This is a genomic window from Cupriavidus ulmosensis (assembly GCF_977008105.1).
This window is the reverse complement of the sequence record NZ_CDRMWP010000001.1, coordinates 2,420,676-2,476,971: the sequence shown is the minus strand read 5'-3', so window position 1 is coordinate 2,476,971 and position 56,296 is coordinate 2,420,676. Positions and strand designations below refer to the sequence as shown.

At 70.3% G+C, this 56,296-nt stretch carries 49 protein-coding genes (2 of these 49 only partly in view); 33 read left to right on the top strand and 16 right to left on the bottom strand.

Annotated features, from left to right (window positions below; translation table 11 throughout):
- A protein-coding gene (locus ACWTPI_RS11270) for an IclR family transcriptional regulator (RefSeq protein ID WP_020202717.1) crosses the window boundary here: on the bottom strand, positions 1–343 show its beginning. 473 nt of this gene lie to the left of the window's left edge; only the first 343 of its 816 coding nucleotides appear in the window; its start codon is at positions 341–343; the stop codon falls past the left edge of the window.
- A gap of 208 nt (positions 344–551) precedes the next feature.
- Here ACWTPI_RS11270 and ACWTPI_RS11265 point away from each other — a divergent pair, with 208 nt between their 5' ends.
- Genes ACWTPI_RS11265 through ACWTPI_RS11230 form a run of 8 tightly spaced genes read left to right on the top strand, consistent with a single transcriptional unit; the run spans position 552 to position 8,279 of the window.
- The gene (locus ACWTPI_RS11265) at positions 552–1,661 is read left to right on the top strand and encodes an ABC transporter ATP-binding protein (RefSeq protein ID WP_029043538.1); all 1,110 of its coding nucleotides are present in this window, start codon (positions 552–554) and stop codon (positions 1,659–1,661) included.
- A complete protein-coding gene (locus ACWTPI_RS11260; RefSeq protein ID WP_059412869.1) occupies positions 1,658–2,539 on the top strand; it encodes an ABC transporter permease in 882 nt (293 codons plus the stop codon). The genes ACWTPI_RS11265 and ACWTPI_RS11260 overlap by 4 nt, the downstream gene beginning before the upstream one ends.
- Before the next feature lie 5 nt (positions 2,540–2,544).
- Positions 2,545–3,339: an ABC transporter permease gene (locus ACWTPI_RS11255; RefSeq protein WP_020423762.1), complete on the top strand. Its 795-nt coding sequence runs from the start codon at positions 2,545–2,547 to the stop codon at positions 3,337–3,339.
- Positions 3,336–3,695, top strand: coding sequence for a (2Fe-2S)-binding protein (locus ACWTPI_RS11250; RefSeq protein ID WP_454731701.1), 360 nt, complete (start codon positions 3,336–3,338; stop codon positions 3,693–3,695). The genes ACWTPI_RS11255 and ACWTPI_RS11250 overlap by 4 nt, the downstream gene beginning before the upstream one ends.
- Complete coding sequence (locus ACWTPI_RS11245; RefSeq protein ID WP_454731700.1) at positions 3,692–5,089, top strand: FAD-dependent oxidoreductase; 1,398 nt, start codon at positions 3,692–3,694, stop codon at positions 5,087–5,089. The genes ACWTPI_RS11250 and ACWTPI_RS11245 overlap by 4 nt, the downstream gene beginning before the upstream one ends.
- Positions 5,082–6,260, top strand: coding sequence for an NAD(P)/FAD-dependent oxidoreductase (locus ACWTPI_RS11240; RefSeq protein ID WP_020202723.1), 1,179 nt, complete (start codon positions 5,082–5,084; stop codon positions 6,258–6,260). Before ACWTPI_RS11245 ends, ACWTPI_RS11240 begins: the two co-directional genes overlap by 8 nt.
- Entirely contained in the window at positions 6,260–7,318 is a 1,059-nt protein-coding gene (locus ACWTPI_RS11235) for an extracellular solute-binding protein (protein ID WP_020202724.1), read from the top strand. The genes ACWTPI_RS11240 and ACWTPI_RS11235 overlap by 1 nt, the downstream gene beginning before the upstream one ends.
- A gap of 22 nt (positions 7,319–7,340) precedes the next feature.
- A complete protein-coding gene (locus ACWTPI_RS11230) occupies positions 7,341–8,279 on the top strand; it encodes a 2-hydroxyacid dehydrogenase (protein WP_059412900.1) in 939 nt (312 codons plus the stop codon).
- 805 nt (positions 8,280–9,084) lie between these two features.
- Here ACWTPI_RS11230 and ACWTPI_RS11225 read toward each other — a convergent pair.
- The 3 genes from ACWTPI_RS11225 to ACWTPI_RS11215 are packed head-to-tail and all read right to left on the bottom strand — an operon-like array spanning position 9,085 to position 13,324.
- On the bottom strand, positions 9,085–10,563 hold the full coding sequence (locus tag ACWTPI_RS11225) for a SidA/IucD/PvdA family monooxygenase (RefSeq protein WP_454731699.1): 1,479 nt from the start codon (positions 10,561–10,563) through the stop codon (positions 9,085–9,087).
- On the bottom strand, positions 10,560–11,942 hold the full coding sequence (locus ACWTPI_RS11220; RefSeq protein WP_454731698.1) for an LLM class flavin-dependent oxidoreductase: 1,383 nt from the start codon (positions 11,940–11,942) through the stop codon (positions 10,560–10,562). Before ACWTPI_RS11220 ends, ACWTPI_RS11225 begins: the two co-directional genes overlap by 4 nt.
- A 35-nt stretch (positions 11,943–11,977) precedes the next feature.
- The gene (locus tag ACWTPI_RS11215; RefSeq protein ID WP_454731697.1) at positions 11,978–13,324 is read right to left on the bottom strand and encodes an LLM class flavin-dependent oxidoreductase; all 1,347 of its coding nucleotides are present in this window, start codon (positions 13,322–13,324) and stop codon (positions 11,978–11,980) included.
- A 426-nt stretch (positions 13,325–13,750) separates the two neighbouring features.
- Here ACWTPI_RS11215 and ACWTPI_RS11210 point away from each other — a divergent pair, with 426 nt between their 5' ends.
- The gene (locus ACWTPI_RS11210) at positions 13,751–15,232 is read left to right on the top strand and encodes a vWA domain-containing protein (RefSeq protein WP_059412863.1); all 1,482 of its coding nucleotides are present in this window, start codon (positions 13,751–13,753) and stop codon (positions 15,230–15,232) included.
- A gap of 98 nt (positions 15,233–15,330) precedes the next feature.
- On the opposite strand, the gene ACWTPI_RS11205 is transcribed toward ACWTPI_RS11210, so the two are convergent.
- Both ACWTPI_RS11205 and ACWTPI_RS11200 read right to left on the bottom strand, forming a co-directional pair.
- A complete protein-coding gene (locus tag ACWTPI_RS11205; protein WP_454731696.1) occupies positions 15,331–16,203 on the bottom strand; it encodes an alpha/beta fold hydrolase in 873 nt (290 codons plus the stop codon).
- 58 nt (positions 16,204–16,261) lie between these two features.
- Entirely contained in the window at positions 16,262–16,702 is a 441-nt protein-coding gene (locus ACWTPI_RS11200) for a VOC family protein (protein WP_059412861.1), read from the bottom strand.
- Positions 16,703–16,900: 198 nt separating this feature from the next.
- On the opposite strand from ACWTPI_RS11200, the gene ACWTPI_RS11195 reads away from it, so the two are divergent.
- A complete protein-coding gene (locus tag ACWTPI_RS11195; RefSeq protein WP_020202733.1) occupies positions 16,901–17,371 on the top strand; it encodes an SRPBCC family protein in 471 nt (156 codons plus the stop codon).
- 110 nt (positions 17,372–17,481) lie between these two features.
- The gene (locus ACWTPI_RS11190; protein WP_029043544.1) at positions 17,482–18,885 is read left to right on the top strand and encodes a DHA2 family efflux MFS transporter permease subunit; all 1,404 of its coding nucleotides are present in this window, start codon (positions 17,482–17,484) and stop codon (positions 18,883–18,885) included.
- Between the two features lie 50 nt (positions 18,886–18,935).
- Here the strand turns inward: ACWTPI_RS11190 and ACWTPI_RS11185 are convergent, their stop codons facing one another.
- The gene (locus ACWTPI_RS11185) at positions 18,936–19,205 is read right to left on the bottom strand and encodes an acyl-CoA-binding protein (RefSeq protein WP_059412860.1); all 270 of its coding nucleotides are present in this window, start codon (positions 19,203–19,205) and stop codon (positions 18,936–18,938) included.
- Positions 19,206–19,406: 201 nt separating this feature from the next.
- On the opposite strand from ACWTPI_RS11185, the gene tsaB reads away from it, so the two are divergent.
- The 8 genes from tsaB (at position 19,407) to ACWTPI_RS11145 (ending at position 28,912) form a co-directional block, all read left to right on the top strand.
- Complete coding sequence (gene tsaB, locus ACWTPI_RS11180) at positions 19,407–20,195, top strand: tRNA (adenosine(37)-N6)-threonylcarbamoyltransferase complex dimerization subunit type 1 TsaB (RefSeq protein ID WP_029043545.1); 789 nt, start codon at positions 19,407–19,409, stop codon at positions 20,193–20,195.
- Positions 20,196–20,209: 14 nt separating this feature from the next.
- Positions 20,210–20,764 carry a ribosomal protein S18-alanine N-acetyltransferase gene (gene rimI, locus ACWTPI_RS11175; protein WP_155888047.1) on the top strand — a complete coding sequence of 185 codons (555 nt, stop codon included), beginning with the start codon at positions 20,210–20,212 and terminating at the stop codon, positions 20,762–20,764.
- A complete protein-coding gene (locus tag ACWTPI_RS11170; RefSeq protein ID WP_454731695.1) occupies positions 20,761–21,789 on the top strand; it encodes a uracil-DNA glycosylase in 1,029 nt (342 codons plus the stop codon). The genes rimI and ACWTPI_RS11170 overlap by 4 nt, the downstream gene beginning before the upstream one ends.
- Complete coding sequence (locus ACWTPI_RS11165; RefSeq protein ID WP_059412857.1) at positions 21,764–23,026, top strand: DUF1853 family protein; 1,263 nt, start codon at positions 21,764–21,766, stop codon at positions 23,024–23,026. The genes ACWTPI_RS11170 and ACWTPI_RS11165 overlap by 26 nt, the downstream gene beginning before the upstream one ends.
- Positions 23,027–23,626: 600 nt before the next feature.
- Complete coding sequence (locus ACWTPI_RS11160) at positions 23,627–24,181, top strand: fimbrial protein (RefSeq protein WP_059412856.1); 555 nt, start codon at positions 23,627–23,629, stop codon at positions 24,179–24,181.
- A 157-nt stretch (positions 24,182–24,338) separates the two neighbouring features.
- Complete coding sequence (locus tag ACWTPI_RS11155) at positions 24,339–25,091, top strand: fimbria/pilus periplasmic chaperone (protein ID WP_454731694.1); 753 nt, start codon at positions 24,339–24,341, stop codon at positions 25,089–25,091.
- A 115-nt stretch (positions 25,092–25,206) separates the two neighbouring features.
- A complete protein-coding gene (locus tag ACWTPI_RS11150) occupies positions 25,207–27,771 on the top strand; it encodes a fimbria/pilus outer membrane usher protein (RefSeq protein WP_454731693.1) in 2,565 nt (854 codons plus the stop codon).
- 52 nt (positions 27,772–27,823) lie between these two features.
- Positions 27,824–28,912 carry a fimbrial protein gene (locus ACWTPI_RS11145; protein ID WP_454731692.1) on the top strand — a complete coding sequence of 363 codons (1,089 nt, stop codon included), beginning with the start codon at positions 27,824–27,826 and terminating at the stop codon, positions 28,910–28,912.
- 27 nt (positions 28,913–28,939) lie between these two features.
- Here ACWTPI_RS11145 and lplT read toward each other — a convergent pair whose 3' ends face one another.
- Positions 28,940–30,259 carry a lysophospholipid transporter LplT gene (lplT, locus tag ACWTPI_RS11140; RefSeq protein ID WP_020202744.1) on the bottom strand — a complete coding sequence of 440 codons (1,320 nt, stop codon included), beginning with the start codon at positions 30,257–30,259 and terminating at the stop codon, positions 28,940–28,942.
- Between the two features lie 462 nt (positions 30,260–30,721).
- Here lplT and alr point away from each other — a divergent pair, with 462 nt between their 5' ends.
- The 3 genes from alr (at position 30,722) to ACWTPI_RS11125 (ending at position 34,074) form a co-directional block, all read left to right on the top strand.
- On the top strand, positions 30,722–31,837 hold the full coding sequence (gene alr / locus ACWTPI_RS11135) for an alanine racemase (RefSeq protein WP_454731691.1): 1,116 nt from the start codon (positions 30,722–30,724) through the stop codon (positions 31,835–31,837).
- Positions 31,838–32,045: 208 nt separating this feature from the next.
- Positions 32,046–33,407: a DNA repair protein RadA gene (gene radA / locus ACWTPI_RS11130; protein ID WP_020202746.1), complete on the top strand. Its 1,362-nt coding sequence runs from the start codon at positions 32,046–32,048 to the stop codon at positions 33,405–33,407.
- A 181-nt stretch (positions 33,408–33,588) separates the two neighbouring features.
- A complete protein-coding gene (locus ACWTPI_RS11125; RefSeq protein ID WP_020202747.1) occupies positions 33,589–34,074 on the top strand; it encodes a disulfide bond formation protein B in 486 nt (161 codons plus the stop codon).
- A 956-nt stretch (positions 34,075–35,030) separates the two neighbouring features.
- On the opposite strand, the gene ACWTPI_RS11120 is transcribed toward ACWTPI_RS11125, so the two are convergent.
- Positions 35,031–36,971: an ATP-binding cassette domain-containing protein gene (locus ACWTPI_RS11120; protein WP_454731690.1), complete on the bottom strand. Its 1,941-nt coding sequence runs from the start codon at positions 36,969–36,971 to the stop codon at positions 35,031–35,033.
- Positions 36,972–37,343: 372 nt separating this feature from the next.
- Here ACWTPI_RS11120 and ACWTPI_RS11115 point away from each other — a divergent pair, with 372 nt between their 5' ends.
- From ACWTPI_RS11115 to ACWTPI_RS11065, 11 genes are all read left to right on the top strand, one after another.
- Positions 37,344–38,357: a MurR/RpiR family transcriptional regulator gene (locus ACWTPI_RS11115; protein ID WP_020204580.1), complete on the top strand. Its 1,014-nt coding sequence runs from the start codon at positions 37,344–37,346 to the stop codon at positions 38,355–38,357.
- A gap of 62 nt (positions 38,358–38,419) precedes the next feature.
- Positions 38,420–39,313: an isoaspartyl peptidase/L-asparaginase family protein gene (locus ACWTPI_RS11110; protein WP_454732469.1), complete on the top strand. Its 894-nt coding sequence runs from the start codon at positions 38,420–38,422 to the stop codon at positions 39,311–39,313.
- 64 nt (positions 39,314–39,377) lie between these two features.
- On the top strand, positions 39,378–41,282 hold the full coding sequence (locus ACWTPI_RS11105; protein WP_454731689.1) for a dipeptide ABC transporter ATP-binding protein: 1,905 nt from the start codon (positions 39,378–39,380) through the stop codon (positions 41,280–41,282).
- Positions 41,283–41,306: 24 nt separating this feature from the next.
- Positions 41,307–42,866 carry a glutathione ABC transporter substrate-binding protein GsiB gene (gsiB, locus tag ACWTPI_RS11100; protein WP_020204577.1) on the top strand — a complete coding sequence of 520 codons (1,560 nt, stop codon included), beginning with the start codon at positions 41,307–41,309 and terminating at the stop codon, positions 42,864–42,866.
- Between the two features lie 167 nt (positions 42,867–43,033).
- Complete coding sequence (gene gsiC, locus ACWTPI_RS11095) at positions 43,034–43,954, top strand: glutathione ABC transporter permease GsiC (RefSeq protein ID WP_020204576.1); 921 nt, start codon at positions 43,034–43,036, stop codon at positions 43,952–43,954.
- A 12-nt stretch (positions 43,955–43,966) separates the two neighbouring features.
- Positions 43,967–44,878 carry a glutathione ABC transporter permease GsiD gene (gsiD, locus tag ACWTPI_RS11090; RefSeq protein WP_020204575.1) on the top strand — a complete coding sequence of 304 codons (912 nt, stop codon included), beginning with the start codon at positions 43,967–43,969 and terminating at the stop codon, positions 44,876–44,878.
- Positions 44,879–44,891: 13 nt separating this feature from the next.
- Positions 44,892–45,974, top strand: a complete 1,083-nt coding sequence (locus ACWTPI_RS11085) for a DmpA family aminopeptidase (protein WP_454731688.1) — start codon at positions 44,892–44,894, stop codon at positions 45,972–45,974.
- 12 nt (positions 45,975–45,986) lie between these two features.
- Positions 45,987–46,799 (top strand): M55 family metallopeptidase, encoded by an 813-nt coding sequence (locus tag ACWTPI_RS11080; RefSeq protein ID WP_454731687.1) that lies wholly within the window; start codon positions 45,987–45,989, stop codon positions 46,797–46,799.
- Positions 46,800–46,923: 124 nt separating this feature from the next.
- Positions 46,924–47,721: a hypothetical protein gene (locus tag ACWTPI_RS11075; protein ID WP_454731686.1), complete on the top strand. Its 798-nt coding sequence runs from the start codon at positions 46,924–46,926 to the stop codon at positions 47,719–47,721.
- A 98-nt stretch (positions 47,722–47,819) separates the two neighbouring features.
- On the top strand, positions 47,820–48,899 hold the full coding sequence (locus ACWTPI_RS11070; RefSeq protein ID WP_454731685.1) for a M14 family metallopeptidase: 1,080 nt from the start codon (positions 47,820–47,822) through the stop codon (positions 48,897–48,899).
- A gap of 125 nt (positions 48,900–49,024) precedes the next feature.
- Complete coding sequence (locus ACWTPI_RS11065) at positions 49,025–50,089, top strand: phytoene/squalene synthase family protein (RefSeq protein WP_454731684.1); 1,065 nt, start codon at positions 49,025–49,027, stop codon at positions 50,087–50,089.
- Between the two features lie 73 nt (positions 50,090–50,162).
- Here the strand turns inward: ACWTPI_RS11065 and prmB are convergent, their stop codons facing one another.
- The 7 genes from prmB to ACWTPI_RS11030 all read right to left on the bottom strand — a co-directional run.
- Positions 50,163–51,056, bottom strand: coding sequence for a 50S ribosomal protein L3 N(5)-glutamine methyltransferase (prmB, locus tag ACWTPI_RS11060; protein ID WP_020204569.1), 894 nt, complete (start codon positions 51,054–51,056; stop codon positions 50,163–50,165).
- Between the two features lie 49 nt (positions 51,057–51,105).
- Positions 51,106–52,257 (bottom strand): succinyl-diaminopimelate desuccinylase, encoded by a 1,152-nt coding sequence (dapE, locus tag ACWTPI_RS11055; protein ID WP_020204568.1) that lies wholly within the window; start codon positions 52,255–52,257, stop codon positions 51,106–51,108.
- Positions 52,258–52,420: 163 nt separating this feature from the next.
- A complete protein-coding gene (locus tag ACWTPI_RS11050) occupies positions 52,421–52,768 on the bottom strand; it encodes an arsenate reductase (protein ID WP_020204567.1) in 348 nt (115 codons plus the stop codon).
- Positions 52,769–52,793: 25 nt separating this feature from the next.
- Positions 52,794–53,168: a hypothetical protein gene (locus tag ACWTPI_RS11045; protein ID WP_020204566.1), complete on the bottom strand. Its 375-nt coding sequence runs from the start codon at positions 53,166–53,168 to the stop codon at positions 52,794–52,796.
- A gap of 83 nt (positions 53,169–53,251) precedes the next feature.
- Positions 53,252–54,079: a 2,3,4,5-tetrahydropyridine-2,6-dicarboxylate N-succinyltransferase gene (dapD, locus tag ACWTPI_RS11040; protein ID WP_059412825.1), complete on the bottom strand. Its 828-nt coding sequence runs from the start codon at positions 54,077–54,079 to the stop codon at positions 53,252–53,254.
- Between the two features lie 57 nt (positions 54,080–54,136).
- Positions 54,137–55,354 carry a succinyldiaminopimelate transaminase gene (dapC, locus tag ACWTPI_RS11035; protein ID WP_454731683.1) on the bottom strand — a complete coding sequence of 406 codons (1,218 nt, stop codon included), beginning with the start codon at positions 55,352–55,354 and terminating at the stop codon, positions 54,137–54,139.
- A 266-nt stretch (positions 55,355–55,620) separates the two neighbouring features.
- Positions 55,621–56,296, bottom strand: partial view of a ferritin-like domain-containing protein gene (locus tag ACWTPI_RS11030; protein WP_020204563.1) — the 3' portion only. Its footprint extends 128 nt past the window's final position; the window shows 676 of its 804 coding nt (coding positions 129–804); the start codon falls outside the window, past its right edge; the stop codon is at positions 55,621–55,623.

Below are 56,296 nucleotides of genomic sequence, written 5' to 3'. Positions count from 1 at the left end.
CGAAGCCGCTGCGCACCAGCAGGAAGATCGCGTCGTTGAGGCGCGCCCCCAGCCGGAGCAGCACCGGGCGGCAAAGCTGGCGCAGCCCGCTCAGGTTGCCGGCCTGGGCCGCCAGCGCGAAGAACTCGATGCTCAGCCGGTAGCGCTTGGAGCGCGTGTCCTGCTCGACCATGCCTTCCTTGACCAGCGATTGCAGCAGCCGGTGCGTGGTGGCCTGCGTCAGGCCGGTTTCCTGTGCCACGTCCTTGACGCGCGATGCGCTGTGCTGGTGCAGCGCCAGCGCGCGCATCACGGCAAACAGCCGGGCGGCGCCGCCGGCGGCGGGTTCCGTTACGTCTTCCATACAGTCGGCATCTCTTTCGTCGGAATTGAAGCAACGGCAGAAGGCCGCTTGATTTCAATCAATGGAATTTTACGAATAAAAATCCCACTGAACAGAATTATCTCACCGAACGGGTATGTTTCCTGCTCAAAATAAGCCGTCTCCTAACGGTTCGGATCCCGCCCCCACGATGCGCCGGATGCCGCCGCCGCCACCCAGGAAAAAGCGCATGTCCTTTCTTACCTTGAGCAATGTGAGCAAGTCGTATGGCGACAACCAGGTCGTCAGGTCGATGAACCTGTCGGTGGAGCGGGGCGAGTTCGTGTCCCTGCTGGGCCCCTCGGGGTGCGGCAAGACCACCACGCTGCAGATGATCGCGGGCTTTGCCACCGTCAGCAGCGGGCGCATCGCGCTGGACGGGCGCGACATCACCCATGCCCGGCCCAACACGCGCGGCCTCGGCATCGTGTTCCAGACCTATGCGCTGTTCCCCCACATGAGCGTGGAGGAGAACGTGCGCTTCGGCCTGGAGATGCGCAAGGTGCCGCGCGCCGAGCAGGCCGCGCGCGTGGCGCGCGTGCTGGAACTGGTGCACCTGCGCGGCTACGAGGCGCGCTATCCGCGCGAGCTGTCGGGCGGCCAGCGCCAGCGCGTGGCGCTGGCGCGCGCGCTGGTGATCGAGCCGCCGGTGCTGCTGCTCGACGAGCCGCTGTCGAACCTGGACGCCAAGCTGCGCGAGGAAATGCAGTTCGAGCTGCGGCGCATCCAGCGCACGGTCGGCACCACCACCATCATGGTCACGCACGACCAGCACGAGGCGATGTCGGTCAGCGACCGCGTGGTGGTGATGGAGCAGGGCGTGCTGGTGCAGGTGGACAAGCCCTACGCGCTCTACGAGCAGCCGCGCACCGAGTTCGTCTCGTCGTTCGTCGGCAAGAGCAACCTGATCCCGGGGCGCGTGCTCGAAGGCGGCGCGCTGCCGCGCATCGAGCTGGCGGGCCAGCCCGCGCTGGTGGTCGGCCTGCCCGGCGCGGCCTGCCAGGCCGGCGCCGCGGTGCTGTTCAGCCTGCGCCCGGAGAAGGTGCATCTGGTGGCGCCCGGCGCGGGCCGCTTCGACGGCCGCGTGATCGAGCGCTTCTTCATGGGCAGCCACTGGCTGCACCGCATCGCCAGCCCGCTCGGCGAGCTGCTGGCGATGCAGAGCAACGACGGCCCGCCGCCGCAGCAGGACGGCGAGCAGGTCGGCATCACCTGGCGTGACGACAGCGCGCGCCTGCTGCCGGCTCCGGCAGCCACCGGCGCGGCGGCGCCGGCAGCAGTGCAGGCGGTGGCGGCATGAGCACCGCCGCAACCCTGCAAGGGCCGCCCAGGGCGCGCCCGTGGCCGTGGCTGATGTCGGCGCCCGGCCTGGTCCTGTTCCTGGTGATGCTGGTCACGCCGCTGGCGCTGACCGCCATGCTGGCCTTCAGCGTGTTCGACCACGACACCGGCAGCGTGGCCGGCGGCGTCACGCTGGCCAACTTCCTGGCCATCGTCACCGATGCCTATTACTACGAGATCCTGTGGCGCACCTTCTGGATCGCGCTGGTGACGACGCTGGTGTGCGTGCTGGTGGGCGTGCCGCAGGCCTTTATCCTGAGCCGCATGCGCAATCCGTGGCGCTCGGTGCTGCTGGTGGCGGTGCTGGCGCCGCTGCTGGTGTCGGTGGTGGTGCGCGCGTTCGGCTGGAGCATCCTGCTGGGCAACGCCGGGCTGGTGAACCAGATGCTCGGCGCGCTCGGCATCGCGCCGGTGCGCATCCTCTACACCAACCTCGGGATCGTGATCGGGCTGGTGCACGTGATGCTGCCGTTCATGATCATCCCGGTGTGGACCACGCTGCAGAAGATCGACCCGAGCGCCGCCGATGCCGCGCTCTCGCTCAACGCCTCGTTCCTGACCACCATGCGCCGCATCGTGCTGCCGCAGATGACGCCGGGCATTCTCTCCGGCAGCCTGATCGTGTTCGGCCTGAGCGCCAGCTCGTTCGCGATTCCCGGCCTGCTCGGCGGGCGCCGCCTGAAGATGGTGGCCACGCTGGTCTACGACGAATACCTCAACACCCTCAACTGGCCGCTCGGCGCGGCCATCGCCATCGTGCTGCTGCTGGCCAATCTGCTCATCATGCTCAGCTACAACCGCCTGCTCGAGCAGCGCTACAAGAAGCGCCTGGGGTGAACGCCATGAACAAGAACGGACCTCTCGCCCTGTGTTTCAACGCGCTGGTGATCGCCTTCACCGTGGCGCCGCTGCTGGTCGTCTGCCTGGTGGCCTTCACGCCCGGCGAAACGCTGAGCCTGCCGACCACCGCGTTCTCGCTGCGCTGGTTCCGCACGCTGCTGGAGCACGACGAATTCCTGCAGTCGTTCTGGACCAGCCTGGGGCTGGCCGCGGCCAGCGCCACGCTGTGCTGCCTGATCGCGGTGCCGGCCGGCATCGCCATCACGCGCCATGCGTTCGCGGGGCGCAACCTCGTCAACAGCCTGCTGCTGTCGCCGCTGCTGATCCCGCACCTGGTGCTGGGCGTGGCGCTGATGCGCATGTTCTCGCTGGTCGGCGGCGCCGGCAGCCTGGGCTGGCTGCTGCTGGCCCACACCATGGTCATCACGCCCTACGTGCTGCGCCAGGTGGTGTCCGCGCTGACCGGCTTCGACGCCAGCGCCGAGCAGGCCGCGGTGTCGCTGGGCGCGAGCCGCGCCACGGTGTTCCGCCGCATCGTGCTGCCGATGATCCTGCCCGGCGTCACCGGCGGCTGGATGCTGGCCTTCATCAACAGCTTCGACGAAGTCACCATGTCGATCTTCGTCACCTCGCCGTCGACGGTCACGCTGCCGGTGCGCATGTACATGTACGCGACCGAGTCGCTGGACCCGATGATGGCCGCGGTGTCCGCGCTGATGATCGCGTTGACCGCGGCGGCGATGCTGGTCATCGACCGCGTCTACGGCCTCGACCGCATGCTGGTGGGGCGCGCATGAGCACGCCATCCGATTCCGCGCGCGGCGCCGGCCAGTTGCGGCGGCTGCAGGAGCAGCGGCGCGCCGTGCTGCGCTTCGAGCTCGACGGCGTGTGCTGCGAAGGCCTCGAGGGCGACACCGTGCTGACCGCCATCCTGGTCCAGCGCCGGCGCCTGCGCGACAACGAATTCACCGGCGCGCCGCGCGCCGGCTTCTGCCTGATGGGCGCCTGCCAGGACTGCCTGGTGTGGCTCGAGGGCGGCGAGCGCGTGCGCGCCTGCGCGACCCCGCTGCGCGCCGGCATGCGCCTGCGCACGGCGCCGGTGTTCGCCGCGGCGCAGGCCGAACCAGCGGAGCAAGCGGAGGAGCGGGCATGACGCGCGACGGCAACACGGTCATCGTCGGCGCCGGCCCGGCCGGCGTGCGCGCGGCGCAGACGCTGGTGCGCCACGGCCTGCGCCCGGTGGTGATCGACGAGGCGCCGCGCTGGGGCGGGCAGATCTACCGGCAGCAGCCGGACGGCTTCCGCCGCAGCGCGCGGCAGCTGTACGGCTTCGAGGCGGGCCGCGCGCGCGCCCTGCACGAGGCCTTCGCGGCCTTGCTGCCGCATGTCGACTACCGGCCCGGCCAGCTGGTCTGGAATGCCGACGGGCACGTGCTCGACCTGTGGGAAGCCGTCAGCGGCCGCCACGCGAGCCTGCCGTGGCGCGACATCATCCTGGCCACCGGCGCCACCGACCGCATCCTGCCGGTGCCGGGCTGGACCACGCCGGGCGTGTATTCGCTGGGCGGCGCGCAGGTCGCGCTCAAGTTCCAGGGCTGCGCCATCGGCCAGCAGGTGGTGCTGGCCGGCAGCGGGCCGCTGCTGTACCTGGTGGCCTACCAGTACAAGAAGGCCGGCGCCGACGTGCGCGCCGTGCTCGACTACGCCAGCACGGCGGAGCAGGCCGGCGCGCTGCTGCCGATGTGCCGGCTGCCGGCGGTGCTGGCCAAGGGGCTGTACTACGTGGCGTGGCTGCGGCTGCACGGCGTGCCGATCCACGCGAACGCGCGCCTGGCGCGCGTCGAGGGCGAACATGGCGTGGAGGCCGTGCACTGGGTCTCGCGCACCGATCCGTCCGCGACCCGCCGCATCGCCTGCGACGCGCTCGGCTTCGGCTACGGCCTGCGCCCGGAGAGCCAGCTGGCCGACCTGCTCGGCTGCGGCTTCGCGTTCGATCCGCAGCAGCGCGCGCATCTGGTCGCGCAGCAGCAGGGCCGGGCGAGCGTGCCGGGCGTGTTCGTGGCCGGCGACGGCGCGCGCATCATGGGCGCCGACGCGGCCGAGCTGGCCGGCGAGCGCGCGGCGCTGACGCTGCTCGCGCAGCGCGGCATCGCCGTCGACGCGGCGCGGGCGGCGAAGCTCGATGCGCGGCTGGCGCGCATCGCCGCGTTCCGCGCCGGGCTGGAGCGCGCGTTTCCGTTTCCGCGCGACTGGGCCGCGCAGGTGCCCGATCACACCGTGGTGTGCCGCTGCGAGGCGGTCACGGCGGGCGAGATCCGCCGCGCGGCGCGCGAGCAGGGCGCCGACGAGATGAACCGCATGAAGGCGCTGTGCCGGGTCGGCATGGGCCGCTGCCAGGGCCGCATGTGCGGCGTGGCCGGCGCCGAGCTGCTGGCCGATGCCTGCGCGCGGCCGCTCGAGCTGGTGGGCCGCATCCGCGGGCAGGCGCCGGTCAAGCCGGTGCCGATCTCCGGCCTCGCCGCCGGCGAGGAGGGCAATCATGGCTGAAACCCTGCAAGCCGACGCGCTGGTCGTGGGCGGCGGCATCGTCGGCGCGTCGGCCGCGCTGGCGCTGCGCGCGCGCGGCCTGTCGGTGGTGCTGCTGGAGCGCGACCTGTGCGGCTCGCGCTCCAGCGGCGTGAACTACGGCGGCGTGCGGCGCCAGGGGCGCGCCTTCGCGCAGCTGCCGCTGGCGCAGCGCGCGCACCGCATCTGGCAGGACCTGCCGGCGCTGCTCGGCACCGACGGCGAATACGTGCGCAGCGGCCACCTGAAACTGGCGCGCACGGCGGACGACATGGCCAAGCTCGAGCGCTATCGCGACGGCGCGCAGCCTTACGGCCTGGCGCTGGAACTGCTCGGCCCCGGCGACTTGCGCCGGCGCTATCCGTGGCTCGGCGCCGGGCTGGCCGGCGCCTCGCTCTGCCCGGACGACGGGCAGGCCAATCCGCGCCTGGTGTCGCCGGCCTTCGCGCGCGCCGCGGCGGCCGCCGGCGCCGTCATCCGCGAGCGCGAGGCGGTGCTGCAGGTGGAGCACGGCGGCGCCGGCTTCGTCGCCACCACCGCCTCGGGCCTGACCGTGCGCGCGCCCAACCTGCTCAACTGCGCCGGGGCCTGGGCCGGCCCGCTGGCCGCGCGCTTCGGCGACGCGGCGCCGCTGACCCAGGGCCACCCGGCGATGGCCGTCACCGAGCCGCTGCCGTTCTTCCTGCCGCTGAGCCTGGGCATGGAGGGCGGCGACGTGTACTGCCGCCAGGTCGCGCGCGGCAACGTGGTGCTGGGCGGCGGCCGGGTCGAGCCGGGCGCGTCCGGCGTGGACGCGATCCGCTCCACCACCGCCGCGATCCTGGCGCAGATGCGCCGCATCGCCACGCTGATCCCGCGCCTGGAGCAGGCCCAGATCATCCGCACCTGGAGCGGCATCGAAGGCTACCTGCCCGACCGCCAGCCGGTGCTCTGCGCCAGCCCGCGCGTGCCCGGCCTGTTCCACGGCTTCGGTTTTTCCGGCGCCGGCTTCGAGGTCGGCCCCGCCGCCGGCGCGGTGCTGGCCGAGCTGGTCGCCGACGGCGCCACCACGACCCCGATCGCCGCCTTCGACCTGCGCCGCTTCGCGCCGGGTACGGGCGTGCCTGCTGCTTCCCCCGCTGACTCACCCCGCATCGCCAAAGGAGTGCATTGATGACCAGACCGTTCGCTAAACAGATCCGGGCCGCCGCCGGCATGGCCGCCGCTTCGCTGCTGCTCGCCGCCGGCGCGCATGCCGCGACGCGCACGCTGTACGTCGGCATGAACGGCGGCTCGATGGAAAAGACCTACACGGACTTCGTATTCAAGGCCTTCGAGAAGGCCAACGACGTCAAGATCGTGGTGGTGCCCGGCACCTCGTCCGACATCATGGCCAAGGCGCTGGCCGCCCGCGCCAAGCCGCAGATGCACGTGATGTTTCTCGACGACGGCCTGATGTACCGCGCCATCCGCATGGGCCTGTGCGAGAAGCAGCCGGCCTCCGCCGCCGGCAAGGCGCTCTATCCGCAGGCCCACATCGAGGGCGACATGGCCACCGGCGTGACCATGAGCATGACCGGCCTCGGCTACAACACGCGCGTGTTCAAGGAGAAGAACTGGGCGCCGCCCACCTCCTGGCAGGACCTGGCCGATCCCAAGTACAAGAACAAGGTGGTGTTCCAGTCGCTGCCGTCGTCCACCTTCGGCCTGCACGGCTTCCTGATGCTCAACCGCATCCGCGGCGGCAGCGAGTCCAACGCCGAGCCCGGCTTCAAGGCGTGGCCGCAGACGGTCGGCCCCAACGTGCTGGAATACGTGTCGAACTCGGCCAAGCTGTCGGAGATGGTGCAGTCCGGCGAGGCCGCGATCTTTCCGTTCACGCCCAGCATGACCACCATCTTCCAGGGCAAGGGGCTGCCGGTGGCCTATGCCCAGCCCAAGGAAGGCGCGGTGGTGCTGATGGTGGCCCAGTGCGTGATCGCCAACAACTCGGAGCCGGAGCTGTCGCAGAAGCTCGCCGCCTACCTGCTGACCGCCGCCGCGCAGAAGGCCGCGCTGGAAGGCGGCTCGTACAACCCGACCAACACCGAGGTGACGGCCACCGGCAAAGCCGGGCAGGAGCTGGCGCGGATGAAGGAATACCTCAAGACCGCGGTGACGGTCGACTGGAGCCAGATCAACCAGAACCGCGCCAACTGGGACCGGCAGTGGAACCGGCTGGTCGAGCGTTGAGCGGCGCCGCCGGGGTTTGCGCATGATCCTGCTGATCAAGTCCGGCGGCGCGCAGGCGCTGCCCGAATGGCGCGATGCGTTTGCCGCCGTGCTGCCCGAGGCCGAGGTGCGGCTGTGGGGCGACCCCGGCGTGCCGGCCGCGGCGGTGCGCTACGCGCTGGTGTGGGAGCCCGAGCGCGGCGCGCTGGCGCGCTATCCCAACCTCCGGCTGGCGATCAGCGCCGGCGCCGGCATCGAGCACATGCTGGCCGACGACCTGCTGCCGCCCGGCCTGCCGCTGGCGCGGCTGGTGCTGCCGGAGACGCAGCAGGGCATGGCCGAGTTCGTGGCGATGGGCGCGCTGATGCTGATGCGCGGCATGGGTGGCAGCGCGCGCGACCAGCAGCAGCGCCGCTGGCGCGCGCCGCCGCCCACACCGCTGGCGCAGCGCACGCGCGTGGGCGTGATGGGGCTGGGCGCGCTCGGGCTGCACGCGGCGCGCTACCTGGCGGGCATGGGATTCTCGGTGCAGGGCTGGTCGCGCTCGGCCAAGGCCATCGACGGCGTGGCCACGTACCACGGCATGGCGCAGTTGCCGGATTTCCTGGCGCGCAGCGACATCCTCGTCAACCTGCTGCCGCAGACCGCCGGCACGGCCGGCCTGCTCAACCGCGAGCGCCTCGCCATGCTGCCGCGCGGCGCGCAGCTGCTCAACGCCGGGCGCGCCGCGCACGTGGTGCAAGGGGATCTGCTCGATGCGCTCGATAGCGGGCACCTAGGCGGCGCGCTGCTCGACGTGTTCGATGTCGAGCCGCTGCCGGAGTCTTCGCCGTTGTGGGATCACCCCAGGGTCATCGTCACGCCGCATTGCGCGGCGACGCCTTCGCGGCGGGATCGGGCGCGGCGCGTGGCGGAGTTGATTCGCATGGCGGAGGGTGGAGGGGAGGTGGAGGATGTTTATGAGGTGGGGAGGGGGTATTAGGGGAGGGGGGTAAGAAATTCAAAGGCAAAGGCTACTTCAAAGTCAACTTCTTAAAGTCAAAGTCAACGGCTTAAAGTCAACGTCAAAGTCAAAGGCTTTCGCGCCCCCGGCGCGACTTACTTTCTTTTATCCGAAAAGAAAGTAAGCCAAGAAAGCGGACTGCCTGGCCGGCAGGGGCAGAAACGTTGGGATTTCCAGGGTTGGTGGTTTCGTCGTGGGGTTTGCGGTTCTGCTGGCATCCTGCCGTTACCGGTTCGACTGGCCACGATCTGGCTGGTGGTGTTGGTTGCGGGGTCAGACCTATGATGGCGAATGCACTGCTGGTTCGGCCATCTGCCGTTACCGGTTTTAGCCGCCACGACATAGCACCCTCGTGTTTTCGTGGTGGGCGTGGTGGACCGGAGCGCGGGTGTTGGCGGGGACTCTTGCGTTGGGGCCACCGCGCCCACTACGAAACCAGTACCGTCCCTATGCCGTGTGCATCCGCTCTGGTCGCGGCAGCAGCCTGAAGGGCCTGGGCCACCGTCATCATGCAGCGCCACCACGAATCGAACACCATCCGTGACGCAGCAGGCGAGCAAACCAGTAGCGTCAGCAGTCTCATCGAAGCCAATGCGCCCACCACGAAACCACCACCAGACATAAAGTCTGAGCGCCCAGCCCTCTGCAAGAGTCCGCTTTCTTGGCCTACTTTCTTTTCGGATAAAAGAAAGTAGGTCGCGCCGGGGGCGCGAAAGCCTTTGACTTTGACTTTGACTTTGACCTTGAAGTCGAATTTGATTTTTATAAATATTAATAAAAATTATCACTCAATCTCCAAATCCTCCCCCTTCCACAATGCCGCCGCATAAAACTCCGGCCCAAAATCCACCGGCACTTCCCCCCGAATACGCCGCTCATGCAGCGGCAAATCCGCCAACAGCAAATCCCGGCTGATGCGCGCCACCGCGCCAGGAATATCGCGCCGCATGCTCGGCACGTCGCCGAGCGGCACGCCGGTGCTGGCGAACCCGCCCGGGTTGTGCACGTGGATGTCGCTTAGCCACGGCGCGCTGCCGGGCGTCTTTTCCAGGTATTCCAGCCCGCTGCCGAGGTACGGCGAGGCGCCCAGTTCGTCGTCGCGCGCGTCGGCTGGCGGCTGGTAGCGGTCGCGCCAGCGCAGCACGTGCGGCGCGATGTCGGCCAGCTCGGGCCGGGCGGCGGGGTCGACCAGGTAGCCGGTGCCGGCGATGGCGAAGTCGAAGCGCAGCGTCTCGCCGCGTACCTGCGCGGCGATGCGCCCGCCTTCGATCTCGGCCGCGCGCCACGGCGCGCTCAGGTGCAGGTGGAACTGTTCGAAGCCGAGCACGCGCTCCACCGAGTCGGCCGGCGGCGTGGAGCCGGCGCGGCGGTAGCGCAGGGCCTGTTCCCAGCGCGTGGCGTCGGGCAGCGCATGGTAGTTGTCGTAGAGGCCGGGGTAGGCGCGGATGCGCGAGACCGGCGTGGCGGCAATGTGATCGCGCCGCGCGAACAGGTGCACGGCGGCGGCGCCGGCTTCGAGCGCGACCGCGGCGGCGTCGAAGGCGGAGGCCGCGGCGCCGAGCACGGCCACGGTCTTGCCGCGCAGCGCGGCGAAGTCGATGGCGTCGGCGGTGTGGGCGGCCAGGCCCGCGGCCACCGCCGCCGACAGCACGGCCGGCACGAACGGCGCGCCGTTGCCGGCCACGCCGCTGGCGAGGATGACCTTGCGCGCGGTCTCGGTGCGCGGCTGGCCGTCGATCTCCAGGTGCAGGCGGAAGTGCGGCACGGCGGGGCCGGTCACGGGTTCGATGCGTTTCACGCGCGTGCCGTAGCGGACGTCGATGCCGAGGAAGCTGCGGAACCAGTCGAGATAGTCGGCCCAGGCCAGGCGCGGAATGCGGTCGATGGCGGCGTAGGCCTGCGCGCCGTGGCGCGCTTCGTACCAGGCCTGGAAGCCGAGCGCGGGCAGGCCGAGTTCGGGGCCGACCAGGTTCTTGGGCGTGCGCAGCTTCTGCATGCGCGCGCGCTCGCGCCACACGCCCGCGCGCGCGCCGTCGGGCGCGGCGTCGAGCACGGTGACGCGGCCGATGCCGGCGCGCCGCAGCGCGAAGGCGTAGGCGCTGCCGCTCTGGCCGCCGCCGACGATGGCGACGTTGTGGTCGATGCCGGCATGGGCGGGCACCCAGTCGTCGGGCGCGGGGCCGATCAGGCGCAGCGTCTCGCGCGCGAGGAAATCGGGATCGGCGGCGGCGCCGGCTTGGGCGAGGGAGGACAGGTCGGTCATGCGGCGATGGCGGTGGTCGGCGTGGTCTGGCCGGCGCTGGCTTGCGCGGCGGGATGGGCGGGGCGCTTGAGCCCGAGGTGCTCGCGCAGCGTGGCGCCGGCGTATTCGGTGCGGAACAGGCCGCGCCGGCGCAGCTCCGGCAGCACCAGCGCGATGAAATCGGTGAGGCCGCCGGGCAGCACCGGCGACATGATGTTGTAGCCGTCCGCGCCGTACTTGCGGAAGCGTTCTTCGAGCTGGTCGGCGATCTGCTCCGCGGTGCCGACCAGCTGCCAGTGGCCGCGCGCGCCGGCCACGCGCTGGTAGAGCTGGCGGATGGTCAGGTTCTCGCGCCGCGCGAGGTCGATCAGCAGGCGCTGGCGGCTCTTGCTGGCGTTGGTCTCGGGCAGCTCGGGGATGGGGCCGTCGAGCGGGTAGCCCGACAGGTCGAAGCCGCCGCTCAGGCTGGACACCAGCGCCAGGCCCACCACAGGGTCGATCAGCGACTGCAGCTGTTCGAACTTCTCGCGCGCCTCGCTCTCGCTGTGGCCGACCACCGGGAACACGCCGGGCAGGATCTTGAGGTCGTCCGCTTCGCGGCCATGCTTGGCGAGGCGGCCTTTCACGTCGGCGTAGAACGCCACCGCGTCCTCCACGGTCTGCTGCGCGGTGAACACGGCCTCGCCGGTGCGCGCGGCCAGTTCCTTGCCGGCCTCGGACGAGCCGGCCTGCACCACCACCGGATGGCCCTGCGGCGTGCGCGAGACGTTGAGCGGGCCGTGCACCTGGAAATGCTTGCCCTTGTGCCCGAGCACGTGGCGCCGCGCCGGGTCGTAGTAGCGGCCGCTGGCCTTGTCGCGCAGGAAGGCATCGTCCTCCCAGCTGTTCCACAGGCCGCTCACCACGTCGGCGAACTCGGCGGCGCGCTCGTAGCGGTCGGCATGCGCGAAGTGGTGCTCGCGGTTGAAGTTGTGCGCCTCGTGCTCGCTCGACGACGTGACCAGGTTCCAGCCGGCGCGCCCGCCCGAGATGTGGTCGAGCGAGGCGAACTTGCGGGCGATGTGGTACGGCTCGTTGAAGCTGGTCGAGGCGGTGCCGACCAGGCCGATGCGCTCGGTCACGGCGGCCAGCGCGGACAGCAGCGTGATCGGCTCGAACTGCGCCTGGTAGCTGTGCGCGGTGCGGCTGAGGAATTCCACGTCGTCGCCGCGCGTGCCGACGCCGTCGGCGAGGAAAACCAGGTCGAACTTGGCGGCCTCGGCGGCTTGCGCCAGCGCCACGTAGTGCTTGAAGTCGATGCCGGCGTCGGCCTTGGCGTCGGGGTGGCGCCAGGCGGCGATGTGGTGGCCGCTCGGATAGAGGAAAGCGCCCAGGCTGAGGAAGCCGCTGCGTTGAGCCATGATGAGTTGTCCCTTGGTTGGTTGTCCCTTGCGTGTCAGGCGGCCTTGCGCGCGCCTTGCCGGCCCCGCGGGCGCGCCAGCCCGAGGTGGTCGCGCAGGGTGGTGCCTTCGTACTCGGTGCGGAAGATGCCGCGGCGCTGCAGGATCGGCACCACGCCGTCGACGAAATCCTGCAGCCCGCCGGGCAGGGCGTCGGGCATCAGGTTGAAGCCGTCGGCCGCGCCGTGGCGGAACCAGTGCTCGATGTCGTCGGCGATCTGCTCGGGCGTGCCGACGATCACGCGGTGCCCGCCGCCGCCGGCCAGTTCGCGCACCAGCTCGCGCACGGTGTAGCCGTGGCGGCGCGCGGTGGCCAGCGTGGCGTTGAAGAAGGTGTGGTTGCCGTTGCCGCTGGCGGGCAGCGCGAGGTTGTCGGGCAGGCGCTCGTCGAGCCTGAGGCGCTCCGGCGCGATGCCGAGGATGCCGGCCAGCCGCGCGAGGCTGTAGTCCCACGGGATCAGGTCGACCAGCTCGTCGCGGCGCCGGCGTGCCTGCGCCTCGGTGGAGCCGATGATGGTGGTGAGGCCGGCCAGCACCTGCACCGCGTCCGGCCCGCGCCCGAGCGCCTGCGCGCGCGACTTGAGCTCGCGCCCGTAGGCCAGCGATTCCTCGAACGACTGCGAGGCCGAGAACACCGCCTCGGCATGGCGCGCGGCCAGCTCGCGCCCGTCGGCGGAGCCGCCCGCCTGCACCACCACCGGGTGGCCCTGCGGCGGGCGCGGCAGGTTGAGCGGGCCCTGCACGCTGAAGTGCTCGCCGTGATGGGCGACCGGATGCACCTTGCCGGGATCGATGAAGCGCCCGCCGGCCTTGTCGCCGATGAAGGCGTCGTCCTCCCAGCTGTCCCACAGCGCCTTGACCACCGCGGTGAACTCGGCCGCGCGCGCGTAGCGCTGCGCGTGGTCCGGCGCGGCCTCGCGCCCGAAGTTGCGCGCCGACGGCACGTCGGCGGTGGTCACGACGTTCCAGCCGGCGCGCCCGCCGCTCACGTGGTCCAGCGTGGCGAAGCGCCGCGCGATGTTGTAGGGCTCGTTGTAGCTGGTCGAGGCCGTGCCGATCAGGCCGATATGCGTGGTGGCCGCGGCGACGCTGGCCAGCAGCACGGTCGGCTCCAGCGCGGTGATCGGGCGGAAGTGGATCTGGTCGACGATGGCGGCGCTGTCGGCCAGGAACACGGCGTCGAGCTTGGCGGCCTCGGCGATCCGCGCCACGCGCACGTAGTGGCGCACGTCGGCGAAGGCGTAGGGATCGGCCTCGGGCAGCCGCCACGCGGACGGCACGAAGCCAGAGTGCAGCAGGTTGATGTTGAGGTGAAGCTGGCGCGGGCGTGTGGTGGCGCTCATTGGAATGTCCCCGGTTGCGGATGGCCTTCGCCGGGCACCCGGCGGTCCACGGCGCGGGTCTTGTACTCGGGTTGCGTGGAGCGCGGGAGTGCCGCGCAGGGCCTGCGAAGGCTTGACGATAGAACAAGCCGCGCGCGCCACCAACGAAGCAAAGCGCGCTTGCTTATCCGTTTGGCGTGGCGGCGCGCGCGGCCGGCCGGCGGCACATCCGCCGCCTCGATTCCTTGCGCTGGATCAAGCGCGGCGGCTTTGTTCCTTTTGTCACCATCGCCAGACGTTTCCCTCGCTTCGTACAAATACGGCTGACGCCTTTTCCGGGCCGGCGATGGAATCATCGGCGGGCGAATGCGCTTGCGTTGCCGGCAGGCATGGCCGCGCGAATGCGTCGCGACAGAACGATAACTGCATTTTCCCGAGGAAGAATCGATGCGCGAATTTCGACATGCCGTGCTCAGCCTGCTGGCGGTGGCGGTACTGGCCGCCTGCGGCGGCTCCGACGATGGCAATGGCACGCCCGCGGGCATGGCGCCGGCCAGCCCCGATCCTTCGGCTCCCGCCGCGCCGAAGACGGTGGCGGTGGCCGGCGTCCTGGTACAGCCGCAGGACAGCGCCGCGCGCGGCATCATGATCGTGCGCCAGGCGGGCACGGCGCTGCGCAAGCCCGCCAGCGTGGCCTGCCCCGAGGTGCCCGATGGCTACGACCCGCTCGCCGCGCTCGCCGTGCACTTCAGCAGCGCCGACGGCACGGTGGTCGCCACCCTGACCACCGATGCCTGCGGGGCCTTCTCGGGCGACGTGCCCGACACCGCGGTGCAGGCGCATGCCCAGCCCGGCAGCCTGGGCGCGATCAGCCGTCCGCTGTCGTCCTTCATCGTCGGCGCGGGCGCCGGCAAGCCGCCGGTGTCGGCGCTGCCGGCCAACGCCACCTACGTACTCAGCGTGGTCCAGGACCTCGGCGGCGGCAAGGTCGCGCTGACCGTGACCGACGACAAGACCGGCAAGGCCGTATTGGGCCTGGCCGCCGCGGATTTCGGCTTTGCCGTGGCCGGCACGGCGTTGCCGCTGGGCGCGCTGTCCTACGGCGCCAGCGCCGCGCAGAATGCCAGCGTGGCGATGGTGATGGATGCCAGCGGCTCGATGTTCGGCGCGGTCGGCACGACCGGCAAGAGCGCGCTGCGGATCGCCGGCGCGGCCGGCCACGTGCTGCTCGACGGCCTTCGCAGCGGCGCCGACGAGGCCGGCGTGGTGATCTTCGACAGCAAGGTGGAGAAGATCGACGATGCCAACCTGGCGCGCAACTACAACTGGTATCGCGGCGGCGCGGCGGTGGCCGCTTACCGCTTCAGCGCCAGCGGGCTGACGCAGGACATCGCCGCGCTGCGCCCGGTGGTGGACCTGTACAACGACGATTCGCAGATCTACGGCGGCAACGGTCCCGACCCGGTCCACCCGGCCACCGGCGACTGGCAGATCCGCGGCGGCTACCGCTATGGCGGCACCACGGCGTTCTATGCCGCCACGCAGGCCGGCCTCGGCCTGCTCGATGCCGGGGTCAACGCGCGCCGCATCGTGGTGGCGATGACGGACGGGCAGAACAATGTCTCGCCGTACTCGCCCGCCAGCGTCATCGGCGCGGCGCAGGCCAAGGGCGTGCCGCTGTACACGGTCGCGTTCGGCAGGCAGGGCGACGTCAACGAGCCCGACATGCAGAAGATGGCGGCCGACACCGGCGGCGAATACAAGCGGGTCGAGGGCACCGACCTGGCCGGCCTGTTCCAGAGCATCCAGACCGGCATCCGCTTCCAGTACCTGGCCAGCCTGGCGACGCCGCCGGTCTCGGGCGACGTCCTGACCATCACGGTCAGGCAGGGCAGCGCGCAGATCAGGCGCGACCTGCAGATCCGCTGAGCGCGGCCGCAGGGCTGGCGGGGCGCCGGCGTTGCGCTCTCGCCGGTCTGCGCGTCTTGGTGACGGCAGGGCGCGCGGCGCTGCCGCCCGCCTTGCGTTCAGCCTTGCAGATGTTCCAGCAGGGCCTGGTCGAACAGCGCGGGCTCCTCCATCTGCGGCGAGTGCGCGCTGCGCTCGAAGTGCCGCACGGTCAGCCGGTGCGCGTCGGCGCGATAGGCGTCCCAGGCTGAGGCCGGCGCGCTCAGGTAGTCGCAGCGCCCGAGCGCGAGCAGGATCGGCGCGCGGACCTCGCGCAGCAGCGCATGCATGTCGAGATCGCGGAAGGTCTCGCCCCACAGCCGGTCGATGACCGGCATGTTCACGCGCACGCCGCGCCACAGCGGCGCGGGGTCGTAGCGCGGGTCGAACCAGCTGCGCGCGCGCATCCGGATGCACAGCGCGATGAAGCCCTGGTCCGGCTGCGCGGCGAGGTCCCGGGCGAGCGCCGCCATCTGTTCCGCGTCGATGCGCTTGCGTTCCGGCGCGACGGTTTCCTGCCAGCGCCGCTCCTGCGCCGCCAGGTGCGCCGGCGAGAAATCCGGGCTGGTCGCCACGGCCACCACGTGGCCGACATGCGCGGGGAAACGGCGCGCGTATTCCAGCGCCAGGTAGCCGTTGCCGGAATGGCCGAGGATGTCCACGCGGGCCAGGCCCAGGTGCAGCCGCATCCGTTCGATGTCGCCGACGACCCGTTCGAGCGCGGCGTCCTGCGCGGCCAGCGGCCGCTCGATGCCGGCGAAGCCGCGGTGGTCGATGAAGGCCAGCCGGCGCCTGCGCCGCAGCGCCTGCGAGAAGGTGCGCGGATGGTAGATGGCGCTGCCGACGACCAGCAGGGGCGGGTCCTCGCCTTCGCCCTCGAGCCGGTAGCGCAGCGCGAAGCCGTCGGACAGCAGGCGGCCGGTCCGGCCGCCGGATGGCGGGTCGTCGCTCATCGGGTTTTCCTCCGCCCACGTGGATGTGCTGCCGCCATTATCGCCGCGCGTGGCTGGCTCAGCCAGGCAGGGCCCCGCCGCGCGCGGGCGCCCGGCGGGGCGGGCGGCCCGCCGCCGGCGCGTGGTGCGGCGCATGGTCGTGGCCGTGCCATTCGACGAAGCACAGCCCGTGTCCGAACGGATCGCACAGCATGGCGCAGCGGCCCTCGGGCAGGTCCTGCGGCCAGTCTTCCAGTTCGGCGCCCGCTGCCAGCGCGCGCTCGATGGCGGCTTCCAGGTCGGCCACGACGAAGTCGAGCCGCGCGGGCGTCCGGCGCGGGCGCCGCATGCCGGGCATGGCGGCGCGGCCCGCGCGCAGGTAGATCGGCGCGCCGCCGCCGCGCATTTCCGCCACCGCGCCGCCGGACAGGGTGCGCGCCAGGCTCAGTCCCAGTCCGCGTCGATAGAAGCCGATGCCGCGCGCGAGGTCGTCGACATCGAGTTGGATCAGCAATTGCATCGCAGTCTCCTGCCCGCGTCGCGGGCGTGATCGGGCCGCGATTGTGCGCCGGCACTCCTGACAGTAACTGTCAGGAGTGTTGCGGGCCGGCGCGCTTGCCGGGGCATGGCGCGGGCAGGCGGCGCCGGGGAAGTTTTGCTGCAGACCTTGACGCGGAACCTTCATAATGTCGGCTAACCATCGACCAGGAGAGGGAAGTTGCGCTTCGAGCACCTTGTGGAGATCAACGATCCACGCAATATCCAGTTGGACACGCTGACGCCGGAACAGCTCTGGCAAGGGCTGGTGCTGCGCTCGGCGGAGCCCGAGCTGTTCGTCCTGGGCCTGGACCGTGCCGAGATCGTGGCGCGGGGTGACGACTTCGTGGTGCGGGTGCTGCATTTCGGCAAGGCCACGATCCGCGACCGCGTGGTGTTCGTGCCGCGCCGCGAGGTGCGCTACGAAACCGCCGCCACCGCCGAGCATGCCGGCGGCACGCTGACGATGGCGATCGAGACGCCGGGCCCGGGCGCGCTGCTGCTGCGCTTCGTCTACGAGACCACCATGCCGGCCATCGACGAGCGCGGCGACGACCGCTACGCCGAGATCGTCAAGTCGGCCTATCACGAGGCCGACATCGACACCGTGCGCAAGATCCGCGAACTGGCCGCCAGCGGGCGCCTGGGGTGAGCGCGCAGCCTTCGCCGCCCGCCCCCGGCGGGCCGACGGACGGCGCGCAGGCCAACGACGCCACGGACACGGCGCCGGGCAGGGCGGGCGGCGGCCCCACGCGGGCATCGCTGCGCGCGCGCTACGGCGAGCAGTTGCGCTGGCTGGTGCTGCTGACGCTGATGCTCGGCACGGTGTCGTCGATCGTCTCCTCCACCATCGTCAACGTGGCCGTGCCGGCGCTGAGCCGGCATTTCGCGCTGGGCCAGGAGCGCGCGCAATGGGTGGCGGCCAGCTTCATGATCGCCATGACGCTGTCGATGCTGCTCACGCCGTGGCTGCTCAACCGCTACGGCCTGCGCCGCACTTTCGTGGGCAGCCTGCTGCTGCTGGGCGCGGGTGGGCTGGTGGGCGGTTTCTCGCCGACCTACGCGGTGATGATCGCCATGCGCGTGGCCGAGGGCATCGCCGCGGGCATCCTGCAGCCGCTGCCCAACATCCTGATCCTGCGCGTGTTCGCCGAGCGCGAGCAGGGCAAGGCGATCGGCCTGTTCGGCTTCGGCGTGGTGCTGGCGCCGGCGGTGGGCCCGAGCGTGGGCGGCTTCCTGGTGGAGGCGTTCGGCTGGCGCTCGATCTTCTTCGTGGTGGTGCCGCTGACGCTGATCGGCCTGTGGATGGCGCGCCGCTTCATGGCGGTGGATTCGGCCATGATGGGCGAGCGCAAGCCGCTCGACTGGCGCGGCCTGGGCCTGGCCGGCATCGCCACCGTGAGCCTGCTCAACGGCGTGGTGCAGATGCGCGAGAGCCTGCCGGCCGGGCTGGCGCTGGCGGGCTTCGGCGTGCTGATGCTGGTGCTGTTCGTGCTGTGGCAGCTGCGCGCGGCGCATCCGCTGATGAACATGCGCCTGTACAGCTACCGCCAGTTCGCCGCCGGCGCGGTGGTGGCCTTCATCTACGGCGCGGGCCTGTTCGGCTCGACCTACCTGCTGCCGGTCTACATGCAGATGGCGCTGGCCTACACGCCGTCGCGCGCGGGGCTGGTGCTGCTGCCGGCCGGGCTGGCGCTGGCCTTCACCATCGCCGCGGCGGGGCGGCTGACCAACCGCATCGCGCCGCACCGGCAGGTCTCGTTCGGGCTGGCGCTGCTGGCGGCGTCCTTCCTGCTGATGGCGCTGGGCTCGCAGGCCACGCCGTACCTGCTGCTGGTGGCGTGGGCGATCGTGGGGCGCATCGGGCTGGGCTGCATCCTGCCGTCGCTGACGCTGGGCGCGATGCGCGGGGTGGACTATTCACTGATCGCGCAGGGCTCGAGCTGCATCAATTTCCTGCGCCAGCTCGGCGGTGCCATCGGCGTGAGCCTGGCCGGCGTGGGCCTGCAGTGGCGGCTCGCGGCGCAGGGCGCGGTGCTGGGGCCGGAGGGCGACGCCGCGGCGCGCATCCGCGCGTTCGACGAGACCTTCCTCGCGGTCGGGCTGGTGATCGCCACCGCCATCCTGGCGGCGTGGCGCATCCGGCCGCGGCCGCTGCCGGCCTAGCGGGCCGGCATGAACGCATGGCGGGCCGGGGCGCGCCCCGGCGGCGGGGTTCAGGCGGCCGTGCCGCTGCGCAGTTCCTCGACCAGCGCGACGTACTTTTCCATCGCCTCGTCCTTGCTGGTGCCCTTGATGGCCTCCCAGGCCTCGAACTTGTAGCGGCCGACGAAATCGGTCATGCCGGGCTTGTCGCCGTGGACATCGCCTTCGCTGCCTTGCTTGAACAGCGCGTAGAGGCGCAGCAGGGTCATGTTGCTGGGGCGCTCGGTCAGTTGCTTGACGTCGAGCTGGGCTTGGGCGAAGCGGGCCTGCAGGTCGCTCATGGGGTCTCCTGGGTGCGTTGGGGGAATGGCGGGGCGCGAGGCGGGGCCGGGCGCGGACAGCGCGATGATAGCGCCCGCCGCCGCGCGTTTGGGCGCAAAGAAACCGAGGAAGGCCTCGGTCCGGCCCGCCGCCCCGGCGGCGCGCGGCAGCCGCGCGCGCGCAAGTTCAGCTTTTGAGGTGGCAACGGATACAATCTCGCCATGTCCTGGATTCTTGCTGTCGAAACCTCCACCGAGTGGTGCTCCGTCGCGCTCGGGCGCCTTGCCCGAGGCGGCGCCCTGGAGTGCCTGGTGCGTCATGAACACACCGGCCCGCGCTCGTCCGCGCGGGTGCTGCCGGCCGCCGGCGAGCTGCTGGCCGAGGCCGGCATCGCGCTGGCCGACTGCGCCGCCATCGCCTTCGGCGCCGGGCCCGGCTCCTTCACCGGCCTGCGCACCGCCTGCGGCGTGGCCCAGGGCCTGGCCTTCGGCGCGGGCCTGCCGGTGGTTCCCGTCAATTCGCTGATGGCCTGCGCCGAGCGCGTGCGCCTGGGTGAAGTGGGTGAGGCGAGTGAGGCGGGCGCGCCCGCGTTGCCGCCCGGCGTGCCGGTGCTGGTGGCGCTGGATGCCCGCATGGACGAAGCCTATGCCGGCGCCTTCGCCTGGGACGAGGCCGCGCAGCAATGGCAGCCCGTCACCGCCATGCAGGTGTGCCCGCCCGAGGCGGTGACCTTGCCGCCCGCGCCGTTCTGGCTGGCTGGCAACGCCGCCGCCGTGTTCGGCGAGCGCCTCGCCGCCGCCGCGCTGGCGCAGCACAGCGTGCCCGGCGCGCTGCCCGCCGCGCCCGCGCTGGTGTCGATCGCGCTGCGCGCGCTGGCGCGCAACGAGACTGTCGCGCCGGAGGACGCCATGCCGATCTACCTGCGCGACAAGGTCGCCCAGACCATTGCCGAGCGCCAGGCCATCGCCGCGCAGCGCGCCGCGCTGGCCGCCACCGGAGAACGGCCATGAGCGCGCGCCGCAGCATGCCGCTTGCCGCCGAGGCCGGCGCGCCGCCGGCGCCGCCGTCCGCCGGCTGGCCGGAAGTGCCGGTCATGCCGGTGCTGGGGGCGGGCTGGGCGATCGGGCGCATGAGCGCGCTCGACGTCGAGGCCGTGGCCGGCATCGAGGCGCGCGCCTACAGCCATCCGTGGACGCGCGGCAATTTCGAGAATTCGGTCAAGGCCGGCCACCTCGGCATGACGCTGCGCGACCCGGCCGGCGCGCTGGCCGCCTACGCCGTGCTGATGCCGGTGGTGGACGAGATGCACCTGCTCAACATCACCGTGGACCCGGCGCGCCAGCGCACCGGCCTGGGCCGGCTGATGCTGGCCGCCGCGCTGGCCACCGCGCACGCGCATCACCTGCACACCATGCTGCTGGAAGTGCGGCCGTCCAACACCGGCGCGATCGAACTCTACCGCCAGGCGGGCTTCGCCGAGATCGGCCGGCGCAAGGGCTATTACCCGGCGGCCGGCCAGACCCGCGAGGACGCCCTGGTGCTGCGCCGCGCGTGGCCGCCCGCGGAGGGCCAGGCATGAACCGGCGCGCGCGTTTTCTCGAAGTGCTGGGCGTGAGCGAGGAGTGGGTGCCGCGCCACGCGCCGGCATTGCCGCAGGACCGGACGGCGGAGCCGGATGTCGCCGCGGATCTCGCCGCGGATCTCGCCGTGAATCTCGCCGCGGACGTTGCCGCCGAGCCGGTTGCCGCCGCCGTTGCCGCGCCGCCCGAAGTGCCGCCCGAAGCGCCGGCCGTCGCCGCCGGGGATGCGGCAATGGCGCCGCCGTCCGTGCGCGACCGGGCCGGGCCGGAAGCCGCGCAGCGGCCGCCGGCGGAGATTCGCCCGGAAATTCGCCCGGAAATTCGTCCGGAAATTCGTCCGGAAATTCGTCCGGAGGCGCGGACGGAACCGCGAACGGAAGCGCCGCCCGCGCTCGCGCTGGCCCCCGCGCAGCCCGCCATGCCGGCGTCCGCCGGCTCGCGCGAGGCGGTCATCGCCGGCCTCGACTGGGCCGGGCTGGAGGCGCGCGTCTCGGGCTGCACCGACTGCGGCCTGTGCGACCGCCGCACCCAGACCGTGTTCGGCGTCGGCGACCGCCAGGCCGAGTGGATGCTGGTGGGCGAGGCGCCCGGCGAGAACGAGGACAAGCAGGGCGAGCCCTTCGTCGGCGTGGCCGGCAAGCTGCTCGACAACATGCTGGCCGCGGTCGGCCTGGCGCGCGGGCGCAATGTCTTCATCGCCAACGTGCTGAAATGCCGCCCGCCCGGCAACCGCAACCCGGAGCCGGACGAGGTCGCGCAGTGCGAGCCCTACCTGCGCCGCCAGATCGCGCTGGTGCAGCCCAGGCTGATCGTGGTGCTGGGCCGCTTCGCCGCGCAGTCGCTGCTGCGCACCACCACGCCGATCGGCAAGCTGCGCGGCAGCGTGCACAGCTACGAAGGCATCCCGGTGGTGGTGACCTATCACCCGGCCTACCTGCTGCGCACGCTGTCGGACAAGGCGCGCGCGTGGGAGGACCTTTGCCTGGCCCGCGAGGTGCATGCCCGTGCGGGAGCCAAGGCCTGACGCCGCCCTGGGCCCCGGCGGCGCCATCGAGGTGGCGCCGCTGTGGCGTCATGCCGCTTCGCAGCGCCTGCGCGAACTGGCCTGGTGCTCGCTGTCGCCGCCCCTGCTGGCGTTCCTGCCGGCGGTAGCGGCTGCGGGAGGGGTCGTAGAAGAGGCCGCAGAAAGGGCCGCAGAAAGGGCGGGCGGCGCGGTTCCCGCCGGCATGTCCGCCAGTCCTGGCGGCGTTACCCATCCCGCCATCGACGGTGCTCTCAACGGCACCACCAACGGCATCGCCCCGGGGCTGGCGCGCTGGCCCGACGGCGCGCTGGCGGGCTGGCAGCGCTGGCTGCTGTCGGCCGATCCCGGCGCGCTGCCGCCCACCATCGCCGAACTGGCGGCGGGCCGCGAGCATCCGCGCCCGCACGGCGCCGCGCACGCGCCCAGCCTGCGGCTGGGGCGCCACGCCGAGCGCCTGCTCCAGTTCACGCTGGAACATACCCCCGGGCTGGAACTGCTGGCGGCCAACTTGCCGGTGCGGCGCGCCGGCGCGCATGGCGTCCAGACGCTGGGCGAGCTCGACTTCGTCTGGCGCGACGCCGGCAGCGGCGCCATCGTGCACTGGGAGATGGCGGCCAAGTTCTACCTGCTGGTCGATCCCGTCCCCGAGGCGCAGCGCGGCGATGCCGCGCCGCCCCGGCTGCATCATTTCGTCGGCCCCAACCTGGTGGACCGCCTGGGGGACAAGCTCGGCCATCTCGTGCACCGCCAGCTGGCGCTGTCGCACATGCCCGAGGCGTTCGCGCTGCTGGGGCGCAAGGTGGACCGCAGCGAGGTCTACCTGCTCGGCTGGCTGTTCTACCGCAATGGCCGCGTCCCGGCCGGCGTGCGCGACCTCGGCATCGCGCCGGACCATCTGCACGGCTGGTGGGACACGCTGCCGGAGTGGGCGGACTGGGCCGCCACGCGCGCGGGTTCGCGCTGGTTCCGCCTGCCGCGCTCGGCGTGGATGGCGCCGGCCCTGGTGCCGTGGGCGCAGACCGAGCCGCTGGCCACCGTGCGCGACGCGCTGGCGCTGCGCTTCGCGGAAACCCGGCACGACAAGAGCTGGCGGCGCGAGGCGCCCGTCATGCTGTGCGAGCTGGAGCCCGCCGGGCCGCTCGCGCCCGGTCTCTGGCGCGAGCGCACGCGCGGCTTCGTGGTGCCGCCCGGCTGGGAAGAGCGGGCGCGGCAGCGCGTGGCCCGGGCGGCCGAATAGCACTGCCGCGCGCCGCCGCGCGCTGCCCGAAGCCCGGGCATATTCTCCTCCGATAATCTCCGTTGCCGCGAATGGCGGGCGGGCCATCGCGCGCGCTTTTTCCGGCATTCCCGCACCGCTTCATTTTCCCGTTTTCCATCGCCGCCGGCATTGAAAATACGTCCGTCCGTGAATGGCGGAAATGGCATTTCCAGCTGGTCCTAGTCCATGCAGATCCGGAGGCGAATTTGTCCGATGCTCCGGGTCGGACGGCGCCTTTCGCGGGGTTTTGCACCGCCGTTCGCGTGTTTCGCCAGTTTGTTGACCAAAAATTGCTGAAATGTGTCTTCTTTGTTTCTAAGTCACCGTGAATGTGCGAATTCGTGAATATGGATTGCCGTCATTAAAGTGATCTTGGTGACTCTTTTTGTGCCGAAAAATTGGCGATTAGTACAAGTCCTATAAATCCGTTACCAATCTTGGTACTGGTCAAATTAACAGCCAAGGACCGGAAAATTAGAATTCAGTCACTGGCCCGGGAAACAGGTCAGGCACCGGAGAAAATGAAGATTTCGCATTTTACGGTGCATTTTCACCAACCTCAACCAACTGGAAAACGCCATGACCAAGAACATTATCCGCACCCTGCTCGCCACCGCCGCCCTGGCCGCTGTCGCCACCGGTGCGCAAGCCTCCGACGGCACCATCAACTTCGAAGGCGAAGTGATTGCCCAGACCTGCAAGATCAGCGTCAACGGCACGGAAACGCCGGCGGCCGCCACCGTGGTGCTGCCCTCCGTCGCCGCCGCCACGCTGAGCTCCACCGACGCCCTGTCCGGCCTGACGCGCTTCGTGGTCGGCCTGAAGGAATGCAGCGGTCCCGCCACCACGGCATCGGCGTTCTTCGAAGCCGGCCCCGGCGTAGACCTCGACCGCGGCACGCTGGCGAACCTCACCACCGGCGAAGACGCTGCCAAGAACGTCGAACTGGCTCTCCTGGATCCCACCAGCGGCCAGCCGATCAAGGTCGGCTCCAACCAGGACAGCTCCACCAAGTACGAACTGTCCGCCGGCGCGGCCGAGCTGCCGTACATCGTCGCCTACCGCGCGATGAGCGACGAAGTCCAGCCGGGCGCCGTGACCGGCCAGGTGACCTACTCGATCGACTACAAGTAATCGCCCGCCGCCATGCCGGCAGCCTGCCCGTAAGGGCTGCCGGAAGGCGAGTCACCAGCAAGAAGGGGAAGCAACGGAAGGGACCGGCCGGGATCGACAGAAACCGGCCGGGATCCACCGGATACGGGAAACCAACAAGGCAACCAGGGGAACCATCATGGGACAACGAACACGCAAGCTGGCCGCCGCGGCACTCGCCGCCGCCATGCTGGGCTCGGCGGCAAGCGCATGGGCCGGCGTGGTCATTTCCGGCACGCGCGTCATCTATCCGGCGCAGGCCAAGCAGGTCACGGTCAAAGTGACCAACGACGGCAAGGTGCCGGCGCTGCTGCAAAGCTGGGTCGACGATGGCAATGCCCGTGCCGACGCCAACACCGCCAGCATGCCGTTCACGCTGCTGCCGCCGATCGCGCGCATCGACCCCGGCAAGGGACAGTCGCTGCGCCTGGTCTATACGCAGGAGCCGTTGCCGCAGGACCGCGAATCGGTCTACTGGCTCAATGTGCTCGAAGTCCCGCCCAAGCTCCAGAGCGATGCACCCGCCAACGTGCTGCAGATGGCGTTCCGCTCGCGCCTCAAGATTTTCTTCCGCCCCAGCGGCTTGCCCGGCGACGCCAACAGCGCGCCCGCCAGGCTGACCTGGGCCATCCAGCCGGCCGCCGGTGGTGCCGGCGGCTATGTGGCCAAGGCGAGCAATCCCACGCCTTACCACGTCAGCATCGCCAGCGCGGCGGTCGAGACCGGCGGCAAGCGCTATCAGGCCAAGGCCGAGATGGTGCCGCCGCTCGGCAGCATCGAGCTGCCGGTCGAAGGCCTGGCCCGGCCGGCCGGCGATGCACAGGTGGTCTTCACCACCGTCAACGACTACGGCGCCGTCATCGACAACAAGGCTGGCGCCGTCGCCAGGTAGGCGCGCGCGGCCCCAGCGCCGCGCCCTCCGCACCTTCTTCCAGTCACCCGGGTTCTCGCGGCAGGCCGCATGTTCGCCGCCGTGGGGGCCACATTGCCCAACGGCCTGCAAAACCATGCGCCCCGACATCTCGAACCGCACCAGGAACACCCTCTCCACGCAACGCACGCCGCTGTGCCTGGCGTTGCTGGTCCTGTTCGGCATGGGCGGCGCATGGGCGGCGCCCACGCCCGCGAACGCCGCGGCAGCCGCACCGATGACGGTGGCCAGCGTCGAGTTCAACGACGACTTCCTCGTGCGGCAGGGCGGGCACAAGGCCGACCTGTCGCGCTATCAGCATGGCAACCCGGTGCTGCCCGGCGAATACCGCGCGGAACTTACCGTGAACGGTCAGCTGCTGGGCTATACCGACGTGCAGGTCAAGGCCGGCGGCGAGCCGGGCGGCGCCAGGGTCTGCATCACGCTGGCGCAGCTCGACCAGCTCGGCGTGGACATGTCCAAGGTCGACGCCGGCGTGGTCGCGGCGCTGGCGGCGCCGGGCGCGTGCCTGACACTGCCTGAGATCGTGCCGCACGCCACCGCCACGCTGGACCCGGGCCAGTTGCGCCTCGAGGTCAGCATTCCGCAGGACATGGCGCGGCGCACGCCGCGCGGCTATGTGAACCCGGCGCTGTGGGACAGCGGCGTGACCGCCGGCTTCCTCGGCTACGGCCTCAACGTCTACCGCAGCGAGTCGGGCGGCCACGCCGCCACGTCCGGCTTCCTCTCGCTCAACGCCGGCTTCAACCTCGGCGAATGGTATTTCCGCCATAACGGCTCGCTCAGCACGCAGGCCGGCGCCGGCAGCAAGTACCAGAACGTCAACACCTACGTGCAGAAGGACCTGACCGCGCTCCAGAGCCGGCTCGTGCTGGGCGGCGCGAACACCTCGGGCGAGCTGTTCGACACGCTGCCGTTCCTCGGCGCGCAGGTCGCCAGCGACGACCGCATGCTGCCCGACTCGCAGCGCGGCTACGCGCCGGTGGTGCGTGGCGTGGCCGACACCAACGCGCGCGTGACGATCCGCCAGAACGGCGTGGTGATCTACGACACGCCGGTCGCGCCCGGCCCGTTCGCCATCGACGACCTCTACCCGAGCGGCTACGGCGGCGACCTGCAAGTCACCGTGACCGAGGCCGACGGGCGCGAGCGCACCTTCACCGTGCCCTACGCCGCCGTGCCGATGCTGCTGCGCCCCGGCATGACGCGCTTCAGCGTCACCGCCGGCGTGCTCAACGACACCACGCTGTCGGCGCGGCCCAAGCTGCTGCAGGCCACCGTGCAGCGCGGGCTGACCAACAGCCTGACCGGCTACGCCGGCGTGCAGGCCAGCAACCGCTACGCGGCGGTGCTGGCCGGCGCGGCGTTCGACACCGGCTTCGGCGCGGTGTCGATGGACGTCACCGGCGCCTACGCCAGGATCGGCGGGCAGACCTTCGCCGGCACCAGCACGCGGCTGGCCTACAGCAAGCTGTTCCAGCAGACCGGCAGCAACCTGTCGGTGGCCACCTATCGCTTCTCGTCGGACCGCTATGTCGATTTCGCCGGCGCCGCGCGCATGGAGGAGGCGGCCCGCAGCGGCCAGGACATCAGCGCCATGCACCGCCCCAAGAGCCGCGCCACGGTGAGCCTGAGCCAGCCGCTGCCGCGCGGCTGGGGCCAGGTCTTCGCCAGCGCGCTGGCGCAGGACTACTGGAACGGCAAGCCGCACGACGTGCAGTACCAGCTTGGCTACAGCAACCGCATCGGCCCGGTGAGCTATTCGGTCACCGCCACGCGCGTGCGCGGCGCCAACGGCACCGTCGACAACCAGTTCATGCTCAACCTGACGCTGCCGCTCGGCCGCGCAAGCCGCGCGCCGCAGCTCGCGTTCAGCCTCGGCCACGAAACCGGCGGCGGCACCAGCGCGCAGACCACGGTCAGCGGCGTGGCGGGCGCGGACAACCAGTTCAGCTACGGCGTGACGGCCGCGCGCAGCGCCGCGGGCCAGGTCTCGGGCGCGCTCAACGGCCAGTACCGCACGCCCTACACCTCGATCCAGGCCGCCTACGGCCAGGGCTCGGGCTACCGCAATGCGTCGGTCGGCCTGAGCGGCTCGGTGGTGGCGCATCCGGGCGGCGTGAGTTTCTCGCCGTACACGGGCGACACCTTCGCCGTGGTGGAAGCCCCGGCCGCGGCCGGCGCCAGGATCGACAGCTATCCGGGCCTGGTGCTCGACGGGCGCGGCTACGGCGTGGTGCCCTACCTGATGCCGTACCGGCAGAACCAGGTCTCGCTCGATCCGGCCAACATCCCCGACGACATCGAGCTCAAGGTCACCAGCCAGCAGGTGGCGCCGCGCGCGGGCGCGGTGGTGATGCTGCGCTATGCCACCGAGTCGGGCCAGGCCGCGCTGATCGACGCCGCGCTGGCGGATGGCACGCCGGTGCCGTTCGGCGCCGAAGTCACCGACGGCGACGGCAACAACGCCGGGCTGGTCGGGCAGGGCGGGCGCATCTACGTGCGCCTCAAGGAGGGCGGCGGCCCGCTCACGGCGCGCTGGGGCGACGGCGCCGGCCAGCAGTGCGAGATCGAGCCCGCCGCGGATGCGCAGGGCAGCAGCCCGCTGCTGCGCCTCAAGCGCGTCTGCACGGTCGGCTGAACGGACAACGGCGGCGGCGATGGGGCCGCGCCATACAGGAAGGAACAAGAAGATGAAGCCATATTTCCGCAATCTCGTCGCACTGCTGATCGGCCTGGGCGCGGTTGGCGCCGCCAATGCCGCGCCCGACTGCTATGTGATGAAAGGCTCACCTACCCCGCCGACCCTGAGCGTGCCGCTGGCCGCCGGCGCGTTGACCATCGGCCGCGACGTGCCCGATGGCACCGTCATCTACAGCCAGACCGTGTCGGCGCAGGAGGTGGGCATCGAGTGCAAGAACTACGCAGTCGCCACGGTCGAGAATGCCCTCGATCTGATCACCAGCCAGCCAGCCGCCGCCTGGAACCAAGGGCCGTTCGCCGGTAAGGTGTACGAAACGGGACTGCCGGGCATCGGCGTGGCCATCCGCGACGCCCGCGCGGGCCAGTTCTATCCGGGCATGGCTCCGATCAGTTGCCTGCTTCGCTGCGAGTATACGGTCGGGGCGCAATACGTCGAGGTCTCGCTGATCAAGATCGGCAAGGTTTCCGCCAGCGGCCCGGTCGCCGGGGCATCGCTGCCGCGCGTGAGTTCGAAGTGGCGCAAGGGCCCCGGTTTCGATTACCTCGCGGCATTCGAGATCGCCTTCACCGGCAGCCTGAGCATCGTGTCGCAGACCTGCGCCACGCCCGACGTCAGGGTTCCCATGGGTGTCCACAATCCCGGCGACTTCTCCGGCGTCGGCAGCGGCACGCGGTGGGAAGCATTCGACATCCGGTTGCTGAACTGCCCGGCGTTTCATGGCGCCACGGCGAGCGTGTCCTACGACAACGGCGCGCTGGGCGACGTGAGCGGCACCGGCAACCAGCTCGGTTTCCTGCTGACGCCGGCCACCGAGGTGGTGGACGCGGCCAAGGGGATCGTCGCGCTGAGCGCGGGCAGCGAGGCCAAGCCCGCGGCGGGCGGCGTCGGGCTGCAGATCGCCTCGCCCGATGGCGCGCCGGTGGCGTACCACAGCGTGATGCCGAGCGGCATCGTGCCCGCCGCGGTGGACGGCGGCAGCTACACCATTGCGCTGCAGGCGCGTTACGTGCAGACCGGCGAAGCCATCACGCCGGGGCAGGCCAACACCTCGGTGATGTTCACGATCGACTACCGGTAGGAAGAAGGAGAGAGGCGCGCGGCGGGGTCAGTGGTGCTTGTCCTCGCCGATCATCGCCAGCGAGTCGAAGTTGCGCACGTTGTAGCGGTGCTGGCGCATCACCAGGGTCATGGTGACGCAGACGAAGATGCCGAACGCCACGATGACGATGCCGATGGGCACGTTGAGCTTGATCAGCAGCGCGTACAGGCACAGCATCAGCAGCACCGAGACGTTCTCGTTGAAGTTCTGCACCGCGATCGAGTGGCCGGCGGACAGCAGCACGTGGCCGCGGTGCTGCAGCAGGGCGTTCATCGGCACCACGAAGTAGCCCGACATGCCGCCCACCACCATCAGGAACAGGTAGGCGATGGCCATGTACAGCGGCATGTGCATGCCGAGGACGTCGAACGAGACATCGGGCAGGCTGTTCTTGGTGTAGAAGGCCATCAGCATCACCACCACGCCCATCGCCACGCCGAACGGCAGCACCGACAGCGATTTGCGCAGCGGAATGCGCATCGCGGCCAGGATCGCGCCGACCGCCACGCCCACCGCCACCACCGCCTGCAGCAGCGCGCCCTGAGACAGGTTCAGCTCCAGCGACTTCTCGGCCCACTTCAGCACGATGAACTGCAGCGTGGCGCCCGCGCCCCAGAACAGCGTGGTCACGGCCAGCGAGATCTGGCCCAGCTTGTCGCGCCACAAGGCGGTGAAGCAGTCGGCGAACTCGGCGATCAGCTTGATCGGATTCTTTTCCTGCTGCGGATAGCGCGCGCCGGTCTCGGGGATGAACAGGTTGAAGATGGCGGCGACCACATAGAACAGCATGATGACCACCATCGCCGCCTCGGCCGGGGTGTGGATGCCGGTGTCCACGAAGGGCATGTCGAAGCCGAGCAGCACCTTGGAGATGTGCACCGAGATCAGCGCGCCGCCCACCACCGTGCCGAGGATGATCGAGCCGACCGTGAGGCCCTCGATCCATCCGTTGGCCGCCACCAGCCGCTCCGGCGGCAGCAGCTCGGTGAGAATGCCGTACTTGGCGGGCGAGTAGGCGGCCGCGCCGAAGCCCACGATGCCGTAGGCGAGCAGCGGGTGCAGCCCGAACATCATGATGGCGCAGCCGGCGATCTTGATGGTGTTGGTGATGAACATCACCTTGCCTTTCGGCATGGAGTCGGCGAAGGCGCCCACGAAGGCGGCCAGCACCACGTAGGACAGCACGAAGAACAGCTTGAGCAGCGGCGTCATCCACTGCGGGGAATGCAGCTCGGTAAGAAGGGCGATGGCGGCGATCAGCAGCGCGTTGTCGGCCAGCGAGGAGAAGAACTGCGCCGCCATGATGGTATAAAAACCCTTCTTCATACTGTGGACTCTGTCTCCATCGCAATTGCTGTGCAAGTCGGTCACGGTCGCGGTCACGACCGCGTTGCCGGCGGCACCGGAGGCCGTCGGGGAACCTGGGCTGGCGCCGTTGTCAAAGTGATGCCCGGACCAGCTCTGGGAGTGCTTTGCAGCTTGCCTCACCGTGTTTGACATATTGCATCACTTTTGAAACATGGTCGGAACGTCCGGCTTTATAACACGAAAATAAGGCGATTCCGAGCATCTCCGGGCCGCCGGTTGGACAGCGCAAGCGCGCTGCGATTCCCTAAATGTTGAGTCGGATGTGTTCAAATAACGTCTGTGCGACGTGCAGCGCGTACCGGGTCTTCCCCTATGTGGTGCATCCGCGGGCCGCGGGCGGCCCCTGCCGGCCGGCCTCGGTCCGGCCCCGACCCCTCCCGCGCCGTCGCGCATCAGCCTCCTGGAAGCCACAGCGATCCCATGCCTAGACCCATTCACGCCGTCATCCACCAACCGGCCCTGGCCAACAACCTGGAAGTCGTGCGCCACTGCGCACCCGAAGCGCGCGTCTGGGCCGTGGTCAAGGCCAACGCCTACGGCCACGGCATCCGCCGCGCCTTTGCCGGCCTGCGCGCCGCCGACGGCTTCGGCCTGCTCGACCTGAACGAAGCCGTGCTGCTGCGCGAGCTTGGCTGGCAGGGCCCGATCCTGCTGCTGGAAGGTTTCTTCCAGCCCCAGGACGTGCCGCTGCTGGAGCAATACCGCCTCACCACCGCGGTGCATTGCGAAGAACAGCTGCGCATGCTGGAAGCCGGCCGCCCCAAGGGGCCGCTGGCGATCCAGCTCAAGCTCAATACCGGCATGAACCGCCTGGGCTTCCGCCCGGACCAGTACCGCGCCGCCTGGGAGCGCGCGCGCGCCCTGCCGTGCGTGGGCAGCATCGTGCATATGACGCATTTCTCCGATGCCGACAGCCCGCGCGGCATCGCGCACCAGCTCGCGGTGTTCGACGCCGCCACGGCCAACCTGCCGGGCGAGGCCAGCCTGTCCAACTCCGCCGCCACGCTGTGGCATCCCCAGGCGCACCGCGCCTGGGTGCGGCCGGGCATCGTGCTGTACGGCGCCTCGCCCTCCGGGGTGGCGGCCGACGTGAGCAGCTTCGGCCTGCAGCCGGCCATGTCGCTGCACAGCGAGCTGATCTCCGTCCAGGACCTCCAGCCCGGCGATACCGTCGGCTACGGCTCGCTGTTCACGGCGGACCGCGCCATGCGCATCGGCGTGGTGGCCTGCGGTTATGCCGACGGCTACCCGCGCCATGCCGCCGGCTGGGGCGACAACCCGGCGCCGGTGCTGGTCGACGGCGTGCGCACGAACCTGGTGGGCCGGGTCTCGATGGACATGATCTGCGTCGACCTCACGCCTTGCCCCAAGGCCCGCGTGGGCAGCGCCGTGACCCTGTGGGGCCAGGGCCTGCCGATCGACGACGTGGCCGCGGCCAGCGGCACCGTGGGTTACGAGCTGATGTGCGCGCTGGCGCCGCGCGTGCCGGTCACGGTGGCGACGCTGACGGCGCCGGAGCAGGCCGCGCTGGCCTGACGCCGGGGCCGCGGGCGGGCCGGCGCCGGCCCGTGGCCTGCCTGGCCCGGCGGCGGCGCGCCGTCCGTGCGCTGTTTCGCCTCCGCCCGCCTGTTTCGGCGGTTTTTCGCCGCGTCTTGTTGTCGCCGCCGCCACCGCCACCGCCGCCGTCGCTCCGGTGGTTTTCCACCGCTTTCACCGTCTCCACCGTTTTCCCCGAGGATCCCAGTTGGCCAAGCCAAAGAACGTCTACACCTGCACCGAATGCGGCGGCACCTCGCCGCGCTGGCAGGGCCAGTGCCCGCAGTGCCAGCAATGGAACACGCTGGTCGAGACCGTGGCGGAGACCGCGTCGGCCAAGCGCTTCGCGCCGCTGGCCGCCTCGGCCCGCGTGCAGCGCCTGTCCGAGATCGACGCGGCCGACGTGCCGCGCTTTTCCAGCGGCATCGAGGAATTCGACCGCGTGCTGGGCGGCGGGCTGGTGGCCGGCGGGGTGGTGCTGATCGGCGGCGATCCCGGCATCGGCAAGTCCACGCTGCTGCTGCAGGCGCTGGCCAACCTCGCCGCCGAGCGCCCCGTGCTGTACGTCAGCGGCGAGGAGTCCGGCGCGCAGATCGCGCTGCGCGCCCAGCGCCTCGGCGTGGACAGCCCGCAGCTCGCCTTGCTGGCGGAGATCCAGCTGGAGAAGATCCAGGCCACGCTGGAGGCGGAAAAACCCGAGGTGGCGGTGATCGACTCGATCCAGACGCTGTATTCCGAAGCGCTCACCTCGGCGCCCGGCTCGGTGGCCCAGGTGCGCGAATGCGCGGCGCAGCTCACGCGCATCGCCAAGGGCAGCGGCACCACCATCATCCTGGTCGGCCACGTGACCAAGGAAGGCGCGCTGGCCGGCCCGCGCGTGCTCGAGCACATCGTCGACACCGTGCTGTACTTCGAGGGCGACACCCATTCCTCGCACCGCCTGGTGCGCGCGTTCAAGAACCGCTTCGGCGCGGTCAACGAACTGGGCGTGTTCGCCATGACCGAGCGCGGCCTGCGCGGCATCAGCAACCCGTCGGCGCTGTTTCTGTCGCAGCACGAGCAGCAGGTGGCAGGCTCCTGCGTGCTGGTCACGCAGGAAGGCACGCGGCCGCTGCTGGTGGAAGTGCAGGCGCTGGTCGACGCCGCGCAGGTGCCCAACCCGCGCCGGCTGGCCGTGGGGCTGGAGCAGAACCGGCTGGCCATGCTGCTGGCGGTGTTGCACCGCCATGCCGGCATCGCCTGCTTCGACCAGGACGTGTTCCTCAACGCCGTGGGCGGCGTCAAGATCGCCGAGCCGGCGGCCGACCTCGCGGTGCTGTTGGCGATCCATTCGTCGATGCGCAACAAGCCGCTGCCGCGCGGCCTGGTGGTGTTCGGCGAAGTCGGCCTGGCCGGCGAGATCCGGCCCAGCCCGCGCGGGCAGGAACGCCTGCGCGAAGCCGCCAAGCTCGGCTTCACCACCGCGGTGATTCCCCGCGCCAACGCGCCCAAGCAGCCGATCGACGGCCTCGAGGTGATCGCGGTCGAGCGGCTGGAGCAGGCCATCGACCGTGTGCGTCATCTGGAGTGAGAGCCGCTGCGTCAATCCGCCGCAACAGGCGCGTTTGCGGCGCCGCGCACGGTGCGTGGCGCGCTGCGCAAAATCGGTAATAATGAGCCTCGCATCGCGCACGTCCGGCCGTCAGGCCTGCGGCGCGCCGACACCGATGCGCGGTCCTGCCCGGTCCCCGGGTCCAATTCGCTACTGAACCATGCAAGCCAATTCGCGCAGTTTCTTCCTGTTGATCGCCGTGATTTCCTTCGGCCTGGTCGGCTATGCCCTCTACCTGCAGCACGTGGAGGGCTACCAGCCATGCCCGCTGTGCGTGATGCAGCGTTTCGCCTTCGTCGGCATCGGCATCTTCTCGCTACTGGCCGCCATCGCGCAGAGCACGCGCAGCCTGTGGCAGGGGCTGGGCATGCTGTCCGGCATCGGCGGCATCGCCGTGGCCGGCTATCACGTGTCGCTGCTGCTCAACCCCAAGGCCAGTTGCGGCATCGACCCGCTCGAGAACTGGGTCAACCGGCTGCCCACCGCCAAGCTGCTGCCGCAGGTGTTTTACTCGGACGGCTTGTGCACGGCGCCGCTGCCGCCGATTTTTGGTTTGTCGATTCCGGCCTGGTCGCTGATCTGGTTATTTATTTTGACTGCGACTTTGGCGGTGGGGATGATTCGGAGGGAGAGGAATTATCGGTAGTTTTTTGATTTTATTTTGGGGTTTGGGGGGATTTTAAGGTTGGCGGTTTAATGTTGATTGCTTGACGTCGGCGGATTAATGCCAAATTCAATGGCTGAATGTCAACGGTTGAACGTCAACTGCTTAACTTCAAAGTCAAAGGCTTTCGCTCCCCCGGAGCGACCTACTTTCTTTTCCCCGAAAAGAAAGTAGGCAAAGAAAGCGGGCTGCCTGGCCGGCAGGGGCAGAAACGTTGGGATTTCTCTTGTTGGTGGTTTCGTCGTGGGGCCGGTGGTTCTGCTGGCATCCTGCCGTTACCGGTGCGAGCGGCCACGATCTGGCTGGCGGTATGGGTTTCGGGGTCAGACCTATGATGGCGGGCGCACTGCTGGTTCGGCCATCTGCCGTTACCGGTGCTGGCGGTCACGGCGTAGCACCGGCACTGGTTTCGTGGTGGGCGCGGTGGACCCCGCGCGGGTGTGCGGGGTTGCTTTGAACCGGATTGCCTCTCAAGTCAAAACCATTTGGCACTGAGATCGAATGGGGGCCACCGCGCCCACCACGAATCCAGCTCCGTCTCTATGACGAGCCCATCCGCTCCGGTCGCGGCAGCAGCCCGAAGGGCCTGGGCCTATGCCATCATGCAGCGCCACCACGAATCGAACACCACCCGAGAGAACGTGGCCACCAAAACCGGTACCGGCAGAATCCCTGCAGAACCACCACCGCCACCACGAAACCACCAACAACCAGCAATCCTGTTCGGCTCTGCCCCTGCCGGCCAGGCAGCCCGCTTTCTTTGCCTACTTTCTTTTCGGGGAAAAGAAAGTAGGTCGCTCCGGGGGAGCGAAAGCCTTTGACTTTGACTTTGACTTTGAAGTTAAGCAGTTGACGTTCAGCCGTTGACGTTAAGAAGTGGCCATTGACATTAAGCCATTAACATTAAGCCATTAAAATTGAAGTAACCTTCCAAAAAATCAAACAATCCCCTCAATCTGCTCCTGCAACTCCAGCCAACGCTCCTCGAGCGTATCAAGTTCCCCCCCCACTTCCCCCTGCCGCTTGAGCATCTCCATCAACTTCCCCTTGTTACCCTCCGCATAACTGCTCTCGTCGGCCATGAACGCATCGATCTCGCTCTTGGCCTGCTGCAGCACGGCCATGCGCTTTTCCACCTTTTCCAGTTCCTTGGTCAGCGGCTTGCGCAACTGCGTCAGGCGCTGGCGTTCGTCGGCTTCGGCGCGGCGCTGGTCGCGGCGGTTGACCGCGGCGGCGCCGTCGCCCGCGGCGGGGGCCTGCGCGGCGCTGGCGGCGTTGCGCTTGGCCGCGGCCTGTTGCAGCAGCCAGTCGCGGTAGTCGTCGAGGTCGCCGTCGAACGGCTTCATGGTGCCGTCGCCGACCAGCATGAACTGGTCGGTGGTGGCGCGCAGCAGGTGGCGGTCGTGGGAGACCACGATCAGGGTGCCTTCGAACTGCGCCAGCGCCATCGTCAGCGCTTCGCGGGTGTCGAGGTCGAGGTGGTTGGTCGGTTCGTCGAGCAGCAGCAGGTTGGGCTTCTGCCAGACGATCAGCGACAGCGCCAGGCGCGCCTTCTCGCCGCCGGAGAACGGCTCGATCGGCGCGGTGGCCATGTCGCCGCGGAAGTTGAAGCTGCCGAGGAAGTCGCGCAGTTCCTGCTCGCGCGTCTCCGGCGCCAGGCGCGCCAGGTGCTGCAGCGGGGAGTCCTGGTCGCGCAGCGTCTCCAGCTGGTGCTGGGCGAAGTAGCCGATCTGCAGGCCCTTGCCCTGGCGCAGCTTGCCGGCCAGGGGTTCTTGCGTGGCCGCCAGCGTCTTCACCAGCGTGGACTTGCCCTGGCCGTTGGCGCCGAGCAGGCCGATGCGCTGGCCGGTCTGGATCGACAGCGACAGGTTGTGCAGGATGGTCACGGGCGGCGCGCCGGGCGCGGGCGGCGGATAACCGCAGTCCACGCCTTCGAGCACCATCATCGGGTTGGGCGCCGAGTCCGGCTCGCGGAACTCGAAGGCGAAGCCGGCGGCGATGTGCACCGGCGCCAGCCGCTCCATCTTCTCCAGCGCCTTGACCCGGCTCTGCGCCTGGCGCGCCTTGGTGGCCTTGGCCTTGAAGCGCGTGATGAACGATTCGAGGTGGGCGATCTCTTTCTGCTGGCGCGAGTAGGCCGACTGCTGCAGCGCCATCTGCTGCAGGCGCAGCGTCTCGAACTGGGTGTAGTTGCCGCCGTAGCGGCGCAGTTGCTGGTTCTCGATGTGCACGGTGACGTTGCAGATCGCGTCGAGGAATTCGCGGTCGTGCGAAATCATCACCAGCGTGCCGGGATAGCGCGCCAGCCAGTCTTCCAGCCAGACGATGGCGTCGAGGTCCAGGTGATTGGTCGGTTCGTCGAGCAGCAGCAGGTCGGACGGGCACATCAGCGCCTGCGCCAGGTTCAGCCGCATGCGCCAGCCGCCCGAGAACGACGCCACCGGCTGCGACACCTGCGCCAGCGTGAAGCCCAGCCCCAGCAGCAGCGCCTCGGCGCGCGCCGGTGCGGTGTAGCCGTCGGCGTCGGCGAAGGCGGCGTGGGCGTCGGCCTCGGCGGTGCCGTCGCCGCTGGCCTGGGCCGCGGCGATGCGCGCCTCGATCTCGCGCAGGCGGGTGTCGCCGTCGATGGTGTATTCCACCGCGCTGCGCGCGACCGCCGGGGTTTCCTGCGCCACGTGGGCGATGCGCCACTGCGGCGGGATGGCGACGTCGCCGCCGTCCGGATGCAGCTCGCCGCGCAGCATGGCGAACAGGGTCGACTTGCCGCTGCCGTTGGCGCCGACGAGGCCGACGCGCTCGCCGGGGTTCAGCGTCACGCTGGTGTGGTCGAACAGCACCTTGGTGCCGCGCTGGAGGACTAGCTGGTCGATTCGGATCACGGGAGGGGAAAGCTGGAGATAAAGCCGCCGGAGATGAGCGATGGCCGGCCCGGCATGGCACGGGTCAACCCGGCATTGTAGCCGCTTCGCATGATGCTGCCCGTCAAATGGCGGCGCGCGGCGGCGTATGGCGGAGGATGGCGGCGAGGTTCGGCGGGCCGCCGCGCGCGGACTCCGGCGGTGGCCGCGCAGGGACGGCAAAGGGATGGCAAGGAGACAGCAGCCTAGGTATAAACCCTTGCCCGCGTAAAACTCTATTTTCATGGTACGCGTTTTGCGTGTAAATTAATTTACATAGATGCGCGCCGCCTGCATGCTTTTTTTTCGTGCATGGCTTCGCGGCGGCGCATCCCGTCAACCAGAACCGCACCCATGTCCCTCGGCAACTCCGGCAATTCCGGCACCAACGGATCCTCCGGCAAGAACGGCAACGGCTCGATCACCGAGCGCATCGCCCGCGCCCTGCCCACGCTGACGCCCGCGCACCAGCGCATGGCCGAATACGTGCTGGGCAATCCGTTCCGTGCCGCCACCATGCGCATCGACGAACTGGCGGCGGCGGTGGAGGTCTCGGTGGCCACCGCCAACCGCTTCGCGCACGCGCTCGGCTTCGAGGGCTATCCGCAGTTCCGCACCGAGCTGGTGCGCGGTTTCGAGGCCACGCTGGCGCCGGTCGAGAAGCTGCGCACCGAACTGGAGCGCCCGGCCACGGTGGCGGCGGTCATCGCCGCCTCGCTCGACGAGGACGTGCGCAATCTCGAGGCCACGCGCCGCGGGCTCGATGCCGAGTCCTGCGAGCGCGCGGTGGAAGCCATCCTGTCGGCCGAGCGCGTGTTCGTGGTGGGCTTCGGCGCGAGCGGTTTCCTGGCCGGGCTGCTGCAGCACGGGCTGGACCTGTCGTGCCGCACCGTGATCTCGGTGTCGGGCGCGGGCGGCGCGTCGACCGCGGCGCGCGCGCTGTTCAAGCTGCAGCCCAGCGACCTGCTGATCGTGATCGGCTTTCCGCGCTACGTGTACGACACCGTGACCATCGCGCGGCGCGCGCGCGCGCACGGCGCGCGCATCGTGGCGCTGACCGACGGGCCGACCTCGCCGCTGGCGGCACTGGCCGACATCGCGCTGTACGCGCACACCGGCCGCCAGCTTTCCGCCAACTCGGACACCGCCGTGCTGGCTTTCATCGAAGGCCTGTGCGGCGCCGTGGCGCACCGCGCCGCGCACGCCGTCAAGGCCGCCGCCGAGATGACCGAATTCCTGCTGCCGTGGCTGCACGGCGCGCCGCCCGGCCAGGGCCGCGACGCGCGCGAGCGCCACGACGAAGCAGCCGAAGGCCGCGCCAAGGGCGCGCCCGCGCGCCGCAAGAAACCCACTCCCGACGCATCGTGAACCCCAACCTTACCCCTGTGATCGCCATCCACGGCGGCGCCGGCACCATCACCCGTGCCGCCATGAGCCCCGCCAGGGAGGCGGAATACACCGCCGCGCTGGGCGGCGTGCTGCAAGCCGGCCAGCGCGTGCTGGCCGACGGCGGCAGCGCGCTCGACGCCGTCACCGAAGCCGTGCGCCTGCTCGAGAACTGCCCGCTGTTCAATGCCGGCCGCGGCGCCGTGCTGACCCGCGCCGGCACCTACGAGCTCGACGCCGCCATCATGGACGGCGCCACCCGCGCCGCCGGCGCGGTGGCCTGCGTCAAGTGCCTGCGCAATCCGGTGCTGGCCGCGCGCGCGGTGATGGAGCAGAGCGAGCACGTGCTGTTCGCCGGCGACGGCGCCGAGGCTTTCGCGCGCGCGCGGGGCCTGGAACTGGTGGAGCCCGCCTACTACTTCACCGAGGCGCGCCGCGAGCAATGGGAGCGCGCGCGCGGCACCGCCGGCACGGCGCTCGACCACGACGCCGCCAGCCGCGCGGCCGAGCCCATCGACCCCGACAGCAAGTTCGGCACCGTGGGCGCGGTGGCCTGCGACGCGCAGGGGCGCCTGGCCGCGGCCACCTCCACCGGCGGCGTCACCAACAAGCAGGTCGGCCGCGTCGGCGACACGCCCATCATCGGCGCCGGCTGTTATGCCGACGACGTGGCCGCGGTGTCCGCCACCGGCACCGGCGAGATGTTCATCCGCGCGGTGGCGGCCTACGACGTGGCCGCGCAGATGCGCTACGCGGGCCTGCCGCTCGGCGAGGCCGCGCGCCGCGTGGTGATGGAGAAGCTGCCGGCCATCGACGGCCGCGGCGGCCTGATCGCGGTGGACCGCGCCGGCAACGTCGCGCTGCCGTTCAACACCGAAGGCATGTACCGCGGTTTCGCCCGGGTGGGCGAGGCGGTCAACGTGTGGATCTACGGTTGAGCCGGCAGGCGCGGCATCGATCCATCCCGGCATCAACAGCATCAACAGGCATCAAGGGGTCCAAGTGGCTGCAGCATCCTCTTCCCGGTCGGCCCAAGCGGGCATCGTCCTGCCACCGCAGCGGGTGGTTTCCGTCAACGATCTCACCGTGCGCTTTTCCACCTCGGAGCGCACCGTGGAGGCCGTGCGCGGCCTGAGCTTCCACGTCGACCGCGGCGAGACGCTGGCCGTGGTGGGCGAGTCGGGCTCGGGCAAGTCGGTGACGTCGCTGGCGCTGATGCGGCTGGTCGAGCACGGCGGCGGCAAGATCGCCGGCGGCAGCATGGCGCTGCGCCGGCGCGGCGGCGAGGTGATCGATCTCGCCCGCGCCGACAACGCCACCATGCGCGGCGTGCGCGGCAGCGACGTGGCCATGATCTTCCAGGAGCCGATGACCTCGCTCAACCCGGTGTTCCCGGTGGGCGAGCAGATCGCCGAATCGATCCGCCTGCACCAGGGCAAGGGCCGCGCCGAGGCGCGCGCCGAAGCACTGCGCATGCTGGAGATCGTGCGCATTCCCGAGGCGCGCCGCGTGCTGGACCGCTTCCCGCACCAGCTCTCGGGCGGCATGCGCCAGCGCGTGATGATCGCGATGGCGCTGTCGTGCAAGCCGGCGCTGCTGATCGCCGACGAGCCGACCACCGCGCTCGACGTGACCATCCAGGCCGAGATCCTGCAGCTGATCCGCAACCTGCAGGCCGAGATGGACATGGGCGTGGTCTTCATCACCCACGACATGGGCGTGGTGGCCGAGGTGGCCGACCGCGTGCTGGTGATGTACCGCGGCGAACGGGTGGAGGAGGGCACCGCCGAGCAGGTCTTCGCCGCGCCCGCGCATCCGTACACGCGCGCGCTGCTGTCGGCCGTGCCCAAGCTCGGCGCCATGCAGGGCACCGACTGGCCCGCCAAGTTCCCGCTGCTGCAGCTCGACCAGTCCGCGCCGGCCGCGCCCGGGGCGCCGCAGGACACCGTGCCGGCCGGCGCCGCGCCGATCCTGCGCGTGCGCGACCTGGTGACGCGCTTCGACGTGCCGGGCGGCCTGCTGGGCCGCGTGGCGCGCCGCGTGCACGCGGTCGAGCGCGTGAGCTTCGACCTCCATCCCGGCGAGACGCTGGCGCTGGTGGGCGAGTCCGGCTGCGGCAAGTCCACCACCGGCCGCTCGCTGCTGCGCCTGGTCGACAGCCAGAGCGGCACCATCGAATTCAACGGCCAGGACATCAGCCAGATGAAGGGCGGCGCGCTGCAGACCCTGCGCCGCAATATCCAGTTCATCTTCCAGGACCCGTTCGCCTCGCTCGACCCGCGCGTGCCGGTGGGCTACTCCATCATGGAGCCGCTGCTGGTGCACAAGGTGGCCAGCGGCAAGGAGGCCGAGCAGCGCGTGGCCTGGCTGCTGGAAAAGGTGGGCCTGAGCGCGGCGCACGCCTCGCGCTACCCGCATGAATTCTCGGGCGGTCAGCGCCAGCGCATCTGCATCGCGCGCGCGCTGGCGCTCAACCCCAAGGTGGTGGTGGCCGACGAGTCGGTGTCCGCGCTCGACGTGTCCATCCAGGCGCAGATCGTCAACCTGATGCTGGACCTGCAGCGCGAGATGGGCATCGCCTTCCTGTTCATCTCGCACGACATGGCGGTGGTGGAGCGCGTGAGCCACCGCGTGGCGGTGATGTACCTGGGCCAGATCGTGGAGATCGGCCCGCGCCGCGCGATCTTCGAGAACCCGCAGCACCCGTACACCAGGAAGCTGATGTCGGCGGTGCCGATCGCCGATCCGGCGCGCCGCCACCTCAAGCGCGAGCCGCTCAACGACGAGATCCCCAGCCCCATCCGGCTGCTCGGCGACGAGCCGCTGGTGCAGCCGCTGGTGGCCGTCGGCGGCAGCGCCGCCTCGCAGCATTTCGTAGCCCGGCACGCCATCGGCGGTGCCTACTAACCGACGCCTTTCCAAGGAGAATCGATGATGACCCGGATGATGTTCCGCTTGGCCCCCTCGAAGCTGATCGCCGGCGGCCTGGCCCTGGCCGCGCTCGGCGCCGGCCCCGCCTTCGCCGCCAAGGACGCCGTGATGGCGGTGTATTCCACCTTCACCACGCTCGACCCGTACGACGCGAACGACACGCTGTCGCAGGCCGCCAGCAAGTCCTTCTACCAGGGCCTGTTCGGCTTCGACAAGGACATGAAGCTGGTCAACGTGCTGGCCGAAAGCTATGAAGCCAGCAAGGACGGCCTGACCTACACCATCAAGCTCAAGAAGGGCGTGAAGTTCCACGACGGCACCACCTTCGACGCCGCCGCCGTCAAGGCCAACTTCGACCGCGTCACCAACCCGGCCAACAAGCTCAAGCGCTACACGCTGTTCAACCGCGTGGCCAGGACCGACGTGGTGGACGCCAGCACCGTCAAGGTCACGCTGAAAGAGCCGTTCTCGCCGTTCATCAACGTGCTGGCCCATCCGTCGGCGGTGATGATCTCGCCGGCCGCGCTGCAGAAGTACGGCAAGGACATCGCGTTCCACCCGGTCGGCACCGGCCCGTTCGAGTTCGTCGAGTGGAAGCAGCCCGATCACCTCAAGGGCAAGAAGTTCGCCGGCTTCTGGAAGACCGGCTACCCGAAGATCGACACCATCACCTGGAAGCCGGTGGTGGACAACAACACGCGCGCGGCCATCATGCAGACCGGCGAAGCGGACTTCGCCTTCAGCATCCCGTTCGAGCAGGCCGCCGTGCTCAAGGGCAATCCCAAGGTGGACCTGATCGATGCGCCGTCGATCATCCAGCGCTACCTGAGCCTGAACACCACGGTCAAGCCGTTCAACGACCCCAAGGTGCGCCAGGCCATCAACTACGCCATCAACAAGGACGCGCTGGCCAAGGTGGCCTTCGCCGGCTACGCCACGCCTTCCGACGGCGTGGTGCCCGCGGGCGTGGACTATGCCGAGAAGCTGGGCCCGTGGCCGTATGACCCGGCCAAGGCGCGCGCGCTGCTCAAGGAAGCCGGCTACCCGAACGGCTTCGAGACCACGCTGTGGTCGGCCTACAACCACACCACCGCGCAGAAGGTGATCCAGTTCGTGCAGCAGCAGCTGCAGCAGGTCGGCATCAAGGCGCAGGTGCAGGCGCTCGAAGCCGGCCAGCGCGTGGAGAAGGTCGAGAGCGTGCAGAAGCCCGAAGACGCCGGCGTGCGCATGTACTACGTGGGCTGGTCGTCCTCGACCGGCGAGTCGGACTGGGCGCTGCGCCCGCTGCTGGCCTCCGAGTCGATGCCGCCCAAGCTGCTCAACACCGCGTACTACAAGAACGACCAGGTCGACGCCGACATCGCCAACGCGCTGCGCACCACCGACCGCGCCGAGAAGGCCCGCCTGTACAAGGACGCGCAGCAGCAGATCTGGAAGGACGCGCCGTGGGCCTTCCTGGTGACGGAGAAGGTGCTGTTCGCGCGCGCCAAGCGCCTGAGCGGCGCCTACGTGATGCCCGACGGCTCGTTCAACTTCGACGAGATCGACATCAAGCAATAAGGGCTGCGGGCTGCCGGGCGCAGGCGGCCCGGCCCGGCGGCAGGCGGTACCAAGCAGTACCAGGCAGTACCCGCAGGCAGTACGGCGCAGCAAGCCGTGCATGGCCGCCCGCCCGCGGATGCGGGGGCAGGGCGGGCGGCCCGCGGTCTTTTTCTTTCCGGTGCATCATGCTGAATTATTTTCTCAAACGATTCCTGGGCGTGATTCCCACACTGCTGATCGTGGCAGTGCTGGTCTTCATGTTCGTCCACCTGCTGCCCGGCGATCCCGCCCGGCTCGCGGCCGGCCCCGAGGCCGACCAGGCCACGGTGGAGCTGGTGCGCCGCGACCTCGGCCTGGACAAGCCGCTGCCCGAGCAGTTCGCGCAGTTCTTCTCGAACGCGCTGCGCTGGGAATTCGGCAACTCGCTGCGCACCAAGCGCCCGGTCAGCGAGGAGATCGGCGACCGCTTCATGCCCACGCTGTACCTGACGCTGGCCTCGATGGTGTGGGCGGTGGTCTTCGGCATGGCGATCGGCGTGACCTCCGCGGTGTGGCGCAACCGCTGGCCCGACCGCCTTGGCATGACGCTGGCGGTGTCCGGCATCTCGTTTCCGGCGTTCGCGCTGGGCATGCTGCTGATGGAAGTGTTCTCGGTGCAGCTGGGCTGGCTGCCGTCGATCGGCGCCGATTCCTGGAAGCACTACATCCTGCCCTCGCTCACGCTGGGCGCCGCGGTGGCCGCCGTGATGGCCCGCTTCACGCGCGCGTCCTTCGTCGAGGTGCTGCAGGAAGATTTCGTGCGCACCGCGCGCGCCAAGGGCGTGGGCGAGCTGCTGGTGGTGGCCAAGCACTGCCTGCGCAACGCCATGATTCCCGTGGTCACCATGATGGGCCTGCAGTTCGGCTTCCTGCTGGGCGGCTCGATCGTGGTCGAGAAGGTCTTCAACTGGCCCGGCCTCGGCCGCCTGCTGGTGGACGCCGTGGAGATGCGCGACTACCCGGTCATCCAGGCCGAGGTGCTGCTGTTCTCGCTCGAGTTCATCCTGATCAACCTGGTGGTCGACGTGCTGTACACCGTCATCAACCCCGCCATCCGCTACAAGTAAGGAGAGGCCGGCATGACCCAGCTTTCCACGTCCGCCGGCGGCAACGCCGCCGCGCCCGCCGCCGCGCCGGAAGCGGTGCGCACGCCCTGGACCGAGTTCTGGCGCAAATTCCGCAAGCAGCACCTGGCGCTGGGCGCCGGCGTGTTCGTGCTGCTGCTGGTGGCGGTGGCGGTCTTCGCGCCGCACCTGGTGCCCTACGACCCCGAGAACTTCTTCGACTACGACGCGCTCAACGCCGGCCCCTCGGCCGCGCACTGGTTCGGCGTGGACTCGCTCGGGCGCGACATCTTCAGCCGCATCCTGGCCGGCACCCGCATCTCGCTGGCCGCGGGCTTCTTCTCCGTCATCATCGGCGCCATCGTCGGCACCGTGCTGGGCCTGCTGGCCGGCTATTACGAAGGCTGGTGGGACCGCATCGTCAGCCGCATCTCGGACGTGCTGTTCGCGTTTCCCGGCATCCTGCTGGCGATCGGCATCGTCGCCATCCTCGGCAACGGCATGACCAACGTGATCTTCGCCGTGGCCATCTTCAGCATCCCCGCGTTCGCGCGCCTGGTGCGCGGCAACACGCTGATGCTCAAGCGCCTGACCTACGTGGAGGCCGCGCGCAGCATCGGCGCGTCCGACTGGACCATCCTGATGCGGCACATCCTGCCGGGCACGATCTCGTCCATCGTGGTGTATTTCTCGATGCGCATCGGCACCTCGATCATCACCGCCGCCAGCCTCTCGTTCCTCGGCCTGGGCGCGCAGCCGCCCACGCCCGAGTGGGGCGCCATGCTCAACGAGGCGCGCGCCGACATGGTCACGGCGCCGCACGTGGCGATCTTCCCCAGCCTGGCGATCTTCCTCACGGTGCTCGCCTTCAACCTGCTCGGCGACGGCCTGCGCGACGCGCTCGACCCGAAGATCGACCGCCGCTGAGCGCGAGCCGCACATGCGCCAGGAACCGATCCACGAGCTGACCCACATCGGCGCGCTGCCGGCCGGCGCGCGCGGCACCATCGCCGACGTGCCCGGCGTGACCGTGGGCCACTGCACGCTGGCGCGCGGCGCGTGCCAGACCGGCGTGACGGTGGTGCTGCCGCACGCCGGCAACCTGTTCGCCGACAAGGTGCCGGCCGCCGCCACCGTGCTCAACGGCTTCGGCAAGAGCGTGGGGCTGGTGCAGGTGGAGGAGCTCGGCGTGCTGGAGACGCCGATCGCGCTCACCAACACCTTCGCCGTGGGCGCGCTGGCGCAGGCGCAGATCCGCCAGGCCATCGCCGCCAACCCGGAGATCGGCCGCGCCTGGCCGACCGTCAATCCGCTGGTGTTCGAGTGCAACGACGGCTATCTCAACGACATCCAGGCCATGCCGGTGCGGGAGGCGCACTACGCGCAGGCCTGCGCGGCGGCGGCCGCGGATTTCGCGCAGGGCGCGGTGGGGGCGGGGCGCGGCATGTCCTCGTTCGGGCTCAAGGGCGGCATCGGCTCGGCCTCGCGCCGGGCGGGCGCATACCACGTGGGGGCGCTGGTGCAATCCAACTTCGGCGTGCTGCCCAACCTCACCGTGGCCGGCGCGCGCCTGGGCGGCAGGCTGGCCGCGCGCCTGCAGGCGCGGGCGCACGCCGAAGCGCAGGCCGGGCCGGAGAAGGGCTCGATCATCATGATCGTCGCCACCGACGCCCCGCTCGACGCGCGCCAGCTGCGCCGCCTGTCGCTGCGCGCCAGCGCCGGGCTGGCCCGCACCGGCTCGGTGTTCGGCCACGGTTCGGGCGACATCGCGCTGGCGTTCTCCACCGCCTGCACCGTGCCGCAGCAGGCCGACGCGCCCATGCCGGCGCTGGCCATGCTGCACGAGAGCCGGCTCGACGCGCTGTTCCAGGCCGCCGCCGACAGCGTCGAGCAGGCCATCCTCAACGCGCTGTGGCGGGCCGAAAGCGTGAGCGGCCGCGACGGCCACCGCCGCATCGCGCTGCGCGAGCTGATGCCCGAACTGCCGCAATGGCTGGCGCGCCACGCGGCGCCAGCCGACTGATCCCGGAGCGCGATGAAGATCCTGATTTCCACCGACATCGAAGGCGTCGCCGGCGTCTTCCACGCCGAGCAGGCGCGCGCCGGCAACGGCGAATACGAGCGCGCGCGCGCCTGGATGACCGCCGAGGCCAACGCCGCGGTGCAGGGCGCCTTCGCCGGCGGCGCCACCGAAGTGCTGGTCAACGACTCGCACGGCGGCTTTCGCAACCTGCTGCCCGACCAGCTCGACCCGCGCGCGCGCCTGGTGCTAGGCAAGCCGCGCTATCTCGGCATGATGGCCGGCGTGGAAGGCTGCGACGGCGTGTTCATGGTCGGCTACCACGGCCGCGCGCAGAGCCGCGGCATCCTGGCCCACACCATCAACAGCAGCGCCTTCGCCCGCGTCTGGCTGGGCGGGCAGGAGATGGGCGAGGCCGGCTTGTATGGCGCGCTGGCCGGCGAGTTCGGCGTGCCGGTGCTGATGGCCAGCGGCGACGACGTGTTCGTCGAAGAGACGCGGCCGCTCATGCCGTGGGTGCGCTACGTGCAAACCAAGCAAGCCGGCGGCCACGGCAGCGGCACCACGCTGTCGCCGGCGGCCGCGCGCGAGGCCATCGCCGCCGCCGCCGGGCAGGCCGTGCGCGAGGCCGGCGGACAGCCGCTGCGCATTCCCGGCCCGGTGCGGTGCCGCCTGCAGGCGCACAGCCCCGCCTACGCCGACCTGTTCTGCCAGTGGCCCGCGCTCGAGCGCGTGGACGGCGTCACGCTGGTGTTCGAAGCCGCCTCGGTGCAGGCGGCGGTGCGCATGCTCAACTGCCTGTCGGCGATGTCGTTCATGCTCAGGTAGGCGCGCCGGCCGGCGCGGCCGCGATTGGAGGACAATAGCGGCCTGGCCGCGGCAAGGATGCCGCGGCCAGGCTGTCTTGCATTCACTCATCGTGCCGCGCGCGGCGGCCATCACGCGCAGATTCATGACCGCAGTCAACGGCGAAAGCTGGACCCCAGTACGCAAGGATTTCGTCGACCCCGCCACGCGCTGCCACCAGCACGTGGGGCGCGCGCGCCATCACGGCTTCGGCAGCGGGCAGGCCTACATCCTGCGCGACGCGCACGGCCACGAGCACCCGTTCGGCGAGGCCTGCGCGCGCGCCGTGCTGGCCGAGCCGGCCGGGCTCGACCTGGTGCCCGACTACACCGAGCGCGACGCCGGCCCCGCCGCCGCCGTGCCCGCGGCCACGCCGCCGTCGGCCGAGGAATTCGAGCTGACCGCCCCGGCCCCGCACCGCGCGCGCCGCGCCGGCGTCCGCCGCGATGCCTCCGCCGACGCCGCCCGGCGCCGCGCCGACGCCATCCGCTACCTGGTGCTGCGCATGGAGAAGGTGGCCGGCGTGCCGCGCGTGCAGCCCACGGTGCGCTTCCCGGCGCTGGAGGAGGTCTACCAGGACTACCTGCGCAGCGGCGACCTGCCCGAGGCGCAGGTGCGGCGCATCCTCGCCATCGAGCGCAGCGCCACCACGCCGGCCAAGCTCAAGAGCCTCAATCTGCTCGACGTCTACACCGCCCACGTCAAGCTCGAACGCGCCATCCGCGAATCCAGCCGGCTGGAGCAGCAGCGCTTCCTGCGCAGCCTCCACGACTGGCTCGCGCGCCACCTGGTGCTGTCCGCCGCGCAGCTTGCCGCGGCGGGCATCGAGATGCATCCGCATGCGTTCCGCTCGCCGCTGCTGCGCGAGGCCGGCGCGGACAAGGCGGGCGCGGGCCGGGGCTGAGCCGCGTCGGGCCTCCGGGAAGGCCCGATGGCAATAGCCGCCCGGTTGGCGTCTAATACCGGCACCCCCACTGCTCGCCAGGCGCGAAATACGCTGTCATGTCCGTGCATACCGGCTTTTCCCGCAGCTACGCCGAAGCCCGGCGGAAATTCCTCGACGCGGCGCGCGCCGCCGGTGCCACGCTGGCCGGTTTCCCGCACCCGACCATGCGCGGCAGCGCCGGCGAGGAGCTGGCCATCGACGTGGCCTGGGCCGGCGCCGCCGAGGCCCGGCGCGTGCTGCTGGTGACGTCGGGCGTGCACGGCGTGGAGGGCTTCTGCGGCTCCGGCGCGCAGGTCGCGCTGCTCGGCGACGCGGACCTGCGCGCGGCGTGCGCCGGGGCCGGCGTGGCGCTGATGCTGGTGCACGCGGTCAATCCCTACGGCTTTTCGCATCTGCGGCGCGTCAACGAGGACAACGTCGACCTCAACCGCAATTTCATGGATTTCACCCGGCCCCTGCCCGAGAACGCGCCCTACGCGCAGATCGCGCCGCTGCTGCTGCCCGCGCAGTGGCCGCCCTCGGAGGCCGACCAGGCGGCGCTGATGCGGTCGGTGATGGCGAAAGGCCTGCCGTGGTACCAGGCGGCGGTCAGCGCGGGCCAGTACCACGCGCCGGACGGCCTGTTCTTCGGCGGCGGCAAGGCCACCTGGAGCAACTACACGCTGCGCCGCATCCTGGCCCGCTACGGCGCCGGGCGCGAGGCGCTGCGCTGGCTGGACATCCATACCGGCCTGGGCCCGCGCGGCTACGGCGAGCCCATCTACATGGGCCCGGACGCGGCCGCGCCGGTCGCCCGCGCGCGCGCCATCTGGGGCAGCCACGTCACCTCCATCCACGATGGCTCGTCGGCCTCGGCCAACCTGACGGGCATGGCCTGGCAGGCGGTGCCGCAGACGCTGCCCGCGGTGGACTACAGCGGCATCGCGCTGGAGTTCGGCACCCTGCCCGTGACCGAGGTGCTGGAGGCGCTGCGCGGCGACCACTGGCTGCACCTGCATCCCGAGGCCGACGAAGGCCAGCGCGAGCTGATCCACCAGGCGATGTGGCGCGCGTTCTACGGCGACGCCGACGACTGGCGCGAAGGCGTGGTCGAGCAGGTGCGCGAGGCCGCGGGCAAGGCGCTGGCCGGCTGGTAGCAGCGGGTAGCTGGCAGCGGCCGGCGGGCAGGCAAGGAAACCGCCGCGCGGCGGCGCTGCATCCGGCGCTTGCCGTATACAATCCGGCACAGCCAAATTCGCCGGTGCCGCCGGCTTTCCCGCTCATGCCGAATCCAACCCGGGCCTTCCTGCTCGGTCCGCTGCTCAAGGGCGTATCGCGCTCTTTCTATCTCACGCTGCGCATCCTCCCCGCGGGCATGCGCGATCCGATCGGGCTGGCCTATCTGCTCGCGCGCGCGGCCGACACCATCGCCGACACCTCGCTGATCCCGCCGGCGCAGCGGCTGGCCCTGCTGCTGTCGTTCCGCGACCAGGTCAACGGCGCCGCCGGCGACGCGGCGCTGATGCGCCGCATGGCGCAGGAGGTTGGCGCGCAGCAACAGCAGTCCGACGAACAGGTCCTGCTCGAATCGCTCGGCCCCGCGCTGGCGATCCTGCCGCAGTTGAGCGAGTCCGACCGCGAGGCCGTGCGCGGCATCGTCTCGACGCTGGCCAGCGGCATGGAATTCGACCTGCGCACGTTTCCCGACGAAGCCTCCGGCCGCCTCGTCGCGCTGCGCACGCTGGACGAGCTGGACCGCTACACCTACCTGGTGGCGGGCTGCGTGGGCGAGTTCTGGACCACCATGACCTATGCGCACATGCCGGGCGTGCTCAAGGCCGGCCCCGACACCATGCTGGCGCTGGGCGTGCGCTTCGGCAAGGCGCTGCAGATGACCAACGTGCTGCGCGACTGCGGCAAGGACCTGCGCATCGGCCGCTGCTACCTGCCGGCGGCGCTGCTGGCGCGCCACGGCCTGGCGCCGCAGGACCTGCTGGCGCCGGCCAATGCGGCGCGCGCGCGGCCGCTGCTGTTCGAGCTGGTGCATCACGCGCTCGGGCATTTCCGCGCGGCGCTCGACTACACGCTGGCCATTCCCGGCTCGGCCGTGCGGCTGCGGCTGGCCTGCATCTGGCCCATCGTCATCGGGCTGGAGACCTTGCTGCTGCTGGTGGACAACCCGGCGTGGCCGGACCCGGCCAGGATCTCCAAGGTGCGGCGCAAGGCGGTGTACCGGGTGATGGCGTATTCGCTGCCGGCGGTGGCGTCGGACCGGCTGGTGCGGCGCTGGGTCGAGGGGCTGCTGGCGCGCATCGAGGCCAGGATGGCGCCCGCGCGCGCCGGCTGACGGCCGGGCGCCGCCGCTTCACTCGGACTGCCGGCCGCGCGTCTTCCTCGCGCGCCGGCGCCCGCGTGGTCCGTCAGCCCGGCAGTCCTTCGTAGGTCACCAGGAACACCTGTTCCTCGCCGGCGCTGACCGGCAGCCAGATCAGTTCCAGTTCCGGGAACGCCGCTTCCACGTTGGCGTGCTCGTTGCCGATCTCCACCACCAGCACGCCGCCCGGGTTGAGGCGGGCCTTGGCGCCGGCGATGATCCGCCGCACCACGTCCATGCCGTCGTCGCCGCCAGCCAGCGCGATGCGCGGCTCGGCCAGGTATTCGGCGGGCAGCGCCTGCATCGAGGTTTCGTTGACGTAGGGCGGGTTGGTGAGGATGACGTCGTATTTCGCGCCGGCCGGCAGCGGGGCGTAGAGATCGCCCTGGTACAGGCTGATGCGGTCGGCCATCTTGTAGTCGGCCACGTTGCGGCGCGCGACTTCGAGCGCGTCGGGCGAGATGTCGACCGCGTCGATGCGCGCCTGCGGCCAGACGTGGGCGGCGACGATGGGCAGGCAGCCCGAGCCGGTGCACAGCTCGAGCACCGGGCCGATCTCGGCGATGTCGCCGACCCACGGTTCCAGCCCTTCCTGCAGCAGCTCGCCGAGGAAGCTGCGCGGCACGATCACGCGCGAGTCCACGTAGAAGCGCAGGCCGTGCATGAAGGCTTCGTTGGTGAGGTAGGCGGCGGGCACGCGCTCGCTGACGCGGCGCTCGATGACGTTGAGCACGGCCTCGATTTCCTCGGGCAGCAGGCGGGCGTCGAGGAACGGGTCGAGCGTGTCGAGCGGCAGGTCGAGCGTGTGCAGGACCAGGTAGGCGGCTTCGTCGTAGGCGTTGGCGCTGCCGTGGCCGAACGACAGCCTGGCCCTGGTGAAGCGCGAGACGGCCAGGCGCAGCAGGTCGCGCACGGTTTGCAGGGGGGAGGGCGTTGCCATTGCGGTGGTCCTAGTGTTTCTGCGTTCAGTCGATCGGGCGTTCAGCCGATCAGGCGATCAATCGTTCCAGCACGCCGCGGTAGACGTTCTTGAGCGGCTCGACGAAGCGCACTTCGACGTGCTCGTCGATCTTGTGGATGCTGGCGTTGGGCGGGCCGAACTCGATGACCTGCGGGCAGATCCTGGCGATGAAGCGGCCGTCGGAGGTGCCGCCGGTGGTGGAGAGCTCGGTCCTGACGCCGGTCTCGGCCTCGATGGCGCCGGCCAGCGCTTCGGACAGCTCGCCGCGCGCGGTCAGGAACGGTTCGCCGCCGAGGGTCCAGGCCAGCTCGTAGTCGAGCCCGTGGCGGTCGAGGATGGCATGCACGCGCGCCTTCAGGCCCTCGGGCGTGCTGGCGGTGGAGAAGCGGAAGTTGAAGTCGACCGTGACGTGGCCCGGGATCACGTTGGTGGCGCCGGTGCCGCCGTGGATGTTCGACATCTGCCAGCTGGTGGCGGGGAAGTATTCGTTGCCTTCGTCCCAGCGTTCGCCCACCAGTTCGGCCAGCGCGGGCGCGGCCAGATGGATCGGGTTCTTCGCCAGGTGCGGGTAGGCGATGTGGCCCTGCACGCCCTTGACGGTGAGCTTGCCCGAGAGCGAGCCGCGGCGGCCGTTCTTGACCATGTCGCCGAGCGTGTCGACCGAGGTCGGCTCGCCGATCACGCAGTAGTCCAGGCGCTCGCCGCGCGCCTTGAGCGCCTCGACCACCTTGACGGTGCCGTCGTGCGCGGGGCCTTCCTCGTCGCTGGTGATAAGGAAGGCGATCGAGCCGGCGTGGTCCGGGTGCTGCCGCACGAACTCTTCCGACGCCACCACGAAGCCGGCGATCGAGGTCTTCATGTCGGCCGCGCCGCGGCCGTACAGCTTGCCGTCGCGGTGGCTGGGCTGGAACGGGTCGGAGCCCCATTGCTCGAGCGGGCCGGTGGGCACCACGTCGGTGTGGCCGGCGAAGGCCAGCAGCTTGCCGTCCTTGCCCTGCGTGCCGCGCCTGACGGCCCACAGGTTGGTGACGCGGAAGTCGTCGGGGCCACTGACGATCCACTCGCATTCGAAGCCGATGGCCTTGAGGCGGGTTTCGAGCACGGCCTGGCAGCCTTCGTCGGCGGGCGTGACGGAGCGGCGGCGGATCAGGTCTTCGGTGAGGGCGAGGGTCGGATTCATGGTGGCGTGTGCGCGGCCTCGGGGCCGGCGCTGCAGTACAGGGGGTTGGGCGGGGAGTTTACGCTTTCCGGGGGCGGTGGCCGATGTTCTTGCGTTGGGTGGTGCCGGCGGGCGCACCCCGGGAGCCGCCGGCACGCAACCTGCCGCCAGCCCCGCAAGAACGTCAGAACAACCCGGCGTAACCATCCGCCGAAAAACCGACGGAAATCTTCCCGCCGCGGTCGAGCACCGGCCGCTTGATCAGCGACGGGCTCTGCTGCATCAGCGCGATCGCGCCCGCTTCGCTCTCGGCGCGGGCCTTGTCGGCGTCCGACAGCGCGCGGTACGTGGTGCCCTTGCGGTTGAGCAGCGTGGCCAGCGGCACATGCTTGAGCCAGCCGCGCAGCAGCGTTTCGTCCACGCCTTGCTTCTTGAAGTCGTGGAAGGTGTAGGCCACGCCGTTGGCGTCGAGCCAGGTGCGGGCCTTCTTGACGGTGTCGCAGTTGGGAATGCCGTAGAGCAGGACGGTCATGGTGTGCGGTGCGCCTTGTCGGCGCTTAGCGGAACAGCAGGTTCAGGGCGACGACCAGCGCGCCCAGGCCCAGCGCCACGCCGGCCATCGCCACGCTGGTCATCAGGCGCAGGCGGCGGTCCAGCCGCGCGGCTTCCTTGCGCAGCGCCTCGATGGTGATGGCGTGCTGCTCGGCCAGCAGCTTGACCGCTTCGGCCTGCTGCACGGCGGCGGCTTCGAGCTCGGCGATGCGGGCGGCGGCGGAACCGTCGCGCGCTTCGATGGATTCGGGTCCGGCGTTCTCCGGCGCGCCGTCCTTGCGCCGGCCTTTCTTGATCTTCTCGATGGTCTTGTTGGCCTGCTCGAGAATGGTCGGCAGAAGGGACAGCACGGTGCTGACGGTGGCGGGATCCAGGGCCATGAGTCGCTTGCGGAGGGAGGGCATCGGTCTGACGGCGGGGCGGCGGCGGGAATTTTCCCGCCGCCGCCCCGGGCAAGGCGCGATCAGTCGCCGCGCAGCAGGTCGTTCAGGCTGGTCTTGGCGCGGGTCTGCGCGTCCACCTTCTTGACGATCACGGCGCAGTACAGGCTGTACTTGCCGTCCTTGGAGGGCAGGTTGCCGGCCACCACCACCGAGCCCGCCGGCACGCGGCCGTAGTGGACCTCGCCGGTTTCGCGGTCGTAGATCTTGGTCGACTGGCCGAGATACACGCCCATCGAGATCACCGAATTCTCCTCGATGATGACGCCCTCGACCACTTCCGAGCGCGCGCCGATGAAGCAGTTGTCCTCGATGATGACCGGGTTGGCCTGCAGCGGCTCGAGCACGCCGCCGATGCCGACGCCGCCGGACAGGTGGACGTTCTTGCCGATCTGCGCGCACGAGCCGACGGTGGCCCAGGTGTCGACCATCGTGCCTTCGTCGACGTAGGCGCCGATGTTGACGTAGGAGGGCATCAGCACCGCGTTCCTGGCGATGAACGAGCCGCGGCGGGCCACGGCCGGGGGCACCACGCGGAAGCCACCCTTGGCAAAGTCGTCGGCGCTCCAGCCGGCGAACTTGGTCGGCACCTTGTCGTAGAACTGGGCGAAGCCGCCGGCGCTCATCGGCGCGTTGTCTTCCAGGCGGAACGACAGCAGCACGGCCTTCTTGATCCACTGGTTGACGACCCAGTCGCGGCCTTGCTTCTCGGCCACGCGCAGCGCGCCGGCGTCGAGCTGGCCGATCACGTTGGCCACGGCTTCGCGGATGTCGTTGGGAGCCGACTTGGGCGAGAGGCTGGCGCGGTCTTCCCATGCCTGGTCGATCAGGGCTTGCAGTGCTTGCGTCATATGCGTGTTTTCAGTGGTTGATCGTTGTCTACGGTGAAATCCGGAGGGGCGCGGCGTTCAGCCGAGCGAGCGGCAGAAGGTGACGATGCGGCGCGCGCCTTCCAGGCATTCCTCGGGCGTGGCCACCAGCGCCATGCGCACGCGGTTGGCGCCGGGATTGACGCCGCCGGCCTCGCGCGCCAGGTAGCTGCCGGGCAGCACGGTGACGTTCTGCTCGGCCAGCAGGCGGGTGGCGAACTCGGTGTCGCTCAGGCCGGTGCGCGAGACGTCGGCCCACAGGTAGAAGCCGGCGTCGGGCAGGGCCACGTCCAGCACCTCGGCCAGCATCGGCGTGACCTCGGCGAACTTGCGCACGTAGGCGGCGCGGTTGTCGCGCACGTGGGCCTCGTCGTTCCAGGCCGCCACGCTGGCGGCCTGCACCGCCGGGTTCATGGCGCCGCCGTGATAGGTACGGTATAGCAGGAATTTCTTCAGCAGGGCGGCGTCGCCGGCCACGAAGCCCGAGCGCAGGCCCGGCACGTTGGAGCGCTTGGACAGGCTGGAGAACATCACCAGCCGCTCGAACGGATGCGCGCCTTCGGCGCGGCCCAGTTTGCGCGCGGCTTCGAGCGCGCCCAGCGGCGGCTCGCCTTCCTTGAAATAGATTTCCGAATAGCACTCGTCGGAGGCGATCACGAAACCGTGGCGGTCCGACAGCGCGAACAGCTCGCGCCAGTCGTCGAGCGACAGCACCGCGCCGGTCGGGTTGCCGGGCGAGCACACGTAGACCAGTTGCACGCGGGCCCAGGTCTCGGCCGGAATGCGGTCGAAGGCCGGGGCGAAGTTGCGCGCCGGGTCGCTGTTGGCGAACACCGGAGTGGCGCCGGCCAGCAGCGCCGCGCCTTCGTAGATCTGGTAGAACGGGTTCGGGCACAGCACCAGCACGCCGGGGCGGCTGGCGTCGACCACGGTCTGGGCGAACGCGAACAGCGCCTCGCGCGAGCCGGTCACGGGCAGCACCTCGGTGGCCGGGTTGACCGCGGGCAGGCCGTAGCGGCGCTGGAGCCACGCGGCGATGCACTGCCGCAGGGCGTCGGAACCGGCCGTCGTGGGATAATTCGCCAGCCCGCCGAGCGCGTCCGCCAGCGCCTGCTTGATGAACGCGGGCGTGGGATGCTTGGGTTCGCCGATACCGAAACTGATCGCGGGCAACGCGGCGTTCGGCTTCACGTTGGCCACCAGCACGCGCAGTTTCTCGAACGGGTAGGGCTGGAGCAGGTCGAGTCGGGGGTTCACGGTCAGGTTCGGGCCGCCAGGGCCAAGGCTCAAAGCCGGACATTATAGAGGATTGGCGGGCGTTCCCGCGCGCGGGGCGCGGGCCTGGCGGGCTTTTCCGGCCGGCCCGCCCAAGTGGCCGCGGCCCGTTCCCTCCCGCATTTTCCCTGCCGTTTTTCCTTTGCCGTTATCGACCGGCCGCCATGCCAGCGGTCTTTTCCGCGTTCATGCGTAACCTGCCCGCCGCATCTGTCCCTGTTTCCAATAGGGCGGGCGCCGGGCCGCGTTCAGTGCAGCACGGCCCGCGACACCAGCGCCACCAGCGGCTTGCGGATGGCGCGCTCGACACCGGCGTGCAGGTCCAGCGGGCGCAGCAGCATCTTCACCGTCATCTCGATCGGCAGGTTGCGGCGGATCACCGCGCTGACGCGGGAATTGAGCCGGCGCACGTCCTTCTGCGGAATGTCCTCGGTGCCGCGCTCGATGCGCAGCACGTTGCGCAGCGCGATCTCCGCGTCCTCGTTCTTGATTTCCAGCAGGCGGCGCACCAGCGCGCCCAGCACGCGCCAGCGGCCGAGCCGCTCGACGCCGTTGAAGGTGTTGAAGTAGCGGTAGAAATGCTTGTAGTGGCGCACCTCGTCGTTGGCGATGCGGCGCGTCAGGTCGCGCAGCACGGGCTCGTCGCTGGCCTGCTCGAGCGAGCGGTAGAGCGCCGCGGTGCCGGTCTCGACCACGCAGCGCGCGGCCATCTCCAGCGCTTCGGAGGGCTCGAAGTTGTCGACCGAGCAGGTGTGGCGGTATTCCTCGAAGAAGCGCGCGTAGCCGCGCTCCCAGTCGAATTCGGGCCATACGTGCTCGACATAGCGCCGCAGCGCCAGGCCGTGCTGCAGCTCCTCGGCTTCCCAGTGCTCGGCCAGCCAGCCGGAGGCTTCCGGGTTGGCGGCGTAGTAGGTGGCGAGGTTG

What these genes read in the sequence shown, in the direction of transcription:
- ACWTPI_RS11265 (WP_029043538.1), top strand. Translation starts at nt 552, where the DNA reads ATGTCCTTTCTTACCTTGAGCAATGTGAGCAAGTCGTATGGCGACAAC.
- ACWTPI_RS11260 (WP_059412869.1), top strand. Translation starts at nt 1,658, where the DNA reads ATGAGCACCGCCGCAACCCTGCAAGGGCCGCCCAGGGCGCGCCCGTGG.
- ACWTPI_RS11255 (WP_020423762.1), top strand. Translation starts at nt 2,545, where the DNA reads ATGAACAAGAACGGACCTCTCGCCCTGTGTTTCAACGCGCTGGTGATC.
- ACWTPI_RS11250 (WP_454731701.1), top strand. Translation starts at nt 3,336, where the DNA reads ATGAGCACGCCATCCGATTCCGCGCGCGGCGCCGGCCAGTTGCGGCGG.
- ACWTPI_RS11245 (WP_454731700.1), top strand. Translation starts at nt 3,692, where the DNA reads ATGACGCGCGACGGCAACACGGTCATCGTCGGCGCCGGCCCGGCCGGC.
- ACWTPI_RS11240 (WP_020202723.1), top strand. Translation starts at nt 5,082, where the DNA reads ATGGCTGAAACCCTGCAAGCCGACGCGCTGGTCGTGGGCGGCGGCATC.
- ACWTPI_RS11235 (WP_020202724.1), top strand. Translation starts at nt 6,260, where the DNA reads ATGACCAGACCGTTCGCTAAACAGATCCGGGCCGCCGCCGGCATGGCC.
- ACWTPI_RS11230 (WP_059412900.1), top strand. Translation starts at nt 7,341, where the DNA reads ATGATCCTGCTGATCAAGTCCGGCGGCGCGCAGGCGCTGCCCGAATGG.
- ACWTPI_RS11225 (WP_454731699.1), bottom strand. Translation starts at nt 10,563, where the DNA reads ATGACCGACCTGTCCTCCCTCGCCCAAGCCGGCGCCGCCGCCGATCCC.
- ACWTPI_RS11220 (WP_454731698.1), bottom strand. Translation starts at nt 11,942, where the DNA reads ATGGCTCAACGCAGCGGCTTCCTCAGCCTGGGCGCTTTCCTCTATCCG.
- ACWTPI_RS11215 (WP_454731697.1), bottom strand. Translation starts at nt 13,324, where the DNA reads ATGAGCGCCACCACACGCCCGCGCCAGCTTCACCTCAACATCAACCTG.
- ACWTPI_RS11210 (WP_059412863.1), top strand. Translation starts at nt 13,751, where the DNA reads ATGCGCGAATTTCGACATGCCGTGCTCAGCCTGCTGGCGGTGGCGGTA.
- ACWTPI_RS11205 (WP_454731696.1), bottom strand. Translation starts at nt 16,203, where the DNA reads ATGAGCGACGACCCGCCATCCGGCGGCCGGACCGGCCGCCTGCTGTCC.
- ACWTPI_RS11200 (WP_059412861.1), bottom strand. Translation starts at nt 16,702, where the DNA reads ATGCAATTGCTGATCCAACTCGATGTCGACGACCTCGCGCGCGGCATC.
- ACWTPI_RS11185 (WP_059412860.1), bottom strand. Translation starts at nt 19,205, where the DNA reads ATGAGCGACCTGCAGGCCCGCTTCGCCCAAGCCCAGCTCGACGTCAAG.
- tsaB (WP_029043545.1), top strand. Translation starts at nt 19,407, where the DNA reads ATGTCCTGGATTCTTGCTGTCGAAACCTCCACCGAGTGGTGCTCCGTC.
- rimI (WP_155888047.1), top strand. Translation starts at nt 20,210, where the DNA reads ATGCCGCTTGCCGCCGAGGCCGGCGCGCCGCCGGCGCCGCCGTCCGCC.
- ACWTPI_RS11170 (WP_454731695.1), top strand. Translation starts at nt 20,761, where the DNA reads ATGAACCGGCGCGCGCGTTTTCTCGAAGTGCTGGGCGTGAGCGAGGAG.
- ACWTPI_RS11165 (WP_059412857.1), top strand. Translation starts at nt 21,764, where the DNA reads ATGCCCGTGCGGGAGCCAAGGCCTGACGCCGCCCTGGGCCCCGGCGGC.
- ACWTPI_RS11160 (WP_059412856.1), top strand. Translation starts at nt 23,627, where the DNA reads ATGACCAAGAACATTATCCGCACCCTGCTCGCCACCGCCGCCCTGGCC.
- ACWTPI_RS11155 (WP_454731694.1), top strand. Translation starts at nt 24,339, where the DNA reads ATGGGACAACGAACACGCAAGCTGGCCGCCGCGGCACTCGCCGCCGCC.
- ACWTPI_RS11150 (WP_454731693.1), top strand. Translation starts at nt 25,207, where the DNA reads ATGCGCCCCGACATCTCGAACCGCACCAGGAACACCCTCTCCACGCAA.
- ACWTPI_RS11145 (WP_454731692.1), top strand. Translation starts at nt 27,824, where the DNA reads ATGAAGCCATATTTCCGCAATCTCGTCGCACTGCTGATCGGCCTGGGC.
- lplT (WP_020202744.1), bottom strand. Translation starts at nt 30,259, where the DNA reads ATGAAGAAGGGTTTTTATACCATCATGGCGGCGCAGTTCTTCTCCTCG.
- alr (WP_454731691.1), top strand. Translation starts at nt 30,722, where the DNA reads ATGCCTAGACCCATTCACGCCGTCATCCACCAACCGGCCCTGGCCAAC.
- ACWTPI_RS11125 (WP_020202747.1), top strand. Translation starts at nt 33,589, where the DNA reads ATGCAAGCCAATTCGCGCAGTTTCTTCCTGTTGATCGCCGTGATTTCC.
- ACWTPI_RS11115 (WP_020204580.1), top strand. Translation starts at nt 37,344, where the DNA reads ATGTCCCTCGGCAACTCCGGCAATTCCGGCACCAACGGATCCTCCGGC.
- ACWTPI_RS11110 (WP_454732469.1), top strand. Translation starts at nt 38,420, where the DNA reads ATGAGCCCCGCCAGGGAGGCGGAATACACCGCCGCGCTGGGCGGCGTG.
- gsiB (WP_020204577.1), top strand. Translation starts at nt 41,307, where the DNA reads ATGATGACCCGGATGATGTTCCGCTTGGCCCCCTCGAAGCTGATCGCC.
- gsiC (WP_020204576.1), top strand. Translation starts at nt 43,034, where the DNA reads ATGCTGAATTATTTTCTCAAACGATTCCTGGGCGTGATTCCCACACTG.
- gsiD (WP_020204575.1), top strand. Translation starts at nt 43,967, where the DNA reads ATGACCCAGCTTTCCACGTCCGCCGGCGGCAACGCCGCCGCGCCCGCC.
- ACWTPI_RS11085 (WP_454731688.1), top strand. Translation starts at nt 44,892, where the DNA reads ATGCGCCAGGAACCGATCCACGAGCTGACCCACATCGGCGCGCTGCCG.
- ACWTPI_RS11080 (WP_454731687.1), top strand. Translation starts at nt 45,987, where the DNA reads ATGAAGATCCTGATTTCCACCGACATCGAAGGCGTCGCCGGCGTCTTC.
- ACWTPI_RS11075 (WP_454731686.1), top strand. Translation starts at nt 46,924, where the DNA reads ATGACCGCAGTCAACGGCGAAAGCTGGACCCCAGTACGCAAGGATTTC.
- ACWTPI_RS11070 (WP_454731685.1), top strand. Translation starts at nt 47,820, where the DNA reads ATGTCCGTGCATACCGGCTTTTCCCGCAGCTACGCCGAAGCCCGGCGG.
- ACWTPI_RS11065 (WP_454731684.1), top strand. Translation starts at nt 49,025, where the DNA reads ATGCCGAATCCAACCCGGGCCTTCCTGCTCGGTCCGCTGCTCAAGGGC.
- prmB (WP_020204569.1), bottom strand. Translation starts at nt 51,056, where the DNA reads ATGGCAACGCCCTCCCCCCTGCAAACCGTGCGCGACCTGCTGCGCCTG.
- dapE (WP_020204568.1), bottom strand. Translation starts at nt 52,257, where the DNA reads ATGAATCCGACCCTCGCCCTCACCGAAGACCTGATCCGCCGCCGCTCC.
- ACWTPI_RS11050 (WP_020204567.1), bottom strand. Translation starts at nt 52,768, where the DNA reads ATGACCGTCCTGCTCTACGGCATTCCCAACTGCGACACCGTCAAGAAG.
- ACWTPI_RS11045 (WP_020204566.1), bottom strand. Translation starts at nt 53,168, where the DNA reads ATGGCCCTGGATCCCGCCACCGTCAGCACCGTGCTGTCCCTTCTGCCG.
- dapD (WP_059412825.1), bottom strand. Translation starts at nt 54,079, where the DNA reads ATGACGCAAGCACTGCAAGCCCTGATCGACCAGGCATGGGAAGACCGC.